The 52,542-nt window shown below is 70.6% G+C and carries 54 protein-coding genes and 3 pseudogenes; 23 read left to right on the top strand and 34 right to left on the bottom strand.

Annotated elements, in window-relative coordinates; all coding sequences use genetic code 11:
• The 7 genes and pseudogenes from ACZ4WH_RS37065 to ACZ4WH_RS37035 all read right to left on the bottom strand — a co-directional run.
• Positions 1 to 159 (bottom strand): annotated as a pseudogene (locus ACZ4WH_RS37065) (5,10-methylene tetrahydromethanopterin reductase); the annotation flags it as partial.
• Between the two features lie 170 nt (positions 160 to 329).
• A complete protein-coding gene (locus ACZ4WH_RS37060; protein WP_468189236.1) occupies positions 330 to 1,406 on the bottom strand; it encodes a DUF5954 family protein in 1,077 nt (358 codons plus the stop codon).
• Positions 1,407 to 1,700: 294 nt separating this feature from the next.
• The gene (locus tag ACZ4WH_RS37055; RefSeq protein ID WP_468189234.1) at positions 1,701 to 2,096 is read right to left on the bottom strand and encodes a DUF3566 domain-containing protein; all 396 of its coding nucleotides are present in this window, start codon (positions 2,094 to 2,096) and stop codon (positions 1,701 to 1,703) included.
• Positions 2,097 to 2,794: 698 nt separating this feature from the next.
• Positions 2,795 to 3,388 carry a DinB family protein gene (locus ACZ4WH_RS37050; RefSeq protein WP_468189232.1) on the bottom strand — a complete coding sequence of 198 codons (594 nt, stop codon included), beginning with the start codon at positions 3,386 to 3,388 and terminating at the stop codon, positions 2,795 to 2,797.
• A gap of 73 nt (positions 3,389 to 3,461) precedes the next feature.
• Positions 3,462 to 4,364, bottom strand: coding sequence for an EamA family transporter (locus ACZ4WH_RS37045; protein WP_468189240.1), 903 nt, complete (start codon positions 4,362 to 4,364; stop codon positions 3,462 to 3,464).
• A 201-nt stretch (positions 4,365 to 4,565) separates the two neighbouring features.
• Complete coding sequence (locus ACZ4WH_RS37040; RefSeq protein WP_468189229.1) at positions 4,566 to 5,141, bottom strand: dihydrofolate reductase family protein; 576 nt, start codon at positions 5,139 to 5,141, stop codon at positions 4,566 to 4,568.
• Between the two features lie 178 nt (positions 5,142 to 5,319).
• Positions 5,320 to 5,661, bottom strand: a pseudogene (locus tag ACZ4WH_RS37035) (RNA polymerase subunit sigma-24); the annotation flags it as partial.
• 13 nt (positions 5,662 to 5,674) lie between these two features.
• Here ACZ4WH_RS37035 and ACZ4WH_RS37030 point away from each other — a divergent pair.
• Positions 5,675 to 6,547 (top strand): alpha/beta fold hydrolase, encoded by an 873-nt coding sequence (locus tag ACZ4WH_RS37030; RefSeq protein ID WP_468189227.1) that lies wholly within the window; start codon positions 5,675 to 5,677, stop codon positions 6,545 to 6,547.
• A gap of 21 nt (positions 6,548 to 6,568) precedes the next feature.
• Here ACZ4WH_RS37030 and ACZ4WH_RS37025 read toward each other — a convergent pair whose 3' ends face one another.
• Positions 6,569 to 7,126 carry a pyridoxamine 5'-phosphate oxidase family protein gene (locus tag ACZ4WH_RS37025; protein ID WP_468189225.1) on the bottom strand — a complete coding sequence of 186 codons (558 nt, stop codon included), beginning with the start codon at positions 7,124 to 7,126 and terminating at the stop codon, positions 6,569 to 6,571.
• A gap of 154 nt (positions 7,127 to 7,280) precedes the next feature.
• Positions 7,281 to 8,027: a TetR/AcrR family transcriptional regulator gene (locus ACZ4WH_RS37020; protein WP_468189223.1), complete on the bottom strand. Its 747-nt coding sequence runs from the start codon at positions 8,025 to 8,027 to the stop codon at positions 7,281 to 7,283.
• 116 nt (positions 8,028 to 8,143) lie between these two features.
• Between ACZ4WH_RS37020 and ACZ4WH_RS37015 the strand changes: the two genes are divergently transcribed.
• Positions 8,144 to 9,592 carry an MFS transporter gene (locus ACZ4WH_RS37015; protein WP_468189221.1) on the top strand — a complete coding sequence of 483 codons (1,449 nt, stop codon included), beginning with the start codon at positions 8,144 to 8,146 and terminating at the stop codon, positions 9,590 to 9,592.
• Positions 9,593 to 9,635: 43 nt separating this feature from the next.
• Here ACZ4WH_RS37015 and ACZ4WH_RS37010 read toward each other — a convergent pair whose 3' ends face one another.
• Together ACZ4WH_RS37010 and ACZ4WH_RS37005 are read right to left on the bottom strand one after the other, a co-directional pair.
• Positions 9,636 to 10,817: a serine hydrolase domain-containing protein gene (locus tag ACZ4WH_RS37010; RefSeq protein WP_468189219.1), complete on the bottom strand. Its 1,182-nt coding sequence runs from the start codon at positions 10,815 to 10,817 to the stop codon at positions 9,636 to 9,638.
• A gap of 178 nt (positions 10,818 to 10,995) precedes the next feature.
• Positions 10,996 to 11,790 (bottom strand): MBL fold metallo-hydrolase, encoded by a 795-nt coding sequence (locus ACZ4WH_RS37005; RefSeq protein ID WP_468189217.1) that lies wholly within the window; start codon positions 11,788 to 11,790, stop codon positions 10,996 to 10,998.
• A gap of 71 nt (positions 11,791 to 11,861) precedes the next feature.
• On the opposite strand from ACZ4WH_RS37005, the gene ACZ4WH_RS37000 reads away from it, so the two are divergent.
• On the top strand, positions 11,862 to 12,467 hold the full coding sequence (locus tag ACZ4WH_RS37000) for a TetR/AcrR family transcriptional regulator (RefSeq protein ID WP_468189215.1): 606 nt from the start codon (positions 11,862 to 11,864) through the stop codon (positions 12,465 to 12,467).
• 462 nt (positions 12,468 to 12,929) lie between these two features.
• On the opposite strand, the gene ACZ4WH_RS36995 is transcribed toward ACZ4WH_RS37000, so the two are convergent.
• Both ACZ4WH_RS36995 and ACZ4WH_RS36990 read right to left on the bottom strand, forming a co-directional pair.
• Positions 12,930 to 13,493, bottom strand: a complete 564-nt coding sequence (locus tag ACZ4WH_RS36995) for an HAAS signaling domain-containing protein (RefSeq protein WP_468189213.1) — start codon at positions 13,491 to 13,493, stop codon at positions 12,930 to 12,932.
• Between the two features lie 39 nt (positions 13,494 to 13,532).
• Positions 13,533 to 13,886 carry a PadR family transcriptional regulator gene (locus tag ACZ4WH_RS36990; protein WP_468189212.1) on the bottom strand — a complete coding sequence of 118 codons (354 nt, stop codon included), beginning with the start codon at positions 13,884 to 13,886 and terminating at the stop codon, positions 13,533 to 13,535.
• A 149-nt stretch (positions 13,887 to 14,035) separates the two neighbouring features.
• On the opposite strand from ACZ4WH_RS36990, the gene ACZ4WH_RS36985 reads away from it, so the two are divergent.
• Positions 14,036 to 14,659, top strand: coding sequence for a LysE family translocator (locus ACZ4WH_RS36985; RefSeq protein WP_468189210.1), 624 nt, complete (start codon positions 14,036 to 14,038; stop codon positions 14,657 to 14,659).
• Positions 14,660 to 14,725: 66 nt separating this feature from the next.
• On the opposite strand, the gene ACZ4WH_RS36980 is transcribed toward ACZ4WH_RS36985, so the two are convergent.
• The gene (locus ACZ4WH_RS36980) at positions 14,726 to 15,259 is read right to left on the bottom strand and encodes a hypothetical protein (RefSeq protein WP_468189208.1); all 534 of its coding nucleotides are present in this window, start codon (positions 15,257 to 15,259) and stop codon (positions 14,726 to 14,728) included.
• Positions 15,260 to 15,620: 361 nt separating this feature from the next.
• Here ACZ4WH_RS36980 and ACZ4WH_RS36975 point away from each other — a divergent pair, with 361 nt between their 5' ends.
• A complete protein-coding gene (locus tag ACZ4WH_RS36975; protein WP_468189206.1) occupies positions 15,621 to 16,889 on the top strand; it encodes an MFS transporter in 1,269 nt (422 codons plus the stop codon).
• Positions 16,890 to 16,920: 31 nt separating this feature from the next.
• Here the strand turns inward: ACZ4WH_RS36975 and ACZ4WH_RS36970 are convergent, their stop codons facing one another.
• From ACZ4WH_RS36970 to ACZ4WH_RS36960, 3 genes are all read right to left on the bottom strand, one after another.
• Positions 16,921 to 17,688 (bottom strand): class I SAM-dependent methyltransferase, encoded by a 768-nt coding sequence (locus ACZ4WH_RS36970; RefSeq protein ID WP_468189204.1) that lies wholly within the window; start codon positions 17,686 to 17,688, stop codon positions 16,921 to 16,923.
• A 162-nt stretch (positions 17,689 to 17,850) separates the two neighbouring features.
• Positions 17,851 to 18,432 (bottom strand): class F sortase, encoded by a 582-nt coding sequence (locus tag ACZ4WH_RS36965; RefSeq protein ID WP_468189202.1) that lies wholly within the window; start codon positions 18,430 to 18,432, stop codon positions 17,851 to 17,853.
• Positions 18,433 to 18,788: 356 nt separating this feature from the next.
• Positions 18,789 to 19,280 carry a sortase gene (locus ACZ4WH_RS36960; RefSeq protein ID WP_468189200.1) on the bottom strand — a complete coding sequence of 164 codons (492 nt, stop codon included), beginning with the start codon at positions 19,278 to 19,280 and terminating at the stop codon, positions 18,789 to 18,791.
• Between the two features lie 521 nt (positions 19,281 to 19,801).
• Here ACZ4WH_RS36960 and ACZ4WH_RS36955 point away from each other — a divergent pair.
• Complete coding sequence (locus ACZ4WH_RS36955; RefSeq protein WP_468189198.1) at positions 19,802 to 20,173, top strand: hypothetical protein; 372 nt, start codon at positions 19,802 to 19,804, stop codon at positions 20,171 to 20,173.
• Between the two features lie 20 nt (positions 20,174 to 20,193).
• Here the strand turns inward: ACZ4WH_RS36955 and ACZ4WH_RS36950 are convergent, their stop codons facing one another.
• Positions 20,194 to 20,622, bottom strand: a complete 429-nt coding sequence (locus tag ACZ4WH_RS36950) for an ester cyclase (protein WP_468189196.1) — start codon at positions 20,620 to 20,622, stop codon at positions 20,194 to 20,196.
• A gap of 124 nt (positions 20,623 to 20,746) precedes the next feature.
• On the opposite strand from ACZ4WH_RS36950, the gene ACZ4WH_RS36945 reads away from it, so the two are divergent.
• Positions 20,747 to 21,358, top strand: a complete 612-nt coding sequence (locus tag ACZ4WH_RS36945) for a TetR family transcriptional regulator (protein ID WP_468189193.1) — start codon at positions 20,747 to 20,749, stop codon at positions 21,356 to 21,358.
• A 19-nt stretch (positions 21,359 to 21,377) separates the two neighbouring features.
• Here ACZ4WH_RS36945 and ACZ4WH_RS36940 read toward each other — a convergent pair whose 3' ends face one another.
• Positions 21,378 to 22,292 (bottom strand): NAD-dependent protein deacetylase, encoded by a 915-nt coding sequence (locus ACZ4WH_RS36940; protein ID WP_468189190.1) that lies wholly within the window; start codon positions 22,290 to 22,292, stop codon positions 21,378 to 21,380.
• A gap of 131 nt (positions 22,293 to 22,423) precedes the next feature.
• A complete protein-coding gene (locus ACZ4WH_RS36935) occupies positions 22,424 to 23,374 on the bottom strand; it encodes an alpha/beta hydrolase (protein WP_468189187.1) in 951 nt (316 codons plus the stop codon).
• A gap of 120 nt (positions 23,375 to 23,494) precedes the next feature.
• Between ACZ4WH_RS36935 and ACZ4WH_RS36930 the strand changes: the two genes are divergently transcribed.
• From ACZ4WH_RS36930 to ACZ4WH_RS36915, 4 genes are all read left to right on the top strand, one after another.
• On the top strand, positions 23,495 to 24,355 hold the full coding sequence (locus ACZ4WH_RS36930; protein ID WP_468189184.1) for a helix-turn-helix domain-containing protein: 861 nt from the start codon (positions 23,495 to 23,497) through the stop codon (positions 24,353 to 24,355).
• Positions 24,356 to 24,505: 150 nt separating this feature from the next.
• Positions 24,506 to 25,210 carry a VanZ family protein gene (locus ACZ4WH_RS36925; RefSeq protein ID WP_468189181.1) on the top strand — a complete coding sequence of 235 codons (705 nt, stop codon included), beginning with the start codon at positions 24,506 to 24,508 and terminating at the stop codon, positions 25,208 to 25,210.
• 68 nt (positions 25,211 to 25,278) lie between these two features.
• Positions 25,279 to 25,995, top strand: a complete 717-nt coding sequence (locus ACZ4WH_RS36920) for a response regulator transcription factor (protein ID WP_468189178.1) — start codon at positions 25,279 to 25,281, stop codon at positions 25,993 to 25,995.
• A complete protein-coding gene (locus tag ACZ4WH_RS36915; protein WP_468189175.1) occupies positions 25,988 to 27,076 on the top strand; it encodes a sensor histidine kinase in 1,089 nt (362 codons plus the stop codon). The genes ACZ4WH_RS36920 and ACZ4WH_RS36915 overlap by 8 nt, the downstream gene beginning before the upstream one ends.
• A gap of 90 nt (positions 27,077 to 27,166) precedes the next feature.
• Here the strand turns inward: ACZ4WH_RS36915 and ACZ4WH_RS36910 are convergent, their stop codons facing one another.
• Positions 27,167 to 27,922: a helix-turn-helix domain-containing protein gene (locus ACZ4WH_RS36910; protein ID WP_468189172.1), complete on the bottom strand. Its 756-nt coding sequence runs from the start codon at positions 27,920 to 27,922 to the stop codon at positions 27,167 to 27,169.
• 224 nt (positions 27,923 to 28,146) lie between these two features.
• Here ACZ4WH_RS36910 and ACZ4WH_RS36905 point away from each other — a divergent pair, with 224 nt between their 5' ends.
• Both ACZ4WH_RS36905 and ACZ4WH_RS36900 read left to right on the top strand, forming a co-directional pair.
• Positions 28,147 to 28,815: a DUF4097 family beta strand repeat-containing protein gene (locus tag ACZ4WH_RS36905; RefSeq protein ID WP_468189169.1), complete on the top strand. Its 669-nt coding sequence runs from the start codon at positions 28,147 to 28,149 to the stop codon at positions 28,813 to 28,815.
• 54 nt (positions 28,816 to 28,869) lie between these two features.
• Positions 28,870 to 29,673 carry an alpha/beta fold hydrolase gene (locus ACZ4WH_RS36900; protein WP_468189166.1) on the top strand — a complete coding sequence of 268 codons (804 nt, stop codon included), beginning with the start codon at positions 28,870 to 28,872 and terminating at the stop codon, positions 29,671 to 29,673.
• Between the two features lie 132 nt (positions 29,674 to 29,805).
• Here ACZ4WH_RS36900 and ACZ4WH_RS36895 read toward each other — a convergent pair whose 3' ends face one another.
• The 5 genes from ACZ4WH_RS36895 to ACZ4WH_RS36875 form a co-directional block, all read right to left on the bottom strand.
• The gene (locus tag ACZ4WH_RS36895; protein ID WP_468189164.1) at positions 29,806 to 30,705 is read right to left on the bottom strand and encodes a Gfo/Idh/MocA family protein; all 900 of its coding nucleotides are present in this window, start codon (positions 30,703 to 30,705) and stop codon (positions 29,806 to 29,808) included.
• An 85-nt stretch (positions 30,706 to 30,790) separates the two neighbouring features.
• Entirely contained in the window at positions 30,791 to 31,993 is a 1,203-nt protein-coding gene (locus ACZ4WH_RS36890; protein ID WP_468189162.1) for an ROK family transcriptional regulator, read from the bottom strand.
• Positions 31,994 to 32,009: 16 nt separating this feature from the next.
• Positions 32,010 to 32,876 (bottom strand): carbohydrate ABC transporter permease, encoded by an 867-nt coding sequence (locus ACZ4WH_RS36885; RefSeq protein ID WP_468189160.1) that lies wholly within the window; start codon positions 32,874 to 32,876, stop codon positions 32,010 to 32,012.
• Complete coding sequence (locus ACZ4WH_RS36880) at positions 32,876 to 33,895, bottom strand: carbohydrate ABC transporter permease (RefSeq protein ID WP_468189158.1); 1,020 nt, start codon at positions 33,893 to 33,895, stop codon at positions 32,876 to 32,878. The genes ACZ4WH_RS36885 and ACZ4WH_RS36880 overlap by 1 nt, the downstream gene beginning before the upstream one ends.
• 31 nt (positions 33,896 to 33,926) lie before the next feature.
• Complete coding sequence (locus ACZ4WH_RS36875; RefSeq protein WP_468189157.1) at positions 33,927 to 35,330, bottom strand: ABC transporter substrate-binding protein; 1,404 nt, start codon at positions 35,328 to 35,330, stop codon at positions 33,927 to 33,929.
• Positions 35,331 to 35,456: 126 nt separating this feature from the next.
• Here ACZ4WH_RS36875 and ACZ4WH_RS36870 point away from each other — a divergent pair, with 126 nt between their 5' ends.
• The 6 genes from ACZ4WH_RS36870 (at position 35,457) to ACZ4WH_RS36845 (ending at position 42,271) form a co-directional block, all read left to right on the top strand.
• Positions 35,457 to 36,503 (top strand): zinc-dependent alcohol dehydrogenase, encoded by a 1,047-nt coding sequence (locus ACZ4WH_RS36870; RefSeq protein ID WP_468189155.1) that lies wholly within the window; start codon positions 35,457 to 35,459, stop codon positions 36,501 to 36,503.
• 19 nt (positions 36,504 to 36,522) lie between these two features.
• The gene (locus ACZ4WH_RS36865) at positions 36,523 to 37,323 is read left to right on the top strand and encodes a sugar phosphate isomerase/epimerase family protein (RefSeq protein WP_468189153.1); all 801 of its coding nucleotides are present in this window, start codon (positions 36,523 to 36,525) and stop codon (positions 37,321 to 37,323) included.
• On the top strand, positions 37,320 to 38,675 hold the full coding sequence (locus ACZ4WH_RS36860; RefSeq protein WP_468189151.1) for an MGH1-like glycoside hydrolase domain-containing protein: 1,356 nt from the start codon (positions 37,320 to 37,322) through the stop codon (positions 38,673 to 38,675). The genes ACZ4WH_RS36865 and ACZ4WH_RS36860 overlap by 4 nt, the downstream gene beginning before the upstream one ends.
• Entirely contained in the window at positions 38,672 to 40,612 is a 1,941-nt protein-coding gene (locus ACZ4WH_RS36855) for an amylo-alpha-1,6-glucosidase (protein WP_468189149.1), read from the top strand. Before ACZ4WH_RS36860 ends, ACZ4WH_RS36855 begins: the two co-directional genes overlap by 4 nt.
• A gap of 117 nt (positions 40,613 to 40,729) precedes the next feature.
• Positions 40,730 to 40,924 (top strand): hypothetical protein, encoded by a 195-nt coding sequence (locus ACZ4WH_RS36850; protein WP_468189147.1) that lies wholly within the window; start codon positions 40,730 to 40,732, stop codon positions 40,922 to 40,924.
• A gap of 156 nt (positions 40,925 to 41,080) precedes the next feature.
• Positions 41,081 to 42,271, top strand: coding sequence for a glycosyltransferase (locus ACZ4WH_RS36845; RefSeq protein ID WP_468189145.1), 1,191 nt, complete (start codon positions 41,081 to 41,083; stop codon positions 42,269 to 42,271).
• Positions 42,272 to 42,273: 2 nt separating this feature from the next.
• Here the strand turns inward: ACZ4WH_RS36845 and ACZ4WH_RS36840 are convergent, their stop codons facing one another.
• The 3 genes from ACZ4WH_RS36840 to ACZ4WH_RS36830 all read right to left on the bottom strand — a co-directional run bounded on the left by ACZ4WH_RS36840 (position 42,274) and on the right by ACZ4WH_RS36830 (position 44,795).
• Complete coding sequence (locus tag ACZ4WH_RS36840) at positions 42,274 to 42,729, bottom strand: MarR family winged helix-turn-helix transcriptional regulator (protein WP_468189143.1); 456 nt, start codon at positions 42,727 to 42,729, stop codon at positions 42,274 to 42,276.
• 155 nt (positions 42,730 to 42,884) lie between these two features.
• On the bottom strand, positions 42,885 to 43,598 hold the full coding sequence (locus tag ACZ4WH_RS36835) for an SDR family NAD(P)-dependent oxidoreductase (RefSeq protein ID WP_468189140.1): 714 nt from the start codon (positions 43,596 to 43,598) through the stop codon (positions 42,885 to 42,887).
• A 96-nt stretch (positions 43,599 to 43,694) separates the two neighbouring features.
• The gene (locus ACZ4WH_RS36830) at positions 43,695 to 44,795 is read right to left on the bottom strand and encodes an alpha/beta fold hydrolase (RefSeq protein ID WP_468189137.1); all 1,101 of its coding nucleotides are present in this window, start codon (positions 44,793 to 44,795) and stop codon (positions 43,695 to 43,697) included.
• Between the two features lie 484 nt (positions 44,796 to 45,279).
• Here ACZ4WH_RS36830 and ACZ4WH_RS36825 point away from each other — a divergent pair, with 484 nt between their 5' ends.
• Positions 45,280 to 46,437 (top strand): YbfB/YjiJ family MFS transporter, encoded by a 1,158-nt coding sequence (locus ACZ4WH_RS36825; protein WP_468189238.1) that lies wholly within the window; start codon positions 45,280 to 45,282, stop codon positions 46,435 to 46,437.
• Positions 46,438 to 46,710: 273 nt separating this feature from the next.
• A pseudogene (locus tag ACZ4WH_RS36820) lies at positions 46,711 to 46,998 on the top strand (hypothetical protein); the annotation flags it as partial.
• Between the two features lie 74 nt (positions 46,999 to 47,072).
• Here the strand turns inward: ACZ4WH_RS36820 and ACZ4WH_RS36815 are convergent.
• Positions 47,073 to 47,660, bottom strand: coding sequence for a TetR/AcrR family transcriptional regulator (locus tag ACZ4WH_RS36815; RefSeq protein WP_468189135.1), 588 nt, complete (start codon positions 47,658 to 47,660; stop codon positions 47,073 to 47,075).
• Positions 47,661 to 47,889: 229 nt separating this feature from the next.
• Here ACZ4WH_RS36815 and ACZ4WH_RS36810 point away from each other — a divergent pair, with 229 nt between their 5' ends.
• On the top strand, positions 47,890 to 48,654 hold the full coding sequence (locus tag ACZ4WH_RS36810; protein WP_468189132.1) for an SDR family NAD(P)-dependent oxidoreductase: 765 nt from the start codon (positions 47,890 to 47,892) through the stop codon (positions 48,652 to 48,654).
• Positions 48,655 to 48,863: 209 nt separating this feature from the next.
• On the opposite strand, the gene ACZ4WH_RS36805 is transcribed toward ACZ4WH_RS36810, so the two are convergent.
• The 4 genes from ACZ4WH_RS36805 to ACZ4WH_RS36790 all read right to left on the bottom strand — a co-directional run bounded on the left by ACZ4WH_RS36805 (position 48,864) and on the right by ACZ4WH_RS36790 (position 51,417).
• Positions 48,864 to 50,084: an aminotransferase class V-fold PLP-dependent enzyme gene (locus ACZ4WH_RS36805; RefSeq protein ID WP_468189129.1), complete on the bottom strand. Its 1,221-nt coding sequence runs from the start codon at positions 50,082 to 50,084 to the stop codon at positions 48,864 to 48,866.
• A gap of 125 nt (positions 50,085 to 50,209) precedes the next feature.
• The gene (locus ACZ4WH_RS36800; protein ID WP_468189127.1) at positions 50,210 to 50,698 is read right to left on the bottom strand and encodes an SsgA family sporulation/cell division regulator; all 489 of its coding nucleotides are present in this window, start codon (positions 50,696 to 50,698) and stop codon (positions 50,210 to 50,212) included.
• A 113-nt stretch (positions 50,699 to 50,811) separates the two neighbouring features.
• A complete protein-coding gene (locus ACZ4WH_RS36795; protein WP_468189125.1) occupies positions 50,812 to 50,940 on the bottom strand; it encodes a hypothetical protein in 129 nt (42 codons plus the stop codon).
• Positions 50,941 to 50,973: 33 nt separating this feature from the next.
• Positions 50,974 to 51,417, bottom strand: coding sequence for a VOC family protein (locus tag ACZ4WH_RS36790; RefSeq protein ID WP_468189123.1), 444 nt, complete (start codon positions 51,415 to 51,417; stop codon positions 50,974 to 50,976).
• Positions 51,418 to 51,695: 278 nt separating this feature from the next.
• Here ACZ4WH_RS36790 and ACZ4WH_RS36785 point away from each other — a divergent pair, with 278 nt between their 5' ends.
• Complete coding sequence (locus ACZ4WH_RS36785) at positions 51,696 to 52,391, top strand: type 1 glutamine amidotransferase domain-containing protein (protein ID WP_468189121.1); 696 nt, start codon at positions 51,696 to 51,698, stop codon at positions 52,389 to 52,391.
• Positions 52,392 to 52,542: the final 151 nt, after the last annotated feature.

Here is a 52,542-nt window from a genome sequence, read left to right as displayed (position 1 = left end):
CGCGAAGACGTCCAGGCCGACCTCCTCGGCCTTCAGCGCGATGGCGACCATGGCCTTGATCCGCTCGCGCTCGGTCGGGGTCCGCCCCGTGGTGGGGTCCGGCGTGACATCGCCGACCGAGAAGATCCCGAACTGGGTGGGTACTGCGGAGTGTTCCACTGACGTCACGGGGGACTTCCTCGGACTCGAAGGGCCTGGTGACTCGACGCTATGACGCCGATTCGTCCCGAATGACTTCTCCGTGCACAGGTGCGTGCCCTACAGCGCACGGTGTGCGGCTCGGACTGCTCGACGGCGTTGTCAGTGGTGCGGCATACGATCGGCGCCGACTACTCCCACTGCTCGGCGCGCTCGTGGTCGTGGTCGTGGTGCACCTTGCCGTCCTCGTCCAGGAACGGGTGAGTCCGGCTGGGAGGGTGGATGCCGGAGTCGGACGGGCGTGCTCCCTCGGGCCCGTCAGGCCCCCACCGCAGCAGTCGGCGGGCCCGGCAGATACGGCGGACAGAGCCCTGGACCTCGATCTGATCGGCGCGTTCGGCCCGGAGCCGGTCGGCGGCACGGACGTACTCGGCGAGTTCGCCGGCCGCCGGATCGGTGCCCTCGGCCACCACCGTACGGGCGTCGACCTTCAGGGCATCGGCATCCCAGGGAATCAGGCCCCGCCGGCGCGGCTCGAACCAGGTCACGGTGGAGTCCAGCGCCCTGCGGGCCTCGTGCGCGTCGGCGTGCAGGCCACTGCTCGCCGTCCACCCGGCGCCGTCCCGCTCCACGACCCTGTACGTCGTGGGCATCAGCATCACATCGGGATGTGTCTCCCGTGCCCGTCGGGAGTCACCGAGCACGTCCTCGGGGAACCGGGACCCGGTGTAAGCCAGGCCGCGCAGCAGCAGCCGCTCCGCCGCCTGGGCGGGCGTGACCGGCGCGTCCGGGTCCAGTACCAGCCCGTCGTCGATCCGCACCTGCGGAACGCCAAGGTCCCAGTTCGGGACGGCCGGCTCGGGATCGGTCGGACGGGGCCGCTCGATGCCGTCCCGCCCCGTACCGGCGTACTCCTCCGCCCGCACGATCCGGTAGCGGGTCCCGAACACGGTGAGTTCATCGACGTGTTCGTTCTCCAGCCGGGCCACCGCCGCCAGCAGGGCACGGCGCTCGTTGGCGCTCCCGGCCTCGTCCTTCGCCCGGAACCACAGCAGGGAGTCGAGGCTGTCCCGGGCCTCCTGCGGACAGCCGGCCGCCACCGCCACGACGACCCGCCACCGTGGTGCCTCCCCGGAGTCCTGCGCGACCACCCCGAACAGGGGGCCCCGCACCAGCATCGTCGCGATGTCCAGCGTGGCGTCGAGCGCGTCGGCCTCCCTGACCGCCTCCACCGGATCCGTCGGAGGCCGCACCACGATCGGTCGCATCCGCCCCGGACCCGTATCCCCACGACCCATGTGCCCCATGCGCTCATCCTGCCGACAACGACAGGCGCTCAGTACGGGGTTCCTGGCCCCCGACCAGCCTGGACGGCGGCCGGCCCGAAGGGGCGACTCGGAACGAGCCACCGCTGTCCAGCGGTGTCCAGACGCTCGAACCACCCGATCCGGTGAACCACTGATCCGTGGACACCGCCGCCCGCGCATACGGCTTGTCCGGTCGGTCCGTTGCCGAGGCGGGCGGGAGCGATCAGGGGGCGGGTGAGACCGAGGGGGCTTCCGTCACCGCGACCACCACCGTGGCCGGAGGGTGCGCCCACGCAGACAGCGGCGCACACGGACCCGGGCTCGGGCCATGGCCGGCAGCACCTGCCCGGCCGCCGGGGGCAGCTCCACCTCGTCGGTCACGGACACCTCGACGCCCCCGCTGTAGAGCGCCGACAGGTTGTAGAGGAAGGTGCCCAGCGTCGCCAGTCCCGTCCCCAGGACGACCTCCACGGTGACGACGCCGATCGCGATGGCCACGACGGTGCTCAGCTCCGGCAGGATGTCCGGGGCCATCGCCTCCATCATGATCCAGAGGACGACCGTGGTGACGATCGCGAGGACGCCGACCCCCGCCAGGAGCAGGAAGCTCGTCACCATCACCGACCAGGGGTCCCCCTCGGATATGCGCATCCGGATCGTCCGGGCTCCGGGCGCGGCGGCCCGTCCGGACCCGGCCGGCCGGCTCTCGGCACCACCTCCCGTGGCCGTCCCGGACGGAGGGACGGGCCCTGGGGCAGACCCGGCCGCAGCGGGGGACACCGACGTGGACCCGACGCGATCGGCAACGCCGGACCGCTCCACCGGAACGGACCCCTCCGCGGGGCGGGGAGGTGCGGCGGACGCGTTCTCCGAGGAGCCGCGGGCTTCGCCGTCCTCTTTCACCGCCGCCTGCTCTCCGGCGGTGGTGCGGGGCCTGCGCTTGGCTCGACTCATGCCTGTCTCCCTGACTGGCCCGGCAGCCTCGCGGTGCCCTCCCACATCGAACGGGCCTCCGTCGACCACCCGGCGGCCTCTGGGGCCTGCTGGTCCGTGCATCCGACCGTATGGGCGCCGGGATGACCCCGCACCCGGACGAGGTCCCGCAGACGGGAGCCGCGAGCCGCCCGCGACGGCACGGGAACCGCCTCACCCCGGGCCGGACCGCACCCGCCGAGCGACACCGGATCGCACCGGGGCGACGCCGCCGAATGGGTGTACGAACGTGTCGGCCGTACGACGGACACGTGCCCCGAGGGACTGAAGATCTCGCGGCTGGCACTCCACGCCGATGCTCACCACGCTCCCCAGGTCACCGCCTGCTACGTCCCGAAGCGGGGCACGCAGGTGTGTCACGCCCCTCGGTCGGCTTCCCGAGCTGCGCGCTCCAGCCGGCTTCGATAGTCCTCCCACCACGCCGAGTCGCCGGGCGCCATGCTGTCGTTGCCCTTGTTCATCCCGACGGCACCGTCCATGAGCTCCCGGACGGTATCGGCGTGCCCGGCGTGCCGGTGCGCGTCAGCGATCCCCCGCACTACGGCATGCTGCAACGTCACCTCGTCCCTGCCGTCGGGCCACCACGGCACCCTGCCGATCGTCTCCGGCGCCAGCGCGTCGATCGTCGCGTCAGCGTGCCGCCACGCCCGGCGGTACAACTCCACGACGTACTCCCGTGACTCGTCGGCGGTGGCCCACACGTCCGCGTTGGGCTCAGCACCTTCCGCCAGCCAGGGCAGCGGCTCGTCGGACGGCCGTCCGAAGGTGTCGCCGAGGTAGCCCAACTCCACGCCGGCCGCGTGTTTCACCAGGCCGAGGAGGTTGGTGCCGGTCGGCGTCAGCGGGCGGCGGATGTCGTACTCCGAGAGCCCTTCGAGCTTCCACAGCAGGGCATCACGGGCGGACTGAAGATAAAAGCGAAGGTCGGCCTTGAGATCCGATGCGGTCATGGGGCCGGTCTGCCGCTCGCGTGATCTCTGGCACCGCCTTTTCCACCGCTCGCCCCAGCCGGGGTCCAGGCGGCTAGGCGTCCGCGTGGGTGCCGCGGGTGGCGCCCGCCGACGCGGCCACCACGCACAGCACCGCGATCCACTGCGACCAGTGCAGCGACTCGTGGAGCACGACGAGGCCGATGAGGGCCGCCATCGCTGGTTCGAGGCTCATCAGGATGCCGAACACGCGCGGCGGGACCCTGCGCAGTGCTTCCAGATCCAGCGAGTACGGGATCACCGACGACAACAGTGCCACGCCGAGCCCCGCCACCAGGACCCACGGCTGCATCAGCGCCGTACCGCTGTCGGCCACGCCGAACGGCACGGCCAGCAGCGCCGCGACGGCCATGCCGAGAGCCAGACCGTTGCCCTCCGTGGTGTGGCGGCCCAGTGCCGCGCCGACCAGGATGTACAGGCCCCAGCAGGTTCCCGCGGCGAGCGCGAACAGAAAACCGACGAGGTCGAGGTCGCCGCGTCCCTCCATCAGCAGGACCACACCGCCTGCCGCGAGTACGGCCCAGAACGCGTCCAGCCATCGCCTCGACCCGGCCAGGGCCACCACCAGCGGTCCGAGGAACTCGGTGGTCACCGCGATCCCCAGCGGGATGCGGGCCAGCGCCAGGTAGAAGCACAGGTTCATGAGGCCGAGCGTCACGCCGTAGCCGAGTACGACCGCCCACGCGCGACGAGGCATACGCAGCGACGGCCGCCACAACACCACCAGCACCGCCGCCGCGAAGAACAGCCGCAACGCGACGGTCCCGAAGCTGCCCACCGCGCCGAACAGTTGCTTGGCCAACGCCGAGCCCACCTGGACGCTGACAATGCCCAGCAGCACCAGGGCCGTGGGCGGGATCGCTCCGAAGCCACGTCCGGCCGGCGCGGTCAGGGCGGACCGGGGGGACGGGCCGCGTTCAGTCGCGTCGACGTTCATGGTGGCCACGCGTGGATTATTGACGGCCGGGCGCCGCGCGTCATGCGATTTTCCCGGCAGATTCCCGGGCGTCCCGCCGGGATTCCACTCCTGCTCCCGTCGACGCGGACGAGGAACGCCAGGTGCCGCTGCTCACCTTAGCCCGCATGAAGAGCTGGAAGATCCTCCGCGACTGCCGCCCGAAGGGCGACGGGACAGCCCTTAGACGGATGCCTTCGTGTAGGTGAGGACGAGCTTCCCGTTGTCGAACACGCGGCTGCCGGTGAGTTCGAAGGCGCGCGGCGAGAACTCGGCGCGGAAGAGGGGAATTCCGGATCCGGCCACGACCGGGTACTGCTTGACGATCAACTCGTCGATCTCGGGGAGAAGTTGCCCGGCCAGGTCGCCGCCGCCGCAGAGCCAGATGCCCAGCCCCTCCTCCTTCTTGAGCCGGCGTACCACCGCGACCGGGTCCTCGGTGACGACCTCGACGGACGGATCGGGGCCAGCGCCCAGCGAGCGGGAGAAGACGATCTGCCGCAGGTGGGCGTAAGGGCTGGTGAGACCTGTGGCCAGGCCCGGGTCGTAGGTGCCGCGGCCCATGAGGACGGTGTCGAAGCGTACGTTCGGAGCGTCCGCGACACCGAGGGCCGCGCGCGCCGGAGTGGGCAAGGTCTCCGGGAAGTCGGCCGCGAGATAATCCCCCATGACGTACGGGGAGAAGAAGTCGTAGCCGCCGTCGGGGGCCGCGATGAAACCGTCGATGGTGCCGGCGACGAAGTAGGTGAGCTTGCGCATTCGCGTCCTTGTCTGTCGGGTGACGTAACTTCGGGTGACGTTTTCGGGTGGCCGCGCATCTCCCAATTCCCCGCGTTCCAGCCCGGTTTCCGGCCACGGCTGACGATTCTGCGGCACCCCCCGGGCCTTGCCGCAAGCCCCCCGGTGCGTTATACGTTGATCATGGCGGCGAAGTCGCTCATCGCGTCCCGACGTCGTACGTGATGCCGTTGGCGATGGCCCGGAGTTTCTCCGGGTTGGCCCCGTTGTGGACGGCGGTGATACGGCCGTCGGCGGCGAAGTCGAAGGTGACGGGGGCGATCACGCGTCCCGGCCCGCTGAACACCAGGCCCGGTCCGCCGTTGATCTCGACGAGTTCGGCCTTCATGTCGGCGGGCTCGACGCCCTGGTAGGTGACGGTACCGATGGCCGCGAACCAGGCGGCCACCGTGCCCGAGCCCACGACCGGGCGCAGGGCCTGGCGGACCTTGCCGCCGCCGTCGTTCCACAGGGTGACGTCCGGGGACAGCAGTTCCATCAGGTCAGGAATTAGCATGCTCGCCCCGGTCACCCGTACCGTTCACCGTCACCTGGAGGTGGACGGCGTCCGCGTCTTCTACCGGGAATCCCTCCCCGACCGCACCGACGCCCCTGTGCTCCTGCTCCTGCACGGCTTCCCGTCCGGCTCCCACCAGTTCCGCGACCTCATCGGCGTCCTCGGCTCGCACTACCGGTTGATCGCCCCCGACTACCCCGGCTTCGGCCACACCCGGGCCCCGGACGACTTCACCTACTCCTTCGACCGCCTCGCCGACATCACCGAGGGCTTCGTCCAGGGCCTCGGCCTGGACCGGTTCGTGATGTACGTCTTCGACTTCGGCGCACCCGTCGGCCTGCGCATCGCCGAACGCCACCCCGAATGGATCGCCGGCCTGATCGTGCAGAACGGCAACGCCTACGACGAAGGCCTCTCCGACGCCGCCCGCGGCCTCATCGGCCTGACCCCCGAGACCCCCGGAGCGAGCGACGCCATCCAGGGCATGCTCACCATCGACGGCACCCGCAGCCAGTACGAGACCGGCGTCGCCGGCCCCGACCTGATATCCCCCGACGGCTACACCCTCGACCAGCACTTCCTCGACCAGCCCGGCCGCAAGCAGGCGCAGGAACAGCTGATCTTCGACTACCGCTCCAACCTGGAGCGCTACGACGCCTGGCAGGCATGGCTGCGCCGGCACACCCCGCCCACCCTCATCACCTGGGGAAGCAACGACCCCTTCTTCCCCGCACCCGGTGCCCGGGCCTACCTCCGCGACCTGCCCGACGCCGAGCTGCACCTCTTCGACACCGGCCACTTCGCCCTGGAGACCCACCTGCCGGAGATCGCCCCCCTGATCGCCGACTTCCTCGACCGCGCCTGGAAGTGACCGGTCCCGGGACCGTCTGGGTCAGAACGTCCACCGTGTGTGCGAGTACACCCCGTCGTCCCGGCCGAAGCCGTACGCCGTCGCCGGGGTCAGCGCGAACACCACCGCGTCCCCTCTCCGGAACGCGTCGCCGATGCCGTGGAAGGGGCCCTCGGGCGAGGTGATGTGCGGCCCGTACTTCGCCTCGTACGCCGTGATCACGTTCTCCAGGGCCGCCGGGTCGGTGACGGGCTCCGCCGTGCCCTCGATCACCAGGTCGAGCCCCTGGGTGAGGGAGTTGCCCCCGGTGGTCAGCGCGCAGTGCGCGTCGTGGGCCAGGTTCCTCGCCTTCTGCTCCCCAGGGCCGGTGGCGAAGTACAGCACCCCCTCGTGCCAGGTGGCGATGACGGGGGTGACGTGCAGCCGGCCGTCGGGCCGCACCGTGGAGACCCAGAAGATCTCGGCGGTCCCCAGCTGCCGCTGGGCCTCGGCCCACTCGGTGGCGGTGACGTCCGAGGCGCCCGGGCGGGGGTTGGTCGCGGAGCTGTAGCGGGCGTCGAGCTCGGTCGTGGGGTGGGTCGCGGGGCCTTGTGCGGCCATGGCGGATCTCCCTTCTCTCCCCGAGAGACCTGACAGATCTCCCGGAGACACCTGACAGAGACCTGATGGAGGCCTGAAAGCCTCCGTCAAAATCATCGTCCCCTGCCGCCGGCCTCACATCCCGTGCCGGGCGTGCCACGAGACTCCGGCCTGGTCACGGATCTCGCCGTGCCCCCGGCAGGCCGTCGATCATCAGGCCGATGGTGAAGTCGAAGCGGTCGTGGACGGTCCCGGCGGTCAGCTCGGCGGCGTAGCGCTTGGTCTGGGGAAAGGTGTCGGGCAGTGCGGCGAATCGGCGCAGCAGTTCGTCGCGGCCGACCACCCAGGTGTCGTCACTGCGGTCGAGCCGCCTGTTCACCAGGGAGATCTCCAGGCTGTAGGCGTTGACGTAGAGCTGGAGCGAGTCGATCGCCCAGGCGGCGACCTGCGGGTCGATGCCCCCGGCGAGCAGGATGGCGAGCATTCCCTCGCTGACGCGCAGCGTGTCCAGATTGGACGGGGCGGCGGCGAAGGCCGCCTGGGAGATGCCCGGGTAGCGCAGATACTGGTCGCGCAGCTGGGTGCAGACACCGGTGATCTGCTGCCGCCAGAGAGCGGGGTCCGGCTCGGGCAGCTCGATCCGGGCGCACAGACGGCCGATGAGCAGCTCGTCCAGGTCCTCCTTGTTGACCACGTGGGCGTAGAGCGACGACGGTCCCGTCTCCAGCGCGGTGGCCACGCGCCGCATGGTCAGGGCCTCGTACCCCTCTCTTTCCACGATGCCGAACGCGGTGCTGATGATGGCCTCGACCGTGATCGGCTTCTTGCGCCCGCCGGCCGGCCCACGCCGGGCCGCGGGTGCGCTCGGGTCGGTGCCGAGTTGGTGCCGTGCTGCGCGCCGTTGCTGCGGAGTCGGTGACATACGGGGAGTCTAGCGAACGCGCGAACAGTGTTCTGCGCGCTTACGAGCGGTGTTCTACGTCACTCAGAACGCTGTTCGCATTGTGCAGAACACCGATCGTCTGTAGAACACTGTTCGTGTCCATTCATCAGCACGCATCCCAAGCTCCTGCCCCCACCCGCCCGCTGCCGCCGCGCACCGCGTGGCTCGTCCTGGCCGTCGTGGTCCTGGCCGACCTCATGGATCTGATCGACTCCAGCGTCGCCAACCTCGCCGGTCCCTCCATCCGCGCGGACCTCGGCGGCGGCCAGGTGACGGTGCAGTGGGTGCTGAGCGCCTACACCGCCGCCTTCGCACTCGGCCTGGTCACCTCGGGACGGCTCGGGGACCTGCTCGGGCGCCGACGGCTGTTCCTGCTCGGCATGACCGGCTTCACCCTGGCCTCGCTGGCCTGCGGCCTCGCCCCCGACCCGGTCTTCCTGATCGTCGCCCGCACCCTGCAAGGCCTGTGCGGGTCGGTCATGATCCCGCAGGGTCTGGCCCTGGTGAAGGTCGTGTTCCCGCCCGAGCACCTGCGCAGGGCACTGACCCCGGTCGGCCCGCTGATGGGCCTTACCATGGTGGGCGGGCCCATCCTGGCCGGCTGGCTGCTCCACCTGGACCTGTTCGGCAGCCAGTGGCGTTCCATCTTCCTGATCAACGTCCCGTTCGGCGTCGTCGCCGCCGTACTCGGACGGCGTGTCCTGCCCCGCCGCGGCGGAGAGGACCCGGCCGCCCGCCTCGACCTGACCGGCGTCGGCCTGCTCACCGCCGCCTCGGCCCTGCTCATCGTCCCGCTCATCCAGGGGCGCGACCTCGGCTGGCCCGCCTGGACCTACGTCATGATGGGCGCCGCGGTCGTCCTGCTCGCCCTGTTCGTCGTCTCCCAACGGCACAGTGAGCACCCCGTCATCGCACCGTCGCTGTTCCGCAAGCGCAGCTTCGTCGTCGGCCTGGTGATCGTGGCCGGGTTCTACGCGTCACTGAGCGCGTTCGTCCTCGTCATCAACCTGCTGCTGCAACAGGGCATGCGCTGGACGCCGTTGCACACAGGCCTCACGCTGATCCCCTGGGCCCTCGGCACCGCCGTCGCCGTCCTGCTCTCGGGTGCCGTGCTCGCCGAGAAGCTGGGACGCGCCGGCCTGCGCCTGGGGCTGGCCGTCGCCGTCATCGGCCTGCTGGGCCTGTGGTGGTCCACCGCCCACTGGGGCGCCGGCATCACCGCCGGGAAGCTGGCACCCGCGCTGCTGCTCACCGGCTTCGGCTCCGGGCTGGTGTTCGTCCCGCTGGTCGATTTCATCATCGGCGATGCCACCGCCGAGGAAGTCGGCACCGGCGCGGGCCTGCTCAACGCCGTCCAGCAGTTCGCCGGCGCCATCGGCGTCGCCGCCCTCGGCACGGTCTTCCTCGCCCGGGTCGGGCACCCGTCCCTCCCCTCCTACCTCGCCGCCGCGGAACTGGTCTTCGGCATCGCCGCGGCCCTGAACGTCCTGACGCTCCTCCTGGTGGGCCTCCTGCCCAAGCACGCCCAGCAGGCGCACGGTTAGCGCTCAGCACCGCCCGGAAGGGGCTCCCCCGGAAGGGGCTCCCTCACCGCACCCGGTCCGCCGGACCGGTGCCGCGGGCCACGCTCCTCCAGAAGTCCCGCATCAGCGGCGTCGGTGTCGGGTTCTCCATCGCCACCTGCGTCAGGAGGATCGCGACCGTACCCGTGGACGGGACGATGTGCGCCGTCGTACCCGTGCCGCCCACCCAGCCGTAGCGGCCGGGGACGTTCCAGGGGTCGGCCGGGGTGACGTCGACCTGGCCGCCGTAGCCCCAGCCCTGGCCCTCCAGGAACAGTGTGGCGTCGGCGCGCTGCCCGGCCGTGAGGTGGTTGGTGGTCATACGGGTGACCGACGTGCGGGTCAGGAGGCGGTGGCCGTTGCCCTCACCTCCGTTCAGCAGCATGCGGGCGAAGGCCAGCCAGTCGTCGGCCGTGGAGACGAGGCCCCCGCCGCCCGAATGGAAACGCGGGAGGCGACTCCACAGCCCGTCGGGGGTGTCCGCCAGTTCCAGGGTTCCGTCCGGGGACGGGGACGGCGACGGGGCGTAGGACGAGGTGAAGCGGTGCCGCTTCGCCTCCTGGACCTCGAAGCCCGTGTCCTTCATGCCCAGCGGCTCGAAGATCCGTTCCGCGAGGAAGTCGGGGAGCGTACGGCCCGACGCGCGGGCGACCAGGATGCCCTGGAGGTCGGAGGAAGTGCCGTACAGCCAGGCCTCTCCCGGCTGGCGCAGCATCGGCACCTGCGCGAGGAGGCCCAGCCAGGTGTCCGGGTCGGGCCAGTCCTGAAGGGCGCGGCCGTCCTTCTGCACCGTGAACAGGGACCGCACCGCCGGGAGGGAGAAGTCGTCGGGGAAACCCCAGCCGGTGCGGGAGCTGAGCAGGTCCTCGACCGTGATCGGGCGGGCCGCCGGGACGACGTCGTCGACCGGCGCGTCAGGGGTGCGCACCACGCTCGGCTTCGCCAGCTCCGGCAGCCACTGCTCGACCGGGGCGTCCAGGGCGAGTCGTCCTTCCTCCACCAGCATCAGGACCGCCGCCGCTGTGATCGGCTTGGTGAGGGACGCGATACGGAAGAGCGAGTCCCGCGCCATCGGCGCGGTGCCGCCGGTATCGACCGACCCGGCGGCCACGGCCTCCACGTCGTCCCCGTGGGCGACCAGGCCGACGGCGCCCGGCACCTTCCCCTCGTCGACATACCGGTGCAGGGTGTCGTACAGCGTGTTCATCGGGGGCCTTCCGGTCAGGTGGTCGTCACAGGTACGACTCCGGAGCCGGCGGAAAGTCATCGGCTGCCCCGGCGCCCGCCCGCGTGCAGCCGACCATCGCTTTGCATCGCCATCGCCATCGCCTCGACGGTGCAGTCGGGGGTGCGTGGCCCACCGGGCCGGAGGGCCACGCCCGCGTTCAGATGGTCAGGTCCTCGCCCAGCTTCGGGGTGAGGATGTCGTAGGTCTCCCCGGAGGCCGCCTCCACGAAGCGCGACAGTTCATCGGGCTGGGTGCTGTAGACGCCGTCGATGTGGAAGCCGTCGTAGTGGATCGGTATCGCGGCCTTCGCCCCGAGCAACCGGGCGGCCACGGCCGCCTGTTCGGCGTCGAGTGCGGCGGGATACGGGCTGGGCGGCCGGCAGTGCGGGAAGCAGACCGCCGGTCCGTTGATGGGGGTCAGTACGGCGTCGAAGGGGCCGTACCGGTGGGCGGCGCGCCACCAGTAGCCGTGGAACATGCTGTCGCCCAGGTGGATCACACGTTTGCCTCCGGCCTCGATCGCCCACGAGACCTGCGGGTCTCCGATGGCGTCGACGGCGGGCACGGCGGCGATGGTGAAGGGCCCGATCGTGGTGGTCTCCCACGCGGCCGTCGGTCGTCTGGACAGATCCCGTTCGTTGAGTTCACCGTCGGCCTTGAGGGTCCACAGATTCTCGTGGTCGTCACCGCCGAACGGCTCGGGATGCAGCACCGGCGCACCCGGACGCAGGGCACGGGCGAGCGCGGCGGCGTCCGTGTGATCGCGATGCAGATGGGTGCAGAGCCCGGCGAGCACGTTCCCCTCCGTGCGCGGGTGGGTGACCTTCGGCAGCGGTGCCGTGAGCGGGGTCCCTTCCAGGACCCCCTCGGGCCGGCCCAGCAGGTCTACGACCAGACTCTCGCCCTGCGCCTCGAGTTCCACCCCGGCCCAGCCCAGCCATCGGATACGCATCGGTGCCCCCTTGGTTTAGCGTACGATCGTTCGCTAAGTTAGCATACGATCGTTCGGTAAACTCTGTTGTCATGAGGAGATCCGCCGACGAGGCTCGACGCACACGTGACCGCATCGTCGGCACGGCCGTGCTCCAGGCGTCCAGCGAGGGCCTGTCCGGCCTGACCATCGGCTCGCTGGCCGAATCGCTCGGCATGAGCAAGGCCGGGGTCGTGGGCCCTTTCGGCTCTCGGGCGGAGCTGCAACTCGCGGTACTGACCAAGGCGGTGGACATGTTCACCGAGGCGGTCGTGACACCGGGACTCGCGGTCGAGCCGGGTCTGCCGCGCCTGCGAGCGGTGATCGACCACTGGTGCGACTACCTCGCCCACAGCCCGTTCCCCAACGGCTGCTTCGTCACGGCCGCGTCCTGCGAACTGGATGGGCAGCCGGGCGAACTGCGCACCCACCTCCGCGAGGCGGTGCTCCGCTGGCGGGCCTTCCTGCGGGAGCAGATCGCCACCGCGCAAGCCGCGGGGGACATCAGCACGGCCCTCGACGCCGACGCCCTCGTGTCGGGGCTGGCCGGCATCGCCATGTCGGCCAACCAGGAGATCCAACTCCTCGGCGACACCACCGCGGCGACACGCGCACACGCCCTCATGCACACCCTCATCGGCGCGCAACGCCGGCCGTAGAGTCGTCACCTTCACCCGGCTCCATGGGGAGCCGCGTCAGCTCACCCGTGAGTGGATCGCCGGGTCCCACTCGGGTCATTCGGCGGCACAGCCTCGCTCTTCTCACCCTCGGCCACGGACATCACCGGCTCACCGGCCTGCCACCGACGAGGCGACCACCCGACGTGCCGGCCGGCGGGACCGACGTGGCTGAGCAGTTCAGAAGCCGGCGACTGTTCCCGGCCGTGTGGGTGAGGCAGGACCGCCGGGTCCGGGGCGCTGGCAGACCTGGGGACGACCAGGGCCTTGGGCAGCCGTGCTCGGACGGTGGAGGGTCGATGGTGTCCGGACGGCCGCGATTCGGGGTGTCCGGCTGCCGGCGCCGGTCGCCGAGGACGACGAGGACGGCGGCACGCTGCCGGCCTCACTCCACATGTCCTCGCCGAACCGGCCTGGGCCGGGAAGCCGTCAGGCGATTCCTGATCAGGACGACATGCGGCGCCCTGTCCGGAAGAGGTATACCGATGCGGCCGCCGGGACCAGCACGCTGGGGGCGACGAGAGTGAGCAGCCCCGGGTCGAGTGGCCCCGTTGTTACGGCGGTGAGGGCTATGCCGACAAGCGCGACAGGGACCGGGAGGGTGGCCGCGGTGCTGATGATCTTGTCACGCCGGCTCCAGTGAGGTGCTGCCCACAGCAGCACGACGCCGGCGATCATGGCAATGCCGCCCAGGGCGATGTTGACGCCTCCGAGAAGTCCGGCCACCGGCAGCAAGACCAACGGGGCAAGGCTGTGCCACTTGCTGACCGGCGGCGCGATGGTCTCGCCTTCGCGGGCGGTGGCCACGATGGTGCGGGGGTCGCCGAGGCGGTCCAGGACGGCTTTCACCTCTGCCTCGCTGCTGGCCGGCTGCTCGGCGAACGCCACCGCGATGTGCTCCGTCAGATCGGCAAGAAGCTCGTTGCGGCGCTCCGGTGTCAGGGCTGCGGCCTCGTGTGCCACAGCCTCCAGGTAGGCCACCGCAAGCGGGTGCTCGACGGTCTTCATAGTGAATCTCCAGGTGCGGGCAGTAGGGAGTTCGGTCGTTCAATCGGTGATGAAGCGGTCCACGGCGTCGCGGAAGTGCGGCCATATCTCAGTGAACTCCGCCAGCGCCGCCTCTCCCTGAGGGGTCAGCATGTAGTAGCGGCGCGGCGGCCCACTTGGGGACTCCTGCCAGGTGGTATCCACCAAGCCGTCACGGCGCAACCGGGCCAGCAAGGGGTAGATCGTCCCCTGGCTGGTGGCCATCACGTTCACCGTGCCAAGCACCTCCAGCAGCTCTACGCCGTAGCGAGCGCCGCTGCGCAGGAGTCCCAGGACGCAGTACTCCAGCACTCCTTTGCGGAGCTGACTTTCCGCCTTCCCTGAGCCACCCTTCCTTGCCTCATCAGGTACCATGCAATGCATGGTAACCGGGACGGCCATGCACGTCCAGCCGCCCGGGAGGCACAGGACTACTACGGGTCCCTCGTTGTAAGTACAGGCGATACTGCTGAAGGCCGGCCCTCGCACTTGCGGGCGGTCACAGGCTTGACGATGCTGCCCGGATGACGACATCCGTGGTCGCGTTCATCGGTGCGGCCGTCCTGATCGCCATGGTCCCGGGGCCGAGCACGGTCGTGATCCTACGGCGGGCGGTGGTGAACGGCCGGAGAACCGGCATGGCAACCGTCCTCGGCAACGAGTGCGGGGTGCTGTTGTGGGGCCTCGCGGCGGCCTTCGGCCTGTCGGCCCTGTTGTTGGCCTCGGAGGCCGCGTACGACGGCATGCGGATCGCCGGCGCCACGATGCTGGTGTGGATGGGAGTACGTGCCCTGTGGCAGGCTCGGCGAGCCGGCCGCCCGGACGAGGAACCGGCTGTGACGGCGGCGGTGTCGCTGCGGTGGGCGTACTGGCAGGGCTTGGTGACCAACTTCGCCAATCCGAAGGCCGGCGTGTTCGCCGTCTCGTTCCTTCCCCAGTTCGTGCCCCAAGGGGTCCCTGTTCTTCCCACGTTGCTCGCCTTCTCGGTGATCTGGGCGGCGGTCGACCTGGCCTGGTACCTGCCTCTGGTGTGGCTGGCCGGGCGAGTGGGAGGAGTCCTCAAACGTCAGAGCGTGCGACGCCGCATGGAGCAGGTGTCCGGGACGGTCCTGGTCGCCCTGGGCGTCCGTCTGGCGACCGAGTCCTAGCAGGTCCCCCGCCTGATCTGCGGTGGAGGAGATCTTCGGCCCGGTGCTCGTGGGCATCCCGTCCGATCAGTTGCCGACAGCTGCGGTTGCTGTGCCGCCGCTGGCCACATCGTGTCGGCGTTCGCACTTGTCGTGCTGGAGGTGGAGTCGGTGCAGGTCTTGCAGTGCCGCGACGGGAAAGGGGTGCTGCACCCACTTCGCCAGATAGCCATCCTCACCGTGGAGCCGCAAAACTGACTGAGCAGCCTCCACGACGGCGTGACCGAGGACGGTTCGGGGTTGCGTGGAGCGCCAGACGAGTGTGCCGTCCTGGTCGGGCGCATCAAAGCTTGTGGACATGTCGGGAAAGCGGTAGATCGCCATGTCAACGTCCACACCCCTGCTTCGCAGTACCCACCTCACTTCCGCCGGCTCAAGATCGAAGGAGAAGCGCTGGACGGCCGTGGGCCCGTAGAGACCGGCCATGGCGTGAAGCAAGTCGCCAAGGGCATCCGTGCAGTAGCTGACAACGTCTTTCCGCTCCGCGTGGTCGTCTTTGACACGGCAGATTGCCCAACCACTGCCGCTCAGTTCCCAACTGAACTGGAGATCATTCGTCATCCCGCCCCTCCCGTGATCGTCTCCGGAGACGGTACTGCGCGGAGGCAGACGGGACCCGCCCCCGACGGCGATGAGCTGCCGCACCTGGAGGCTCAGACCCCGCCGTCTGCCCGGCCCTTAATCACCTTTCCTGCCCTGCCGAGCGGGAGCTACTGTTCGCGCAGCGAGTGACTCACGAGGAGCGAAGACATGGTCGGTCGTTCGAGCACGCGTTGACATGTGAGGCCGTGAGCGGCCTGTCATCGCGTGCTGCCCTTGACGCGCGGCACAACGAGCCTTCCTTTCCCGCTGCCTGCAATGGCCCGTGCACCTGTCGTGCGCCGGTTGGCGGGTCTCGTCTTCGGTCAACCGAGGGGTCCCTGTGCCTGTTCCGTCAAACCTGTGGCGAAACGCCGACTTCCGCAGGCTCTGGGTGGGCCAGACCGCCTCCCAACTGGGCGAACAGGCAACTCTGGTGATTCTGCCGCTCTTCGCCGTCCTGACGCTCCACGCCGGTGCCGGCCAGTTGGGCGCCCTGCGCGCGGTGGGGCAGGCGCCGATCCTGCTGCTGTCGCTCTTCGTCGGCGCGTGGGTGGACAGGTGGCGGACCCGCACGCTGATGGTGCTGTCGGACGCCGGTCGGGCCCTGGCGCTGGGCGCCGCCGCCGTGGCCGGCCTCCTCGGTGGGCTCGGCCTGCCGGCGCTGCTCGTGGTCGCCTTCGCCGTCGGGGCTCTGTCCGTGTTCTTCGACGTGGCATACCAGACGTCACTGGTACGGCTCGTGAGACGCGACCAGTTGGTGCGGGGCAACAGCGCGCTGGAGGGCAGTCGGTCCGCCGCGCAGATCGGCGGTCCCGCCCTCGGCGGTGCGTTGGTGTCTGTACTGTCGGCGCCGATCGCCGCCGCCTCCAGCGCGGTGTTCTTCGCGCTGTCGTTCCTGTCGATCCGACGCATCGGTCACCGCGAATCCGTCCCGGAACGCTCCGGACGTCCTCCCCGGGTCTGGCGGCGGATCCACGAGGGCCTCCGCTTCGTCGCGGGCGACACCTCGCTGCGGACCGTGTGCCTCGCATCAGCCGCCTTCCAGTTCTTCTTCGCGGCTGTGATGACCGTCTATCTGCTGTTCCTGCCACGGGACCTGCACCTGTCGGGCGCCGCCGTCGGGCTGGCACTCGCGGCGACGGGGCCGGGCGCGCTCCTGGGCGCGCTGCTGGCCGCCCGCCTGCCGAGCCGCTTCGGGCATGGCGCTGTGCTCGTGTCCGCGGCGGCACTCGGCGACGGCGTGTTCCTGATCGTGCCCGCACTGCCCGGCACCTCGGTGGTGACGGTTCCCGCGCTCCTTACGGTCGACTTCGTCTTCGGGACCTTCAGCCAGCTGGTGAATGTCACGGTCATGGCCGTCCGGCAGACCGTCACTCCGGACGGGATGCAAGGCCGCGTGGCCGCGACGATCAACTTTGTCGGCATGGGACTGACCCCGCTCGGCTCACTGCTCGGCGGTCTTCTCGCGGAAGTGTGGGGGACGCGCACCAGCCTCCTGGTGACAGCCGCAGGCATGCTGCTGTCACCGGCGCTGATGGCCCTGTCCCCACTCGCCCGCCTGGGACGGACGCTTCCCGCCCCGCCGGAGACTCCGGTCGCGTCTGAGTGAGGGCTTCTGTCGCCGCGAACAGCCGACAGCTCTACGCGCCGACGCGGGCCACGAGCAGCGGCTGGAAGAAGCCTGTCTCCTGCGGCATCCGCCACCCGGCGTCGACAAACCCGGCGCTGGCCGCGAGGCCGGCCAGCCGCCTCTGTCCGAGTGCCCAGTAGGTGGTCCGACGGACCTTGACGCGCCAATCTGCGCCACCCGGCAGGAGTTGGAAGTGCTCCAAGTCGTAGTGCTCCCCGTCGTCGTGCCATTGCCAGAGCTGGAAGGTGACGGTCCGTTCCCCGCCGTCAGCGGTCCGGTGGACTTGTGGAGGCATCGAGGAGGGGCGGTCGCGCAGCAGGTCTTCGTAGGAACGTGTGCTGACCAGCAGCAGGCCGGCGGGACGCAACACGCGGCGCATCTCGGCCAGGGCGGCGTGCACATCCTGCTCTGTCAGCAGGTGAGGCAGCGAGTTGTCGGCGCAGACGACGGTGTCGAACCGGCCATCGGGAAACGGCAGGCGCCGCATGTCGGCCACGGCCGTGCGCAGGCTCACGCTGCGGCGGGCCGCCTCGCGGGCAGCGCGGGCGGCGGCGCGCGGGCTGAGGTCGGTCCCGGTGACGCTGTGCCCGCGCAGCGCCAGGCCGATGGCCTGGGTGCCGATGCCGCAGGAACAGTCGAGCACCGCTGCGCGATCCTGGCCGATCAGGGCGTCCAGAGCGTCCCCCTGCCGACGGATGCTCGCGTCCCAGTCCGAGTAGATCAGGTGGTAGTCGTCGGCCAGTTCGTCGTAGAAGCGCGCCACTGACGTCTCGGGCATGGCCCGAGACTACCGTCGCCGGCTTCCCGGGAGTGGGCCTGTTCGAGGTACGGCGCCGGCCCCTGTACGGGTCAGCTTCCGCTGTACCGGGTGTGGAGGAGCCCTGCGTGGGCCCACTCCGTGCGAGAGTTGTCGGACAGCGGTCAGCGCGCGTGCGGTCGGCTACGTCACCGCGGTCAGTGTCGCGTAGACCACCACGTTGGCCAGGTAGCCGGTGCGCTTGCTGTAGCCGCCCCCGCAGGTGATCAACCGGAGTTCGGGCCGGCCGGAGCTGCCGTAGACCTTCTCGCTGGGGAACTCCTTCCTGTCGTGAAGCTCGACGGCGCGGACCGCGAACACCGCTGTCCGCCGGTCCGCCCGGCTGATCTCGATGGTGGCGCCCTCGGTCAGGGTGTCGAGGCCGTAGAAGACACCGGGGCTGCCGGTGGGTGTGTCCACATGCCCGGTGGCGATGGCGGTGCCTGCCGAGCCGGGAGGTGTGCCGTCGCCGTACCAGCCGGCGTGGCCGGGTTTGTCACGTGGTGGTGTCCGCAGCGCCCCTGCCGCATCGAGGCCCACTCGTGTCATCGGGGCGTCCACCCCGATGGCGGCGATCCGGAGCCGGACCGGATCTGCGGGAGGCAGCGGTTGGACGGTGGGGCGGGTGGGGTGTGCGGAGGTCGAGAAGGCCCGGGCCGCCGATGGCCGCGGTGGTGGCTCCTCGTCGTGCACCCCGCTGATCAGCAACACCACGCCTGCCGTCATTGCGCAGGTCAGAAGGACCACCGCGGGGATGCGGGGATCTCGGGAAGCGCTGGTGTGGTGTCTGGGTGCCATGGCGGTTGAGTCTTTGCTTCACGGCGGGTGCGTCGGAGCGGGCGGTGCGGCCTCGCGGGTGGTGTGGCCTCGCGGTGGGTGGGACTCGGCGGTGGGTGGGACGCGTGGTGGGTGGGACGCGCGGTGGGTGGGACTCGGCGGTGCGCGGCACTCGCGGTGGGCGGGACCCACGGTGGGTGGGGCTCGCGGCCACCGGAGCCGGTCCGTTTCGGGGGCCGGTCACAGGCCGAAGAGGACGGGACGGGGACGGGGACGGGGACGGGGACGGCCGGGGATTCGTACGGTCAGGTGCGGTTGTCGTTCGGGCGGCGGCACAACCAGGCCACACCCCCGGCAGCGGCCGTGAGGAGCAGCCCACCGCCCAGGGCGAGCCCCGCACCTGTGTCTTCGGCCGGTCCGAAGCCCGCGCTGACTGAGCCGCTCGGAGGGCGGCCGGTGACCCGGTACGTTTCCGTGACCTTGGTCAGGGGCGGACACTTCAGGGTGACTGTGTCGCTGCCCGGTTTGGTTCCTTCCGGGATCTCGAACTGGCCGGTGAGCTCCCCGTCCTCGTCGCCTTCGAAGAGGTGGAACTCTCCTCCCACCTCCGAAAAGCCCTTGCCGTAGTCCGCGTCGGCGTCGCAGGCCCTCGTACTGACCGTGACCGTGGAACCCGGGTGGGCATTCCACGGGTCGATACGGATATCCGAGTCATCCGCGGCGGCAGCGGCCGGGGTCTGTAGTGCGAGGGCACCGAGAGCCAGGCCGATACCCGCACCCATGTGTCTGTAACGCATGCGAATCCTCCAACGGAACAGTGTCCGGCCTGTCTGCGCGGCGCCTCTCCTGTGTTCCGCTCACGAGGCAACCGACAGTCCGTCACTTCCGCAACCTGAGGAGTCGCCGAATATGTCACCCGGTCAGGTGCCGTCTGTGCTCCCTCTTGATCGCTTACGCAGGTCACCGACGCGAGGATCGTCCATACCCCTCACCCACCGCCTCGTCCCCATAACGGTGAAAGTCGACCGCGCGGTCCTGCCCGGAGAGTCTGCCTCAGACAGCCGCGCCGGGGGTGGCGTGACCTCCCTGCGGGCCGGGCGCCTGCACGGCACGCGTGCCGACACGTCACCCCTGCGGACGCGTATGCGGGACCACATCGTCGTCGGCCAGACACGATGACATCGTTGCCAACGGCTGATTTTCGCCTTCCGAGTAAGTTGAAAAGGTAAGTAGCTTGATCGTCGGATCGGCCGGCTCCACCGAATCGTGGTTCCTCCATCGGACTTTCGTGGTCCCGCACACCGTGAAGGTGAGTCCCATGACCGCATTCCGTACGAAGATCGCCGCACTCGCCGGCGCGGCAACTGCCGCGTCGTTGCTCACTCTCACAGCGGGCACTCCGGCCAGTGCGAACGAGCTGCCCGGCGTCGTCTTCTACACCGGTGCGAACCGTACCGGCACCGAAATCGTCGCCGACCTCGGCGATCCCGGAGTGTGTCACCAGTTGCCCCAGTCGGCCGCGTCCTACCTGGCCGTATCGGAGAAGAACGTCGAGGTCTACTACAACCCCGACTGCCAGACCGGCGCGCCCGGTACCTCCGGTGACCTGTACTACGTGACGGGGACCCTCAACTCGGGCAACTTCCCCTTCCCGGCGGTGAGTTACCGGGTCCGTTCCGGCGGGGAGTGAGTACCGAGAGCCCGGCCGCGTCAGACCGCTGCGGCGGGTGGCGCGGTGAGGCGCTGGTGCAGCTCCCAGCTCGCGCGTTCCACCCAGTTGTGCAGGAGCTTGCCGTCCTCGCGGACCGCCCACACCGCCGTCCCGGTGAAGGAGATCGGTCGCCCGTCGGCCACGGTGCCCAGGACGCCGTTGTTCCGTCCGTGGATGCGCCAGCGGGAAGCGACCCGGCTCCCGTCCTGGTTCTGGAAGGTTTCGAGGACCTCCAGCCGGAGGTCGTCGACCTGGTCGAGGAAGCCCCTGATCCAGTTCTTGAAGTTGTCACGTCCCTCGACGCGCTCGCCGGCGGTGGTGATGACGAAGTCCTCGACCACGAAGTCGTCGACCTTCTCCGGATCATGTGCGTTCCACACCTGGTCCCAGAACGCCTCCACGATCTCGACGGAACTCGCGTATGCCATGACTTCTCCATCCGTTCGATGAGCCGTGCCACCGGACAGGCCTGAGGGCGGTCGTGTCCGGGCATGGCCGGGTGTCAGTGGGTGCGGCGGACCGCGCCGCACCTTGCCCACCATACATACATGTATGTATGGTCGAAGCGTGGAAGGATCCTCCGACGCCAAGGAACGCCTTATCGAAGGCGCCCGGCAACTGCTGTGGGACCGGGGTTACCTGGGCACGAGCCCGACGGCGATCCTGCGCCGGTCGGGCGTCGGCCAGGGCAGCATGTACCACCACTTCAAGGGCAAACCCGATCTCGTCCTGGCCGCCGAACGGCGCAGCGCGCAGCTGATGCAGGCGCAGATCCGCCAGATCTTCTCCGGCAGCGGCTCGGGGCTGCAACGGATCGTCGCCTACCTGCTCCTGGAACGGGACGTGCTGCGCGGATGCAGTGTCGGGCGGCTGGCGGGCGACCCGGAGATCGTCGCCGACGACGCCCTGCGCGCGCCGGTCCGGGAGACCTTCGGAGTTCTCGTCCACTGCCTGGCCGGGGCCATCGCCGAGGCCCAGGAGGCCGGCGAACTGGACGCACGCCTGCGACCGGAGCAGACCTCCGCGACCCTGGCGGCCGTCGTCCAGGGCGGATACGCACTTGCTCGCGCCGAACAGTCCGTAGAACCCTTCGACCGTGCGATCCAGGGCGCCCTGGACCTGCTCGACGTCACCTCGGACGACACCACTCGCCCGATCCGGTAGAACCGCCGCCGGTCAGGTTTCAGGTCCGGGGCGAGGTCTGGACGGTCTGGACGTCGAGGGGGACGTCCAGTCGGCCCGCCACGGTGGTGAGGGCTCTTCCCAGCGGGAGTGCGACCCGGGTGAGGGCGTGCCGGTCGCCTCGGGTCTGGTCCCGGTTGATGATGAGCACCGGCTTCCCGGCCTGTGCCGCCTGGCGGACGAACCGCAGCCCGGACATCACCGTCAGCGAGGAGCCGAGGACCAGCAGTGCGGCTGCTTCACGGACCAGCTCGCGGCAGTACTCGACCCGCTGCGGGGGAACCGACTCGCCGAAGAACACGACGTCCGGTTTGAGGATGCCGCCGCAGACCACGCAGGGCACTACGCGGAAGTCCTTGACCTGTTCGTCGGTGAGGTCGGCGTCACCGTCAGGGTTGATTCCCGCCGCCACCGGCTCGAAGCCCGGATTGGCCGCTTCCAGCCGCTGGGCGAGTTCGCGGCGCGGGCTGAAGGCGCCGCACCCGAGGCAGGCGACCCGGTCCAGGCTTCCGTGGAGTTCCACGACGCCCTCGCTGCCGGCGGCCTGGTGCAGGCTGTCCACGTTCTGGGTGATCACGCCGGAAAGCAGGCCCTGCCGCCCGAACGCGGCCACGGCCCGGTGCCCGGCATTGGGTCGGGCGCGGCCGAAGGTACGCCACCCGAGGTGGCTGCGCGCCCAGTACCGGCGCCGGGCCTGGGCGCCGGCGGTGAAGTCCTGGTAGGTCATCGGGGTGTGCCGGCTCAGACTCCCGCCCTCGCCCCGGTAGTCGGGGATGCCCGACTCCGTGGAGATGCCCGCCCCACTGAGCACCAGCACACCGCCGGCGCTCAGCGCATCGGTGACCGGCTGAAGATCCGTGGTGCCGGGCGGCAGGTCCTCGGTAGGGGTCCAACTCAGAGTGGGGCGCATACGCATGCCGCCAGAGTACGAAACAGGCTCCCACGGGAAGTCCGGTACGGCGTCCCCCCACACACCCTTCCCCCCACAGACAAGCGAGCAAGGGGGAGCAAGGGCATGTGCAGGGGGCGAGGGCGACGTCCGACCGGCTACCTGGTCGGCCGTGCCGCCTCGGGGACGCCGGTGGAGCGGGTGAGACGGGCGCGGAAGAAGTCCGTGAGCTGTGCGACCGCGGGCGTGACGTACTCGAGTTTGTCGTAGAGATCGACATGACTGGCGCCGTTGATCCACACCAGTTCCTTGGGTTCGCCCGCGTTCTCGAACGCCTCGGTCGTCATGTGACGGGTCACGGCCTCGGTCCCGACGATCATGAGGATCGGGCGCGGTGCGATCAGGCCGATGAACCGGAACGGATCGAAGGCCACGATGCGGTCGACGCTGCTCCAGGTGAACGCCTTGGCCGAGCGGGGATGCCGGGCCCGGTCGGTGCAGTAGTACTCCCAGCCCTCGTACACGTGCTGACCGCCGGCCCGGGCCTCCTCCTCGGTGCCCGGGAAGATCGGGAAGGTGTGCGCCTCGCTGCCCTGGGACTCGGCGGTGCGGGACGCGGCCGCGGCATCGAGCATGCCCTGAATGACCGCCGGGTCCTGTTCGTCGTCGGCGCCCTGCCGGAACTGCCGGCCGATGTCGGCGGCGCTCACGGTCCCGACGGCCTTGATCCGGTGGTCGCCGACCGCGGCAGGCACCACGTACCCGCCGGAGGCGCAGATGCCCAGTGCGCCGATGCGGTCGGCGTCCACCAGTTCGTGGGCGCTCAGGTACGACACGGCTGCCTTGATGTCCTCGACCCGCTGGGCGGGATCCTCCGAGCCGCGTGGCTCGCCGCCGCTCTCCCCCTGGTAGGCGGCGTCGAAGGCCAGGGTGAGGAAGCCTTGCTCGGCCAGAAGCCGGGCGTACAGACCCGCGGCCTGTTCCTTGACGCCGCCGGCAGGGTGGGCCACCACGATCGCCGGGTGCGGGCCGGCCGTCGTGTCGTCGGGAATGTGGAGGTGCCCGGCGATCTGGATGCCGGCGCTGTCGAAGGTCACGTTCGTCTTCATGACCTCAGCCTCACGCGGCAGCCGAATCCGTACCAGAGGCCGTTCTCGTCCGTGGGACACCGGCTGCCTGGGACCGAATCGGCCCTCCCACCCGTTCGGTCCAGGAGAGACACTGAGCCCATGAAGCCCTCAACCGGCGGGTCCGCCGAACTCGGCGCCTTCCTCAAGGCACGCCGTGCCGCACTGACCCCGAAAGAGGTCGGCCTGGCCGACGGCGGTCCCCGCCGCGTCCGTGGGCTACGGCGTGAGGAAGTGGCACAGCTCGCGTCGATCAGCGTCGACTACTACACACGGCTGGAGCAGGGCCGCAAGCCGGCATCCGCTGCGATCCTGGCCGTCCTCGCCGACGTACTGCGACTGGACGAGAGCGAGAAGACGTACCTCCACCTACTGGCGGGCAAGCCCCGGACCCGTCCGTCGCGTCGCACCCCACAGCGCCTTCGCCCGGCGATGCGCAGACTCCTCGACCAGCTCACCGAAACCCCGGCGATCGTGCTGGGCCGCCGCATGGACGTCCTGGCCTGGAATCCGATGGCCTGCGCCCTCTACACCGACTTCGCCGCGCTCCGTCCCGCCGACCGCAACTACGTCCGACTGCTGTTCACCGATCCGGCTGTGCGAGCCCTGCACCTCGACTGGGAAACCGCGGCCCGCACCGCCGTAGCCGCTCTGCGGATGGAGGCCGCGACCTGTCCGGACGACCCCGACCTCGCGGTTCTCGTCGGCGAACTCTCCGTGCGGGACAGGGACTTCCGCACCTGGTGGGCAGTTCACCACGCGACCGGCGAAAGCTACGGGACGAAGGACTACCGGCATCCGGTCGTCGGCGACCTCACCCTGGACTGCGACATGTGGGCCGGCCCCGACGGCAGCGACCAGCGCCTCATGGTCCTCACGGCGGAGCCCGGCACGCCCTCCCACGCGTCCCTGCGCATCCTCGCCTCGTGGAACGCCCAGCCCGTGACAGACACCGAGCGGTAGGTACGGCCGACCGGCAGGCCCGGTCGCCAGGTGATCCTCCCCGGGGTCTCCGTGGCCGGCTCCACCGCCACACCGACCGCGTTCCGTGTATCGCGGGCGTATCGAAAATCGCATACGCCGCCGCAACGGCCCTCCGTCTCCAATGGGGGCATGAAGCACTACGCGTCCCTGTCAGCACCGCCCCGCCGCACGCGCGGGATCGTGCTCCTCGGCCTGGCGGTCCTCGGCGTGGCGAGCGCCGCGTTCGTCCTGCGGCGACCGCTCATGATGTCCGCTCCGATGTGCGTGGCCGGGCGGTGGCACGGCTGCTTCGACACGTTCAACGGTGTGGTGCTCATCACGTTGGTCACGCTGCCGTTGGCCGCGCTGGTGGTGTGGGCTCTGGCGCGCCGTCGGCGTGCCGCCGGTGCCCCATCGGCGTGGCGGATGTCGCTGGCCGAGGTGGGCATGGTCCACGGGACGGTGCCGTTCGTGTGGCTGACCCTGATGCCGGGCGCCGGGGCCGGCATCGTCCCCGGCCGGGTGAGCCTGGTACCGCTGCGGGACCTGGTCACGATGGGGCCGATCGGCATCGTCGGCAACCTGCTGGTCTTCGCGGCGCTGGGATGCTTCGCCCCGATGCGGTTCGCGGCGCTGGCGTCCGTGCCGCGCGTCCTGGCGCTCGGGGCGGGCTGCTCGGTCCTGGTCGAAACCGCACAGTACGTCCTGCGGCTCGACCGGGTGTCCTCCGTGGACGACGTACTGGTCAACGCCGCCGGCGCCGTACTGGCCGCCCTGGCGTCGCGCCGCTGGTGGCGCACTTCGGCGCAAGCGCCGTCGGACCGGCCTCGTCCCGCGCCGGCACCGGCAGGCTGAGTCGCGTGTCCGGTGAGCACACGTCTTTGCATACGTCGGCGATATGGTGTGCTGCCTAGGCTTCAGACATGCGCGTACTGATCGTGGAGGACGAGCCCTACCTGGCCGAAGCGGTCCGTGACGGTCTGCGGCTGGAGGCGATCGCCGCCGACATCGCAGCCGACGGTGACTCCGCCCTGGAACTGCTCAGCGTCAACTCCTACGACCTCGCGGTCCTCGACCGCGACATCCCCGGCCCCTCCGGCGACGAGGTCGCCCGGCGCATCGTCGCCTCCGGCAGCGGCATGCCGATCCTCATGCTCACCGCTGCCGACCGGATCGACGACAAGGCCTCCGGGTTCGAGCTCGGCGCCGACGACTACCTCACCAAACCGTTCGAGCTGCGGGAACTCGTCCTGCGGCTGCGGGCGCTCGACCGCAGACGCGCGTACGCCCGGCCCCCGGTCCGCGAGATCGCGGGCCTGCGGCTCGACCCCTTCCGCCGGGAGGTCTTCCGTGACGGACGCTACGTCGCGCTCACCCGCAAACAGTTCGCCGTGCTGGAAGTCCTCGTCACCGCCGAGGGCGGGGTCGTCAGCGCCGAAGAGCTGCTGCAACGGGCCTGGGACGAGAACGCCGACCCCCTCACCAACGCCGTGCGCATCACCGTCTCCGCACTGCGCAAACGCCTCGGCGAACCATGGATCATCGCCACGGTGCCCGGCGTCGGCTACCGGATCGACACCGGTATCGGCACCCTCGCCCCCGGCAGCGACACCACCGACCCCGGCACCACGCGTGCATAGACGCCCAGGGCTCAGCGCCCGACTCAAACTCACCCTCAGCTATGCCGGATTCCTCTTCGTCGCCGGCGCTCTGGTGCTGGCCGTGGTGTGGGGGTCCCTGCTGCGCTACGTACCCGAGCGCACGGTCAGAACCCCGGACGGGCTCTCTCCGAACCGCTACTTCCTCCTGCACTCCTTCGCCCCCGCCACCGCCGCAAGCCTGGTCTTCCTGCTCGTGTTCGGCATCCTGGGGGGATGGATCCTCGCCGGCCGGATGCTCGCACCACTCACACAGATCACGGAAGCGGCACGGAGGGCCGGGAACGGGTCGCTGTCCCACCGGATCCGCATGAAGGGCCGCCAGGACGAATTCCGTGAACTCTCCGACGCGTTCGACTCGATGCTCGAACAACTCGATTCCCACGTCGCCGAGCAACAGAGGTTCGCCGCGAACGCCTCCCACGAACTGCGCACCCCGCTGGCGATCTCGCGGACACTCCTCGACGTCGCCCGCAAGGACCCCACTCGGGACCAGCGCGAACTCATCGAACGCCTGCACGCTGTCAATACGCGGGCGATCGACCTCACCGAGGCCCTCCTGCTGCTCAGCCGTGGCGACCGGGGGACCTTCACCCGCGAGAGCGTCGACCTCTCCCTCACGGCCGAAGAAGCCGCCGAAACGCTGCTTCCCCTCGCCGAACAGCGCCGGATCACGCTCGACGTCACCGGCGGGGCGGCCCGGACCAGCGGCTCCACGGAGCTTCTGCTGCGGATGGTGACGAACCTCGTCCAGAACGCCATCGTCCACAACCTCCCCGCCGGCGGCACCGTGACGGTCCACACCGAAGCACAGCACGCCGCGAGCGTTCTGCGGGTCGAGAACACGGGCCATCCGGTCCCACCGGATCTCGTACCGACCCTCACCGAACCCTTCCAACGCGGAACAGAACGCGTACGCACCGACGAACACGCCGGTGTCGGTCTCGGCCTGGCCATCGTGCACAGCATCGTCCGAGCACACGACGGGACCCTCGACCTCACCCCCCGCCCCGCCGGCGGCCTCCTCGCCACGGTCCGGCTCCCCGGCACGCCGCAGGCATAGTCCCCGAGCGGGCTGACCGCCCCGCGCTTCGCAGCCGCCCGGGTCGCGCGCCCTGCTGCCGGCCGATGCGGATCTCATGGTCGGCGTCGCCTATGCGCGGTCCGGGTGTGGTGCGGCTGTGCCGGTCGCGGCCGGCTCGGGTTTCGTGGAGAGGATCTCGCGGGCCTGCTCCGCGGCGCGGGTGATGCTCTCGCCGACGAAGTCCATGAAGCGGGCGATGTTCTCCAGGCGGACGGCGGCCGGGGTGTCGGGACCGAGGATGCCGACACCCTGCCGGGCGGTCTCGGCGAGCTGGGCGTTGGCTCGGGCGGCGGCGATCATCGACTGGTACCAGACGTCGTCGTCGACGAGGTAGCGCTCGCGGCGGCGTTCGTCGCGTTCCCGGCGGATGAGGCCCTGGCTCTCGAGGAACGCGATCGCCTTGGAGACGGACGCCGGGCTGACCTGGAGGCGCTGGACGAGTTCGGACGCGGTCAGGCTGCCCGCGTCGGTGGTGAACAGGCAGGTCAGCACCCGGGCCATCATCTTGGGCAGGCCCTGCCCCATCAGGAGGGTGGTGAACACCTCCTCGTACTCGCGCACGGCCTCGGCATCGCGCCCGTGGGCCTGTGCGGGTGCCTGTGCCCCCCGGGGGACGGCCTGCCCGCGCCGGCGGGCGCGCCGTTCGGTGGCGCGGTGGGCCAGGTCGGCGCGGTAGGCGGTGGGGCCGCCGTTGCGCATCACCTCACGCGTGATCGTCGAGGTGGGGCGGTCCAGGCGCCTGGCGATCTCCGCGTAGGCGAGCCCGTCGGCCAGCCCCAGCGCGATCTGCTGACGTTCCTGCTGGGTGAGTCTGCCTCCCGGCACCGGGATCTCCCTTCACGCTTTCTTGAGGTCCTCAGCGTAGCGTTCACTTCATGCCCAATGCAACGACAGGGTGGCTTGCGTTGCGTTGCAAGTGAGCCGATTGCAACGATATTCAGCCGGTGAACTGCGCAGATGCTAAATCTATGCAACGAGTATGTTGCTCAACTCCTGAACGCAACGTAGCGTTTCCGGTGTCAGAAACGACGCGTGCAGAGGAGAGCATCATGCAGAAGTTCGACACCCCGGCCCCGATCTCCGCCGTCCTGGACTTCCCCGCCGGGCGCGTGCAGTTCATCGCCGCCGACCGGGCCGACACCACGGTCGAGGTCCTGCCCGCGAACGCCTCGAAGGGCCGCGACGTGAAGGCGGCGGAGCAGACCGAGGTCGTCTACGGCGACGGCGTCCTGCGGATCGAGGCCCCGGCGGCGAAGAACCAGTACTTCGGCCCCTCCGGGTCGGTCGAGGTCACCGTCCAGCTGCCCGCCGGCTCCCGGGTCGAGGTCAAGTCGTCCTGTGCCGAACTCCGGGGCGTCGGACGGCTCGGCGACGTCGCCTTCGAGGGCGCGCAGGGCGCGATCAAGATCGATGAGGCCGCGAGCGTCCGCTCCACCACCTCCGGCGGCGACGTCTCGGTCGGCCGCCTGGGCGGCCCCGCGGAGATCAGCACCGGGCAGGGCGACATCCGCATCAACCAGGCCGTGCGCGGCGCGGTCGTGCTGCGCACCCAGATGGGCGACGTGTCGGTCGGCGCCGCCGCCGGAGTCTCCGCCTCCCTGGACGCCGGCACCGGCTACGGCCGGATTCACAACGCGCTCAAGAACACCGACGGTGCCGCCGACCTGACCATCCACGCGACCACCGGCCACGGCACCATCGACGCCCGCAGCCTCTGAAGGGTCACCCGCCACCGTTCCCGATCCACTTGCGGCCCCGGAGAAAGGGAAGCCATGACCATCGAACGATCCGCCTGGACCGGCATGGTGCCGGTCGACGACACGGCTCTGGCCGTCACCGACACCGGCGGCCCCGGTATCCCTGTGGTCTATCTCAACGGCCAGTTCGCGACCCAGGGATACTGGCGGCGGGTCGTCGCCGACCTGGGGACGGCGTGGCGGCACATCACCTACGACGAGCGGGCTCGCGGCAGATCGAAGCGCTCGGCGGACTATTCCTTCGAGGCCGCGGTCCGGGATGTCGATGCCGTTCTCGCGGCCAGGGGCGTGGACCGGGCGCTGCTGGTGGGCTGGTCCTACGGAGCGTTCGTCGCGGCGCACTGGGCCGGCCGGAATCCCGACCGTACGCTGGGCGCGGTCCTGGTCGACGGCGCGCAACCGTACGACTGGCTCGACGAGGCCATGGAGCAGCGGATCCGGAAACTGTTTCGGCGGATGGGCTGGTTCCTGCCGCTGCTGCGCCCGACGGGCCTGGCCCCACGCATGACCGCCGAACAGCAGGCGAACAGCAACATCGAACTCGGCAAGCTCGCCCGTGAGCGTGAGCTGGGCCCTGTGCTGGACGACATCACCGTCCCGGTGCGGTACGTGGTGGCGTCGGGGACGTCTTTCGGAAGCCGCGGTGATGAGCAGGAACGGATTCGCGCCGGCCTGGACGCGGTGACCGCCCGCAACCCGAACATCAAGGTGAGCGCGAAGGTCGCGAGCAACCACGGTGCGATCCTGCGCAAGGACTTCCGCGCCGTCGCCGAGGCGGTACGCGAGATCGCGCCTCGCCGCGATCAGGTGGTCCGCTGACGTCATGGCAGGCGGGATCACGACGCCGGCCCGGCCCGTCCGTGGCCGGGCCGACCGCCCCCGACGCAAGCCGGACGCCTTGTTTGCTGGAGGAGACGCTGCCTGCTGGAGGAGACGCTCAGGGAGCGGGGCTCACAACGTCGCCCCGGTCGCCTGGGCGATGAGGCGTTGCAGGTACAGCCCGCGTGCCGCGTCGAGTTCCGTCGGCTGGTTCGTGCGCACGGCGGTGGCGAAGGTGCGGCGCAGGATCGGCCAGCACTCCTCGTGGTCGATCTCGGCCGTGTCGTAGACCAACGGGGCTTCGGAACCGAAGAGTTCGACCCGGGTGAGAGCACGGGTGACGGCGACGGAACCGGACAGGGACGCCTGACTGACGGCGCCGTTCTCGTGCTCACAGGTGAGTTCGATCCACCGGCGCGGGTCGCCGGAGCCGCGTAGCGCGGTGATGGGCGAGATGGCGGAGTCCAGGAGGTCGAGCAGATGCGGGCCGAGGTCGAGCAGCGCGCCGTGCTCGAGACGCCATCCGGTCGCGAAGTCGCCGCCGAGGAAAGCGCCGTGAAGATAGCAGGAGCGGGCGCCGCTGATCTCACGACCACGCGCGGCGTCGAGGAAGGCGTCGGTGACCGGGTGGTAGCGCTTGGTCAGAACGAGTTGCGAGACCACGCCCGCGGCGAGCACGGCATCGGCGACACGCTGCGCCGCGGGCAGATCCGGACCGAGCGGCTTCTCCAGCAACAGCGCCTTCCCGCGCAGCGCGGCCCGCGGCACGAGTTCGGCCTGCACGGCGGGAGGAACTGCGAACGCCACGGCCTCGCACCGGTCGAGGAGTTCGTCGAAGGAGGCGGCGACGTGTGCTCCGTAGGGTGCGGCGGTCTGCCGCGCGGCGTCGGAGCGGCGGGCCCACACCGCGGCGAGCCGGGTTTCCGGTCCGGCGGCGAGCATACGGGCGTGCATGGCCCGGGCCCAGGGGCCGGCGCCCACGAGGCCGACCTCGACGGGGCGGTCCGTCCAGGGGGCAGAGGTGACGGTCACGGTGTTCCTGTCTGTACGAGAGTGCTGCGCGAGCGAGGGCCAGGCAGCCCCCCGCTCGCTGCGGCGGTCTGCGCGGGCCGCCCGTTCAGGCGGCGAGGGAGCTGAGCCGGGCGTCGGCCCGGTGGGGGGAGTAGAGGATCTCGACGACCATGGCGGCCGCCCCTATGACGCCCGCGTGATCGCCCAGGCGTGAGGTGACGACCTGTAGGTTGGCGGTAGCGCGGGGGAACGCGCGCTGGTAGAGCAGCTCTCGGACACCGGTCATGAACGGTGCCCCGGACAGCTCGCCGGCGATCATGAGGACGCCGGGGTTGAGCAGGCTGACCACGGTCACCAGGACCTCGCCCGCCCTCCGTCCGGCCTCCCGGGCCAGCCGGAGGGCGTCGGGATGGCCTTCGGCGAGCAGGCGCTTGACGTCGGAGGCCGACGTGGCGTCGATGCCGAGGGCGGTCAGGTCCCTCGCCAGCGCCCGGCCGCTGGCGACGGCGCCCAGGCAGCCGTGGGAACCGCACATGCACAGGGCGTCGGACCGGTCGTGCAGGCGGATGTGGCCGATGTCGCCGGCGCCGCCGTCGATGCCGCGGTACACCCTGCCGTCCACGACGACACCGGCGCCGATTCCGGTGGAGACCTTCACGAGGACGAACGCCGTGCAGTCCCCGTGGTTGGCCTGCTGCTCGGCCAGCGCCATGAGGTTGGCGTCGTTGTCCACGAACACGGGAACGGGCCCGTCTCCCAAACTCCCGCCGACGTGCTGGGCGTAAGCCTTCTGAAGGCGTTGCGGGATGGGGTACCGGTCCCAGCCCGGCATGATCGGCGGTTCGATGACCCGGCCCGTCTCCCACTCCACGGGACCGGGAACGGACAGCCCGATCCCGCAGACGTGCCCGGCGTCGACACCGGCGGCGGCGATCAGGTCCGGGAACCATCCGGCCAGTTGGTCCAGCACCGCCTCCGGGCCCTCGGCGATGTCGAGCGGTCCGGTGTTCTCGGCGAGGATGGTGCCCGCGAGATCGAGGACCGCGGCACGGGCGTACCTGGTCTCCAGGTCCACGGCGATGACCGAGGCGTGCCTCGGGTCGAAGACGATCCGCTGGGACGGGCGGCCTCCGGTGGAGGAGCCCGTGACGTGCTTGAGCCATCCCGCCCGGTTGAGCAGGTCCAGTCGCTGGCCGACGGTCGAACGGGACAGCCCGGTGATCCGCTGGAGATCGGCGCGGGTGTTCGCGTGGCCGCCGCGGATGAGCTGCAACAGCTCGCCCGCGCTGATCTGGCTCGGTGTCAGCATCGGTTCCCTCATGGTCTCAGCTCTTGTCGGCACCGCTGGTCAGGCCCTCGGTGAGCAGCCGCTCGGCGGCGAAGAACAGGAGTACCACGGGGATCGTCAGGACCACCGATCCCGCCATCAGCACGGTCTTGGGCACCTCGACCCCGTTGGACAGCTGGGCCAGGCCCAGCGGCACCGTCCACTTGCCCGGGTCCGCGGCCAGGAAGAGCAGGGCGAACAGGAACTCGTTCCACGCGATCATGAAGACGTACAGCCCGGTCGCCATGAGGGACGGCAGGGCCAGGGGCAGGACCACCTTGCGGACGGTCTGGAGTCGGCTGCACCCGTCGAGCGCCGCCGCCTCCTCGATCGAGGCAGGAATGGTGACGAGGTAGTTCTTCAGCATGTAGATGGCCACCGGCACGGTCTGGGCGACGTAGACGATGGCGAGTCCGGCCAGGCTGGAGGACAGGTGCAGTCTGGCGAAGACGACGAACAGCGGGACGGCCAGCAGGGTCGCCGGGAACAGGTAGACGGCCAGGAAGAGGGCGCTGACCTGGCGGTGGCCGAAGAACTTCAGCCGGCTGATCGCGTAGGCGCCGGGCACCGCGGCCAGCATCGTCAGGGCGACGGTGCCGAGCGAGACCAGCGCGGAGTTGAGCAGGAACTTCAGGAAGCCCTGGCCGCCGTCGTCGGTGGAGCGCAGCACGTCGCGGTAGGTGGAGAGGGTGAAGTCCTTCGCCGAGACCCACAGGGAGCCCGGGTCGAGCAGCAGCGCGTCGATGGGCTTCAGCGACAGCAGCAGCATGTAGTAGAAGGGCACCACCGTGATCACGGCGAGGAACGCGATGACCACCCAGCGCGCGACGCCGAAGAATCTCTCCTCGAACTGAGCCCGGCTCATCACGACTCCTCCTGGACCTTGTTGCCGAAGAACTTGAAGTAGAGGCCCATCAGGATCATCAGCGAGACGGCCAGGACCAGGGCCTGGGCGGCCGCGGCGCCCACGTCGTAACGGGCGGTGAGGAAGTCGTAGACCCGCACGGCCGCGACGTCGGTGCCGGCGCCGCCGCCGGTCAGCAGGTACACGTCGTCGAACTTGTTGAAGGTCAGGATGAAGCGCAGGACGCACAGCAGGGCGATGACGGGCATCAGCTGGGGCAGCAGGATGTGGCGGAAGCGCTGGGTGGTGGTCGCGCCGTCCACGAGGGCGGCCTCCTCCAGCCCGCCGGGCACCGCCTGGAGCCGCGCCAGGATGAACAGGAACGCGAAGGGGAAGTACCGCCAGGTCTCGAAGGCGATGACGGTCAGCAGGGCCAGCGGCACGTCGAAGTGCAGGCCGAGCAGGTGGACTTCGTAGGCGCGGGTGGACAGGAAGGCGACGGGATCGTCCCAGCCGAACAGGCGGTGGCCCCAGTCGTTGACCACGCCGTACTGCGGGCTGAGCGCCACCTCCCAGACGAAGGAGACCGCGACGACCGGAGCGACGTACGGCAGCAGCATCGCCGCGCGCAGCAGGCCGCGGCCGCGGAACGGCTTGCGCAGGGCGAGCGCGGCGACCAGGCCGAGGGCGACGGAGCCGAACGTGGCGCCGGCGGTGTACAGCAAGGTGGTGGTCAGGCTGGACCAGAAGCCGGCCGAGCCGAACACCTGGTCGAAGTTGTCCAGGGTCCAGTTGCCGAACAGGCCCATGCCCTGGATGTCGACCAGCTTGGCGTGCTGGAACGCCAGCAGGACGGTCCACAGGATGGGCAGGATCACCACCACGAGGACCACGACGAAGGTGGGTGAGACGAACGCGAGGCCGGCGCGGTTGGCCCGGCGGCTCGCCGTCATGGGGCGGCGGACGCGTTCGGCGGGCCGGTCCGTGGACCTGCCGCCGGTGTGCCGGCGCTGCGGTGTGCCGGCTGGAGCTGTTGTCATGAGGGGACCTTTGTGACGTGCAGGAGGGCGGCTACTGGAGGGACTTCTGTAGGGCGGTGACCTCGTCGTCGGCCTCGCCGGCCGCCTCGGAGGGCGAGATCTGACCGCTGGTCATGGCACCGATCGCCTTCGGCACGGGCAGCTCGCCGTTGGTGGCGCCGACGAGCGCGCCCTCGCCCTGCGTGATGCCCCAGCGCCGCATGTTGCTGACCCCGGCGGCGAGTTGGTTGAGCAGACTCGCGGGATAGACCTTGTCGAAGGGCTTCTTGGTGTCGACGCCGATGCTGCTGTGGCGCCAGGCCTCCAGGTAGCGCCCGGGTTGCGCGGCGGTGCCGGTCCGGACGGGGATCTTGCCCTCGGGCGCCATGCCGAACCAGGACTCGTAGCCGGTGCCCATCATGTACTCGATGAACTCCCGGGAGGCCGCCGTCTCGGCGGTCTTGGTGGTCACCCATGAGGTGATCTCGCCGAACTGGGCGGGCTCGGCGGCGTCGGGGCCCTTCATCGCGGTGACGATGCCGCTGTTGCGCGACAGGTACCGCGGGTCGTTCTCGCACTGCGGGCAGCTGGGCAGGGCGTCCTTGCGCAGGCCGGCGAGTTCGTCCAGGAGGAACGAGGACCAGATGACCGAGGAGGACTGGCCCGCGAAGTAGGTGGCGCGGGTGGAGTCCACGGTCTGGGTTCCCGGAGCGCCGTAGGTGCGGGCCAGCTCGTCATAGGTCTTGAACGCGGTCCGGCACTGCGGCGATTGGAGGGCGACCTGGTGCCGGTCGTCGACGAGCTGGCAGTCGTCGGCGAGCGCGACGCTCTCGAAGCTCTGCGACGTGAAGGCGTCCGACGGGTCGGTGGCCACGGAGATGCCGTAACGCCCCTTCCCGGTCAGCGCCTTGGCGCCGGCGAGTGCGCCGGCGTAGGTGTCCGGAGCCCTGAGGTGCTTCTCGTCGAACCGGTCCTTGCGGTAGACCAGCAACTGGAGCCAGGCGTCGGAGGGCACGCCGAGACTCCGGCCGCCGTCCGAGGTGAGCGTCAGCGCGTTGGCGTTGAACGTCTTGCGGCCCAGCTCGTCGATGATCTGCCGGGGTACGTCGGTGTTGAGCAGGCCGTTGCTGTACATCTGCCAGACCTGGCCCATGGGTGCGGCGCCGATGACGTCGGGCAGCGAGCCCGAGGCGGCGGCCGACATGATCAGCTGGGGCATCTGGCCCTCGTCGACCCCGACGAGATGCACCTTTATGCCCGTTTTCTTCTCAAATCCCTTGATGATGTTCTGTGTCACGGCGACGCGGTCCGGCAGGTTCTCCTGTGACCAGACCGTGATCTCCCGGTCGGGTCTGCCCGGCCCTGTACTGCCGGCGCAGCTCGTGAGCAGCCCCAGGCTCAAGGCGGCCGTGATGCCCACCGCGATCGTCTTCGATCGCCGGCTCATGGTGTGCATTGCATGTCCTTGCTACGACTTCCGTCTATTGAAGACGCATCACAGCATCACTTTTGCTGGTTGACAAGACATAAGCTCGGGATATTGTCGACGCAACCGCACTCGCAACCCCTTCCGGAGTCATCCGTGGAACGCGTCGTCCAATTCACCGGCCCCCGCCAGGTGGAGGTAACCGAGCAGGCCGGAGCCGATCTGCCCCCCGGGCACCTGAGGGTCCGCACCCGCTACTCGGGCATCTCGGCCGGCACCGAACTCACCGCCTACCGAGGGACCAACCCGTACCTGACGCGAACCTGGGACCCCGACGCCCGGCTGTTCCGGGACGGCGCGGCCGGCATCCAGTACCCCGTGGCCGGCTGGGGCTACTCCGAGGTCGGGGAGGTCGTCGAGATCGCCCCCGACCTGGCCGGGACCCCGGGCCTGCCGCAGCCGGGCGACCTGGTCTGGGGCATCTGGGGCCACCGCAGCGAGGGCATCGTCCCCGCCGAGCGCATGATCGGCCACACCCTGCCGGCCGGCCTGGAGCCGCTGGCCGGCGCCTTCGCCCGGGTCGGCGCCATCGCCTACAACGCCGTCCTGGCCGGCGACATCCACGTCGGCGAGGACGTCGCCGTCTTCGGCCAGGGCGTCATCGGACTGCTCACCACCCGCCTCGCCCAGCTCAACGGCGCACGCGTCACCGCCGTCGACGCCCTCGACGGCCGCCTCGAGACCGCCGAGCGCTACGGAGCCCAGCACACCCTCAACGCCCGCACCGACGAGGTGGCCGAACGCATCCGGGAGGCCACCGGCGGCCTCGGCGCCGACCTCGCCATCGAGATCAGCGGCGCCTACCCCGCCCTGCACACGGCGCTGCGCTCGGTCGCCGTCGGCGGCCGGGTGGTGGCCTCCGGCTTCTACCAGGGCGACGGCGTCGGCCTGCGCCTCGGCGACGAGTTCCACCACAACCGCGTCCAGCTCGTCTGCTCCCAGATCGGGGGCGTCCCCCCGCAACTGTCCCACCGCTGGACCGTGGAGCGCCTTCAGCAGACCTTCCTGCGGCTGGTCGCCGAGGGCCAGGTGGACGTCACCTCCCTGGTCAGCCACGTCGTCCCGGCCGCCGACGCCGCCGACGCCTATGTGCTGCTCGACGAGCGCCCCGCCGAGGCGCTCCAGGTCGTGCTGGAATTCTGAACGTCCCGAAAGGCCCCTCATGCTCAAGACCGCGGCGCAGGAACAGCTCCTGCCCGGAGACACCCTGCAAGCCAAGTGGGAGTTCGCCCAGGAGGCGGGCTACGACGCCATCGAACTGCGCGGCAAGGGCGACTTCCACTTCGCCTCCCGCCTCGACGAACTGAAGCAGGCCCGCAAGGACGGCGTGGTCATGCCCACCGTGTGCGTCGACATGCTGCACTTCCTCGGCGCCTTCGACGCGGACCTGCGCCGCGACGCCGTCGACCAGATGAAGTCCCAGCTCACCGTGATCGCGGAGATCGGCGGCCTGGGCGCCCAGACCCCGGCCTCGTACGGCATGTTCTCCCGCCGCCTGCCGCCCTTCGAACCACCGCGCGGCGAGGAGGAGGACCGCGAGATCCTGCTGAGCGGCCTGACCGAACTCGGGGAGCACGCCCGCAAGGAAGGCGTGACCCTCTTCCTGGAGCCGCTGAACCGGTACGAGGACCACATGGTCAACCGGCTGGAGCAGGCCGCCGACCTGATCCGCGCCACCGGCCTTGACTCGATCAGGATCGGCATCGACAGCTACCACATGAACATCGAGGAGAGCGACCCCGCCGCCGCGATCCTCGCCCACGCCGACGTCATCGGCCACGCCCAGGTCTCCGACTCCAACCGCTTCCAGCCCGGAGCCGGCCACCTCGACTGGTCCGCCTGGCTCGGCGCCCTGCACACCATCGGGTACGACGGTTACCTCGCCCTCGAATGCCGGCTGACCGGCGACCCCGTCGAAGCCGTCCGGTCCGTCCCCGCGTTCCTCAAGAGGTCCGGCGCGTGAAGTCCCTCCTGGTCCGACCCGCGCCCACCGCGACCGCAGACCTGACCCTGCGGCGCGGTGCGGCGCGGGTCCTCATCGACAACTGGACCGGCGCCTCGACCGTTCCGTCCCGCACCCTCTACCCCCATCAGTGGAGCTGGGACTCCGCCTTCATCGCCATCGGGCTGCGCCACCTCTCCGTCCGCCGCGCCCAGCAGGAGCTGGAGTCGCTGCTGTCCGCCCAGTGGGCCGACGGACGCATACCGCACATCGTCTTCAACCCTGCCGTACCGGACGACGCCTACTTCCCGAGCCCCGGCTTCTGGCGCTCCTCCACCGCCGGCCAGGTGGCGGGCGCCCCGGCGTCACCCGAGACGTCGGGCATCGTCCAGCCACCGGTGCACGCCCTGGCGGCCTGGCTCGTCCACCGCGCCGATCCCGGGGAGTCCCGCCGACGCGGCTTCCTCACCCGGGTCCGCCCACGCCTCGCCGCCTGGCACGACTACCTCCTGGGCCACCGTGACCTCGGCGGCGGCGGACTGGCCGCCGTGGTCCACCCCTGGGAGCCGGGCATGGACAACAGCCCGTGCTGGGACCAGGCGCTGCGACGCGTGGAACCGGCCGCTCCGGACGCCTTCCGCCGCGCCGACCTGAACCACGGTCATCCCGCCGACAGGCCCACCGACCTGGACTACGGCCGCTACGTCCGCCTGGTGACCGACTACCGCGACGCCGGCTACGACGACCGAGCCTCGCGGCACACCTTCGCGGTGGAGGACCCCTGCTTCAACGCGCTGCTGATCGTCAGCGAACGGGCTCTGGCGGCCATGGCACGGGAGACCGGCGCGGACGACTCGGTGCACTCCGACCGCGCCGACGCACTCACCCGGCACCTGGTGACCCGGCTCTGGGACGAGGACGCGGGCCTGTTCCGCGTCCGCGACCTGGCCACCGACACCCTGGTCGGAGAAGACGCCGTCACCGGCCTGGTGCCGCTCCTCGCCCCCCACCTGCCGCAGCGCGTCGTCAGCCGCCTCGTCGAGACGCTCACCGGCCCGCGCTTCGCCGCACCGGCCACGTCTCTGGTCCCGAGCTACGACCTGACCGGCCACGCCTTCGACGCCCAGCGTTACTGGCGCGGCCCCGCCTGGTTCAACACCGCCTGGCTGATCCACCGCGGTCTGCGCACGCACGGCCGGGAACAGGAGGCCGAACGGCTGCGGCGGGGATTCCTCCGCGAGGCGGGACGGTCCGACTTCGCCGAGTACGTCGACCCCACCACCGGTGCCGCCCGTGGCGCCCGGCACTTCTCGTGGACCGCCGCTCTCACGCTCGACCTGCTGAGTGCCGACCCCAAGGAGCCCACGCCATGACCTCGGCCGACAACCGTGTCCAGCTCGTGCGGGACGCCACCTTCGCCCGTGTCGACGCCGCCGGGGGAATCCACGGCACTCGCGGCACCGCGCCCGACGGACTGTTCCTGCGCGACGGCCGCCACCTCAGCCGCTGGCACCTGACCGTCGACGGCACCGAACCCGTCCCCCTGGTTCCCGCCGACGCCGCGACGGACCACACGGCCGTCTGCGTCCTGACCCCGCGAGGGACCCGGGACAACCCGCCGGCCTACACCGTCTTCCGCGAACAGACCGTCAGCGCCGGTGAGTTGACCGAACACCTGCGCCTGGTCAGCAATCGTCCCGAGCCGGTCACCGCCCGCGTGGAGATCACCGCCGACGCCGACTTCGCCGACCTGTTCGAACTGCGCGGGGACGACCGGCACTACGCCAAGCCCGGCGCCCGGCGCGAGACCCACGACACAGACGACGGCCTGGTCTTCGACTACCGACGCGCCGACTGGCACTCCCGGACCACCGTCGTCAGTCACCCGGCCCCCACCGGCATCGACGCCGTCCCGGACCTGCCCACCGCCCGTACGCTGCGGTGGAGCCTGCCGCTCGCCGCGCACGGCGAGGCCGACCTCCGAGTGACCGTTCGCGCCCGCCCGCACGGACTGCCGAACGGGACGCCCACCCCCGCACGTCCGCCCCGACGAACGACGACACCGACCGACGACCTGACCCGCCCGCGCGAGCGGGGCCTGGCCGAGGACCTGGCCCGCACCTGCGAGCGAGGCCTGGCCGACGTGGACCTGCTGACCATCGCGGTCACCGGCCTGGACGGCGAGGAAGTCGCCGTGCCCGCCGCCGGCATTCCCTGGTTCCTCACCCTGTTCGGCCGGGACTCACTGCTGACGTCGTACTTCCTGCTGCCCGAGCGGCCCGGGACGGCAGCCGCCACACTGAGCGCCCTCGCGGCGACCCAGGGCCGGCACCACGACCCCGTCAGCGGCGAACAGCCCGGACGCATCGTCCACGAAACCCGCCACGGCGAACTCGCGCACTTCCGGCAGATCCCCTACGGCCGCTACTACGGCGCCGTCGACGCCACACCGCTCTTCCTCGTCCTGCTCCACGCCCACTACGAGACGACCGGCGACCCGGCCCTGGCCGTACGGCTGGAGCAGCACGCCCGGCGAGCCGTCGACTGGATGCTCACCGACGGCGGCCTGGACGAGCACGGCTACCTCGTCTACCAGCCCGATCCGAACGGCCTGGTCAACCAGAACTGGAAGGACTCGGCGGGCGCCGTCTGCTTCACCGACGGCACGCAGGCCCAGGGCCCCATCGCCGTCTCGGAAGCCCAGGGCTACGCCTACGACGCCCTGATCCGCACCGCCGATCTGGCCGCCGTGGTCTGGCAGGACCCGTCGTACGCCCGCCGCCTGCGCGACGCCGCCGCAGCGCTGCGCGCCCGCTTCACCACCGACTTCTGGATGCCGGACGCCGACTTCCCCGCACTGGCACTGGACGGCCGGGGGCGCCAGGTCGACGCTCTCGCCTCCGACGCCGGCCACCTCCTGTGGTCCGGGATACTCGACCCGGCACGGGCCCGCCGGGTCGGACAGCGGCTGCTGGAGCCGGACTTCTTCTCCGGCTGGGCGATCCGCACGCTCGCCGCGGGACAGAAGCCCTACCATCCGCTGTCGTACCACCGCGGCAGCGCCTGGCCGCACGACAACGCGGTCATCGCGCTCGGCCTGGCCCGGTACGGACTCGCCGACCAGGTCCGCACCGTCGTGGACGGCCTGGTGGCGGCAGCCTCCCATGACGGATACCGCCTGCCCGAGGTACTGGCCGGCTACGACCGCACGGCCACGGCCCGGCCGGTGCCCTACCCCCACTCGTGCTCACCTCAGGCCTGGGCCGCGGCGGCCCCGCTCGCCCTGCGAACGGCACTGCGCATGCTGTGAAGCACGCGCGCGACAGCAGGTTGCCTCCGTCACCCCCTTGACAGGTTACGCAAGGAGGTGCAGTGTTGCGGTCATCGAACCCGGTGAGCCGGTCCGCTACGAGGAAAGGAAGCCACCGTGGGAACTGAGTCCGCCGTGGACGCGGCAGCAGCGGCACGTCACGCCCGCTTCGGCAAGCTGCCCGAGCGCATCCACTTCCATGAGATGGTCGAGGAGAAGGAAGCCGAGCCGAACGGTGCGGCGAACGCCTCCTACAACCCCGAGGGCGCATGGAACCACTTCTCGTGCCTCGCGCTGGACATGGGCCTCTGAGGCACACGTATGCGCGGGCGCGTGTGAGTACACCCGACGTGCTTGACTGAGCAAGTAATGGTGGGGTAGCTTGATGGTGATGCTGCTCTCCGGAGTCAAGGGAGCAGCACGCCGTCGCGTGGTCTCTCGCGACGCAGAGTCAGGAAGCTCCTCGCCGTGCGCATCCTCTTCTTCAGCGACCCTCTTCGACGACGCCTGCTGCCCCTGCTGCCACTGGCTCGTGCGTTCCGCCGACAGGGGCACGAAGTCGCCTTCTCAACCGCTGCGGAGACGGCCTCCTGGCTTGAGCCGGAGGGCTTCGAACTGCTCCACGCCGGGCCCGGCTCGCACGAGGTGACCGCAGAAACCGCTCGCCGCATCGGCGTCGACATCCTGTTCCGCGCGACGGCGGACCTCGCGGCGGTCCTCGCCGGCGTACGTGTCGACCTCCTGGCGGACGAGGCGCTGCACCGGACCCGGCAGTGGGCGCCCGATCTGGTCATCGCCGAGCACAGCGACCTGGTGGGCCCGCTGGTCGCGAGCGCGCTGCACCTGCCGTGCGCCGTGGCGGTCGCCGGACCCGCGCTGGAACCGGCCGAACTCGACGCCCTCGCGGCGACGGCGAGCCCGCGCTACCTCCGCCGCGGCCTTCAGCCGCCCTCCCGGGTGCCGTCCGGCCACTGGCTGCTGGACCTGTGCCCGCCGAGTCTGCAACGCGCCGGGTGGCACTCCTTCCCCGGCCGTATCCCCATGAGAGCGGAAACGCACCTGGGCTCGGCTCCGTCGGTATGGGCGAGCAGAGACTCTGGCTCCGGCCGGCGAAGGGTACTGGTCGGGTTCGGCGCGGAAGCCGGGACATCGCTCGAACTCGTGCCGGTGATCCGGTCGTTGAGCACACTCGATGTCGACCTCGTGGTGGCCACGGGCAAGGAGGCGGTCGACGACCTCGCATGGGAACCGGACCGGATACGGCTGAGCCCCGGCTGCCCCGCCGCCGAGCAACTGCGAGCCGCCTCAGCCGTGGTGCACCACGGTGGTCCGGACATCACGTTCGCCGCGTTGGCTCGCGGAATACCCGCTGTCGTCGTCCCGGAATCGCCGGAACAGGAGCAGCAGGCGGCCCTGCTCGCAGCTGCCGGAGCGGGCATCGCACTGCCGGCGCGGGAACAGGATCCCGCCGTGATCACCGCGGGGCTGCGGCGGGTGCTGTCGGAGGCGAGCTTCACCGCCGCCGCGTCCCGCATCCGCGACGAGATCGCCGCCATGCCGACGGCGCCGCAGGTGGCACGGCGGCTTGTCGCGACAGTCTCCGCCGAGCGCGGGCGCTGGTCGAGGTCCGCGGCGCGGCCGGCCCGCTCGGGCGACTGAGGTCAGACGGACGCTATGCGCTCCAGCACCTTCGCGGCAGCGGCGATGTCGCAGCCCTCCAGACGCGAGAAGACATGGCGTCGCACGCTCGCGAGATTGGTGGGCCATGCCTGCTTGAGCTGCGTCCACCCGGCGCTGGTGAGCACGGCGAGCCAGGCCCTCCCGTCGTCGGGCGACTTCTCACGGATGACCAGCGACTGCGCCTCCAGCCGGTTCACCACCCGCGTCATGCCGCTCAGTGACAGACCACACATGCCGGCCAGCTCGCTCATCCGCATCTGGTTGTGCGGCGCCTCGGAGAGATGCACGAGGACCATGTACTCGGTACCCGAAATCGGATGCTCTTCCAGCATGTCCGCGTCGACGACCCGGGGCAGGAGTGTGATGACTCTCCCCAGAGCCCGTAGGAAGGCCTCCTCGTCGCGGTTCAAGGGCTTGATGGTCGTCACGTCTGCCATGGCCACAGTGTAAATGCCAGGGCCTCTGCGCAGACCGGGGCGTAGTTAATTGCAGTGGAAACTAATGCCGTGCCCGTATGAAAAGTCGATTGCCGTCCCGGCCCTCAAGAGTCATCTCGCGATTTCGCAGAGATACGTGTCCGGTGGGCCCGACGTCAGTGACCGGCGCTCTGGCCGCCGTCGACGTGCAGGGTCTCACCGGTGACGAAGGGAGCGTTGTCCAGATAGAGGACCGCGTCGACGGCGTCCTGGATCTCGCCCAACCGGCCGACCGGATGCAGAGCCCGCAGCGTGCCGTAGGACTCCGGCGGATGCATGGGCGTCCTGATGATGCCGAGTGCGACCGCGTTGCTGCGGATGCCCCGGTCGGCGTACTCGATGGCGAGGGCCTTGGTCGCGGACTGCAGGCCGCCCTTGGTCAGCGAGGCCAGCACCGAGGGGGTCGCCGAACTGGCGTGATCCACGAGGCTGGTGGTGATCTGGACGATGTGACCGCCGCCCTGCCGGAGCATCTGCTCGACGGCCAGCTGGGAGATGCGGAAGAACCCGGACACGTTGATGCCCGTGACCATGTCGTAGTCGGCCTGCGTGTACTCGTGGAAGGGCTTGGAGAGGAAGACACCCGCGTTGTTGACCAAGGTGTCGATGCGGCCGAAACGCTCGATCCCCGCCGAGATGACACGCTCGGCGGTGGCGGGGTCGGCGATGTCTCCCCGCACGGCGAGGACGTCCGGATCCTGCGAGGGGGCGATGCCGCGGGAGGTGGCGACGACCGCGTGGCCGAGCTTGCGGTAGGCGTCGACCAGGCCGGCACCGATGCCCTGCGACGCACCGGTGATGACGACGACCCTCTGATCGGGATTGCTCATGATGATGCTCCAGAGAGAGGTGATGGGCTCTGGGTTCCCGCCCGACTGACGATACAGACGACCCCCCGCAACCGGTGCGACAACGTGCCGGTGACATCAGCCGAGGTGACCTACGGCTTCCCGGCGGCTCCGGACGTGGTCGACGTCGACGACCGCCTGCGCGAAGGCGGTGGGAGCCTCCTGCGGCACGTTGTGGCCGATGCCGGTCAGTGTCCGGTGCTCGTACTCGCCCGTGAACCGGTCGCGGTACGACGCCCCGTTGCCCGGCGCGGTGAACGGGTCGCGCTCCGCGTCGATCGTGATGGTCGGCACCTTGATGACGGGGCGGGCGGCCAGCTGCTTCTCGTAGCGGTCGTAGCGGCGTTCGCCGTCGGCGAGACCCAGCCGCCAGCGGTAGTTGTGGATCACGATGGCCGGGTAGTCGGGGTTGTCGAACGCGGCGGCCGTCCGCTCGAACGTGGCGTCGTCGAAGTGCCAGGTCGGGGAGACGGTGTCCCAGACGAGCCGGCACAGGTCGTGCCGGTACGTCTTGTCCTCCATGGCGAGGCGGCCCCGTTCGGTGCTGAAGTAGTACTGGTACCACCACGCGTACTCGGCCTTGGGAGGGATGGGTTTCTTCTGCGCTTCCACGTTGGTGATCAGGTATCCGCTCACCGACACCAGTCCCTTGACGCGCTCAGGCCACAGGGCCGCGATGATGTCGGCGGTGCGCGAGCCCCAGTCGAAGCCGGCGAGCACGGCCTTCTCGATCTTCAAGGCGTCCATCAGGGCGACGATGTCCAGGGCCACCACCGACTGCTGTGCGTTGCGGAAGGTCCGGGAGGAGAGGAAGCGCGTGGTGCCGTGCCCCCGCAGATAGGGGGTGATGACCCGGTAGCCCCGCGCCGCCAGCAGCGGGGACACGTCGACGAAGCTGTGGATGTCGTAGGGCCAGCCGTGCAGGCAGACGACCACGGGCCCGTGCGCTGGGCCCGCCTCCGCGTATCCGACGTCCAGCACACCCGCCCGGACCTGTTTCAGCGCGGCGAACGAGGTGTGCGTCCCCGGGGCCACCGTGGGCACCGCCGGAGGCGGGGTGGTGGCGCCGGCGTGGTGCGCGGGTGAGGGCGTCGCGTGCGCCTGGCCTCCGGGCGGCGATGCCGCGGCCACGCCCGTCCCGAGACCGACGGCCTTGTTGAAGGTGCGCCTGTTGATCATGAATGATCCTCCGTCGTGCGGCTCCGAGGGCAGAAGTGACGGTCACGGGCGCTCCCTGGCTTCAGGGGGCCGTCGCCGTGCGAATGCGCGATGGGCATGGCACAGTCATCGTCACTGGCCAGGCGACTGCCCAATTATGGCGCGTCTCCGGTATGACGGCATTCCATGGCGGCCGGGCGGAAACGGATCGGTCACCGGACGGAACGTGTCCGGCTCGCGGGACATGTGCGGAGCACTTCATGTCACGTGTCTCGCCTCTGGGAGGCTGAGCTTCTCAGCAGCGAGGAAACCGGTCCTGGATTCCGCCGGGCGGCGGGCGCAGCCTGTCCGCATGGGAATCAGGCGGAACATCGTGTCGGTGGCTCCCGGTCTCGACCGGCGGCCGGTCACCGCGTCCTCGTCGGTCGAGGCCCCGGTCCGGGGAGGCCCGCGGAGTTCGCCGTGGGTACACGTTCTCCAGGCCGCCGCCGCGCTGGCGGCCGGGATGGGCGTCGGCCGCTTCGTCTACACCCCCATCCTCCCGCTGATGCAGGCGCAGGCCGGACTGTCGGCCGGGGCCGGAGCGAACCTGGCGACCGCGAACTACGTGGGCTATCTGGCCGGTGCGCTCGCGGGCATCCTCGCCCCGCGGCTGGTGCGTTCCCGGGCGGTGCTGCGCGGCTGTCTGCTCGCGCTGGTGGCCACCCTGGCGGGGATGCCGCTGACCCGCAGCGGCGTCGTCTGGCTGATGCTCCGCCTCGGGGCGGGCCTCTTCAGCGCGATGATCTTCGTGATCGCCGTGAGTTCCCTGCTCAGCCATCTCCGCGAGCATCCGGCCCACCTGTCCGGCTGGGCGTTCGGCGGGGTCGGGTCCGGCATCGCCCTGTCCGGCCTGCTCGTCCTCGCCCTGCGCACGGTCGGCAACTGGCAGGCCGCGTGGTGGGCCTCCGCCGCGCTGGGCGCGGCGCTCACGCTCGCCGCGTGGGGTCTGCGTCCGGAGTCCGCCGCCCAGCAGGCCCCCGCGGCGTCCGCTCCGGGGGCGCGGACGAGCGGGCCGCGCACCCACCGCTGGTTCGGCGCTCTTTTGGCGTCCTACACGCTGGAAGGGATCGGCTACATCATCGCCGGTACCTTCCTGGTCGCGGCGATCAACCAGACGTCACCCGGCTGGATCGGCAGCGGTGCCTGGGTGGTGGTGGGCCTGGCGGCCATACCCTCCTCCGCCGTGTGGGCCGGGCTGGGACGCCGCTGGTCCAGGCCGGACCTGCTGCTGGCCGCGCTCGGCGTCCAGGCAGTGGGTATCGCGCTGCCCGCGCTGGTCGGGGGAGTGGCGCCCGCGCTGATCTCGGCGGTGCTGTTCGGCTCCACCTTCATCGGCGTGAGCACGCTGGCGCTGGCGGCCGGTACGCATTTGCGGTTCCCGCGCGCCGTGGCCCTGCTGACCGCCGGGTACTCCGTCGGGCAGATCCTCGGGCCGCTGGTGGCTACGCCCCTGCTGCGTCACGGCTACCACCAGGCCCTGCTCCTGGCCGCCGCCGTCGTGCTGGCCGCGGCGCTGACCGCGTTCGGGCTCCGCATCGGGTTCCCACACACGATGCCGGTGCCGGACGTCGAGCGGAGCGCGGAGACGGGAGCCACCGCCGAGGTCCCGACGGGCCGGTGACCCGCGTCTTGGTACACGGCCGCGCAGATCCGGGAAGACCGTGAACCGATCCGCCGGGTCCGCACGTGTATCCGCTGACAGGCCCCCGCCACCCCACCCCCTCGTGGGTCCTGAACTCGGCTCACGGAACCGGTGAACAGGTGTCCTGAGGTGCTGCACGTCCGAAGAAACGCGTTCCAGAGCGGTAACCCGGTGTGTCTCAGTCGGGCGTACCGCCGTCAGGGCGGACGCAAGGCCGCAGCCAGGGATCCGCTGCCCGGAGTCGCCGACCTGATGACGACTCGGGGTGTCCTCGCGCGCACCGCCCTCGCGTTCCGTCTGACCGTGGTCATCGCCGTCATGTCGTGGACGGTGCCTCCGGTTCCTCCCACCCATCCGGTCCGGTCGTACGGCCTCGTCGGCGGAACGGGCAGTGTGGTCGGGGGTGTCCTCCGCGGTGTCACGGGGGTCGGGCCGGCCGTGCCCGTCCCCGCGTTCCACCTCGGGCAGGTCGAGGACGGGATCACCCATGGAGCCCCGCGGCAGGAGTCATGGGCGGCGGCCTGTGGACGGGCCCTGACCCTGGTGTGGCTTGGGTGCCCGGGACGCGATAGCGCCCCTGGCGGCGGTGCGGTCCTGATCGTCGTCCGGATCGCTCAGTGCGTCAGGATGCCGTGCAGGAGCAGGTCGATGAGGGCGGGGGCCAGGCCGGGGCGCTGTTCGCTGTCGGTCATGACGCTGATCCCGCCGAGGGCCATCAGCACGTCGTGTGCTTCCACCTGTGGCCGGGTGACGTCCTGCCTCGTACCGACGGCGAGGAGATGACGGACCGCCTCGGTGAGGTGGGCCCGGGTGGTCAGCCGCTCGCTCTCGTCGGTCAGTACCACGCGGAGTGCGTCGGCCATGCCGTGCTTGGCCGCCATGAAGTCGATGAAGCGTTCCATCCAGGCCCGCAGCGCCTCCGCCGGGGGCAGGGAGGCGGCGAGTTCCGGCGCGGCGTCGCACAGCAGCCGCACTTCATGTCGGTACGTCGCCTCGATCAGCAGTTCCTTGGAGGGGAACCGGCGGTAGAGCGTGCCGACGCCGACGCCGGCCGCGCGGGCGATGTCCTTGACCGAAGCGCCGGTGCCTTCCCGGGCGAAGGCCTCGGCCGCGGCGCTCAGCAGCCGGTCCTCGTTGCGTCGCGCATCGGAGCGCAGCGGCCTGTCCCGCCGCCCGGCGCCGTCCGTACCGTTGCCGGCCACCCCGTTCCCCTTCCCTCACACCTGTAACCGGAACCGGTTCCGCTTACTGTGCAACCGGAACCAGTTCCGGTTGGGAGGTTACCGCTCGCCCGGGGACCTCCGCGAGCCGCCACGTCCCCCCGCGCCGTGACCGTGAGCGCGGGGGGCGACCACACCAGCCACCGGACCGGGGCTCCATCGACCAGCGGTCCGTCGAGGCCGCGACCACCCCCCCACGGGAGGAAGACACATGACCGCACGACTGCAGAACACGGTGGCTCTGGTGACCGGTGCGAGCAGCGGCATCGGCGCGGCGACCGCGCGCGGCCTCGCCGCCGAGGGCGCCGCCGTCGCCGTGCTGGGACGGCGGCGCGCGCGTCTGGAGGCGCTCGCGGACGAGCTACGGGCCGACGGGGGCACGGCCTTCGTGGTGGAGGCCGACATCACCGACAAGCACCGGGCCGCGAGCGCGGTCGAGAGCGTGGTGGCTGAACTCGGCCGCCTGGACACGGTCGTCAACAACGCCGGCTTCATGGGCGTCGGGCAGGTGGTGGACGCACCGCTGGACGAGTGGGAGCACATGCTGGAGGTCAACGTCCAGGGACTGCTGTACGTCACCCACGCCGCGCTGCCGCATCTCCTGCGCGCGGCGGAGGACTCGCCGCGGCGCGTGGCGGACCTGGTCAACATCAGCTCCACCGCGGGCCGGGTCGCGCGCCCCGGAACAGCCGTCTACAACCTGACGAAGTTCGGCGTCAACGGCTTCACCGAGGCCCTGCGGCAGGAGGTCGGCCAGAAGCGGGTGCGGGTGAGCGTGGTCGAGCCCGGCACCGTGGACACCGAACTGAGCACGCACCTGCGCGACGGCGTACGACAGGCCGTCCAGCGCCAGATCGAGGGCATGGAGCCGCTCCGGCCCGAGGACGTCGCCGACGCCGTGTCGTACATCGTCACCCGGGACCGCCGGGTCGCCGTCAACGAGATCCTGGTACGCGCCGGCGAGCAGACCTGGTAGCGGCCTGCTGGCCCGCCACGGGTCGACGGCCCGGGCCGTCGGACCTCCACCGACGCTCCCGTGCCGGGGCCGAGGGAGCTGTCGGCCCGGCTGCCGAGTTCGGGCGGCCGGGCCGGGGCGGGTTCCTGAGGCCCGCGCCCTGACGTGCGAGCCGCGACACCGGAAGCACGCGCCGCACACCAGGGCTCGCACCGCGAGGACCGGCGGTCTCAGCGCCGCAACGACACCAGCGCGGCGGCGACCCGGTCGGACACCTCGGGAGGCGTCGAGGCGTGCGGGGAGAGCCTGAGCGAGTCGGCGCGCACTGTCGGAGTGACACCCTCGGCGTGCAACGCCTTCGCCACGCGGGACGGTTCGTGCCCCGGCAGGGTGAAGGAGAGGATGCCCGCTCGCCGCGCCGGGTCGGCGGGGGAGAGGACGCGGCCCCCGCACCGCTGGACGGTCTCGACGAGTTCGGCGATCCGCGCGGCGATCGCGGCCTCGATCGCCGCCACGGTGTGCCGCTCGACGAGGCCCAGCGCGGACGCGAACGCGGCGGCCGCCACCGGGCTGAGGTGGGTGATCGACCACCGTCCCGCGTCCCGGGCCGGCGGGTGCGCCGTTCCGTCGAAGAGGCCGGCGTCCTCGACACCCGTCCAGCCGGTGAGGACCGGCTCCATGCGTTCCAGCGCCCGGTCGGACAGCGTGGCGAAGCCGGTGGCCCATCCCGCGCGCAGCCACTTCTGGCCGCCCGTCACCAGTACGTCGGCCGTGTCCCAGGGCATCGCGGACACGCCGAACGCCTGGATGGCGTCCACGATCAGCAGCCGGTCCGGCCCGATCGCCTCGCGCAGCGCCGCGAGGTCGGCGCGGAAACCGGTACGGAAGTCCACGGCGCTGACGGACAGGGCGACCACGTCATCGGTCAGCGCGGCGCGGACCAGGTCGGGGGTGACACCGGTGCCGGGCGCGGGGTCGAGCCAGCGTGGTGTGGCCCGGCCCAGCTGCGCGGCGCGGTGCCAGGGGTAGTGGTTGGCGGGGAAGTCGGTGCGCGGCGCGAGGACCACGCCCTCCCGGACGCCGAGGGCGGCGTGGAACAGGCCGGTGGACGTGTTCGGGAGCAGCACGGTGTGCTCGGCGTCGGTGCCCGCGAGACGGGCGGCCGTGTCCCGCGCGGCCTCCTCCGCACGCATCAGGGCATCCACGGTGGTGTGGTCGGCGGTGGCGGACTCCCCCAGGGCGCGCCCGGTGGCGGCCACGGCATCCCGCGACGGCGGTCCGAACCGCGCGAAGTCGAGGTACCCGGCGGGCGTGTCGAAGTGGGCGGCGTACGACGTGAGCACGGGGCTCGTCCTTCCGGGCCGGTGTGGTGCGGTCGGGGTGGCGCATCGGTTGAACGCCGTGCCCGTGCGGTGGACCGCCTCCTCGCCGCCCACCACACGTGTCGTCACCCGCCCCGCACGGTACGCGGCTCGCACCGCGCGGTCCCCGCCGGGGTAACGGTCCGCCTCCCGGCAGGCGCCCGCCGGACCCCGCCCCGACGGAACGACCCGTCGCCCACTCGTCGGGGGCTCCGTCATTCCGTCCTTCGACCGGTCCCGCGCATCAGCCGGGCGAGGGACTCGTCCAGCCGCAGCATGCCGCTTTCGGCGCCGACCGCCACCCTGTCGAAGGCACGGTCGAGGAAGCGCCGCAGCACGGTGGCCGGCGCGGTCACGATCGTGGTGCCGGTCGGCGAGCTGATCCGGATGTGCAGCGCGCCCTGTCCCGCCTCCAGCAGGTGCGGGCGACGTGGCGCGGGCCACGTCTGTACGTCTCCGAGACCGGCGGGCCGCAACAGGCCCTCCGCGAGGAGATCGCGTGCGAACACCCATTCCACCGGTGGCGTCACACCCGAGTCCACCACCATCCGCACGGCGTAGGGCTCGTCGGCCGCGTAGTGGAAGAACAGTGTGACCGGCACGGTGACCGAACCGTCGAGGAGGACGGTGCCTTCGCAACGGCAGCTGGTGCCCGGCTGTGGGGACGACGCCGGGCCGGGGCGGTGGGGGCAGTGGTGGCTCATGTCTTGCTCATTCGCTCAGGCGCTGCGCCGCAACGGCGCCCGCGGGCACAGCCGACTCGCCACGGGAGCGAGTTGCGGTGAATACCCCCTGACCAACAGATGACTGGTTGTCTTCATTCCGGCGGCCCGGCCGAAGAGACGTTCCTGACATCTCCGGCGGCACGGGCCCCGTCGGCCCCGTTCTCGCCGACCGGACCCCCACCTGTGACCACCACGTCGTAGGTGCGGAAGGTCTCGTTCATCACATGCTCCTGTCCCCGGTGGAGTGCTCCGGCCTACCGGCCGGGGAGCCGGGTGGTGACCTCCTGAAGCACCCACCCGTTGCCGTCCGGGTCGCTGAAGGCGGCGAACGAGCCGTAGCTGGCGCGCTGAGGGTGCGGGCCGCTGACCCGTCCCTCTTCCGTGCCGCGGTGGAACACCCCGCCGGCGTCGTGGAAGATCTCGCCCATCTCGATGCCGCGTTCGACGAGTTCGGCGTGGGCGGCCTCGATGTCCGAGACGATGAGGTGCAGGCCCTGGACGGAGCCGGGTGCGGCCGTGGTGACCCCGGTGCCGAACAGGATCGAGCACTGGGAGCCGGGCGGCGTCAGGTGCACCACGCGGTAGCTGTCGTCGGCCACGTAGTCGACGTCCAGACGGAATCCCGCCTTCTCGTAGAAGTCCTTGGCCCGGTCGACGTCGGAGACGGGCAGCACTACGACTTCGAGCTTCAGATCCATGGTCGCCTTCACTTGTGCGGACGAGGGGTGTCGCGTTGCGGCGTACCGCCGGCGTCACCGACTGAACAGGTGACATCCTGGCAGCCGGTCCGTCACTCGTCAAACAGGTGACGGATTTGTCACCGGTTCGGTCCTCGCCGGACACGTTCTGCGACGGCCTGCGACAGGCCGCCCGGCGGCCTGCCCTGCCCGCGTGCGCCCGAACGGAGTCGTACCTACGCTGAAGAAGCTCGCGTCCTCCCCCAGGGCATCGAACGGGCAGAAGAGGAGACGCGCTGATGGCCAAGGTGCTGTTCATCGTGAGCGGGGCGACGTACTGGGTGCTCAAGGACGGCTCCCGGTACGCGACGGGCTATTGGGCCGAGGAATTCGCGATGCCGTACAAGGCGATCACGGAAGCCGGTCACGAGGTCGTGGTGGCGACGCCAGGGGGTGTGACCCCGAATGTCGACATGATGAGCCTGCGTCCTTCCATGGCCGGTGGCGAGGACGGGGCCCTGGAGTTGGAGGCGATCATCCGCTCGGCGGAGGAGATGCGCCGGCCGCTGAAGCTGTCGGACGTTCGCCTGGAGGACTACGACGCGGTGTACCTGCCCGGTGGGCACGGTCCGATGTCGGATCTGGCGTACGACGCCGACGCCGGCCGGCTTCTGACCGCGCAGTTGGCATCGGGCAAGCCGCTGGCGATCGTCTGCCACGCACCCGCCGCGCTGCTGTCCACCCGCATCCGTGGTGAATCGCCCTTCAAGGGCTACCGGGTGACGGGTTTCAGCAACGACGAGGAGGAGGCCGTCGGACTGGCCTCCAGGGCGTTGTGGCTGCTGGAGGACGAACTCAAGGACAAGGTGGGGGTCGAGTACAGTCGCGGCCCGATGTGGGAGCCGTACATGGTGGAGGACCGCAACCTCATCACCGGGCAGAACCCGCACTCGGCGGCGGTACTGGCGGACCGGCTGCTGGAACTCCTCAAGTGAGGGCGCTTTCGGCCGGCGCGCCGTAGCGCGGAAGTGTTCCACGGGACACCCTTCCCGCGGTGGGGGGGGGGGGGGGGGGGGGGGGGGGGGGGGGGGGGGGGGGGGGGGGGGGGGGGGGGGGGGGGGGGGGGGGGGGGGGGGGGGGGGGGGG

It is taken from the genome of Streptomyces sp. NPDC029138, from assembly GCF_055564375.1.
Note: the sequence above shows the minus strand (reverse complement) of the source record. Positions and strands in the feature narration are given on the sequence as shown.

Coding starts and splice junctions, on each gene's coding strand:
- ACZ4WH_RS37060 (WP_468189236.1), bottom strand. CDS start 1,406: ATGCGACCGATCGTGGTGCGGCCTCCGACGGATCCGGTGGAGGCGGTC.
- ACZ4WH_RS37055 (WP_468189234.1), bottom strand. CDS start 2,096: ATGCGCATATCCGAGGGGGACCCCTGGTCGGTGATGGTGACGAGCTTC.
- ACZ4WH_RS37050 (WP_468189232.1), bottom strand. CDS start 3,388: ATGACCGCATCGGATCTCAAGGCCGACCTTCGCTTTTATCTTCAGTCC.
- ACZ4WH_RS37045 (WP_468189240.1), bottom strand. CDS start 4,364: ATGAACGTCGACGCGACTGAACGCGGCCCGTCCCCCCGGTCCGCCCTG.
- ACZ4WH_RS37040 (WP_468189229.1), bottom strand. CDS start 5,141: ATGCGCAAGCTCACCTACTTCGTCGCCGGCACCATCGACGGTTTCATC.
- ACZ4WH_RS37030 (WP_468189227.1), top strand. CDS start 5,675: ATGCTCGCCCCGGTCACCCGTACCGTTCACCGTCACCTGGAGGTGGAC.
- ACZ4WH_RS37025 (WP_468189225.1), bottom strand. CDS start 7,126: ATGGCCGCACAAGGCCCCGCGACCCACCCCACGACCGAGCTCGACGCC.
- ACZ4WH_RS37020 (WP_468189223.1), bottom strand. CDS start 8,027: ATGTCACCGACTCCGCAGCAACGGCGCGCAGCACGGCACCAACTCGGC.
- ACZ4WH_RS37010 (WP_468189219.1), bottom strand. CDS start 10,817: ATGAACACGCTGTACGACACCCTGCACCGGTATGTCGACGAGGGGAAG.
- ACZ4WH_RS37005 (WP_468189217.1), bottom strand. CDS start 11,790: ATGCGTATCCGATGGCTGGGCTGGGCCGGGGTGGAACTCGAGGCGCAG.
- ACZ4WH_RS37000 (WP_468189215.1), top strand. CDS start 11,862: ATGAGGAGATCCGCCGACGAGGCTCGACGCACACGTGACCGCATCGTC.
- ACZ4WH_RS36995 (WP_468189213.1), bottom strand. CDS start 13,493: ATGAAGACCGTCGAGCACCCGCTTGCGGTGGCCTACCTGGAGGCTGTG.
- ACZ4WH_RS36990 (WP_468189212.1), bottom strand. CDS start 13,886: ATGGTACCTGATGAGGCAAGGAAGGGTGGCTCAGGGAAGGCGGAAAGT.
- ACZ4WH_RS36985 (WP_468189210.1), top strand. CDS start 14,036: ATGACGACATCCGTGGTCGCGTTCATCGGTGCGGCCGTCCTGATCGCC.
- ACZ4WH_RS36980 (WP_468189208.1), bottom strand. CDS start 15,259: ATGACGAATGATCTCCAGTTCAGTTGGGAACTGAGCGGCAGTGGTTGG.
- ACZ4WH_RS36970 (WP_468189204.1), bottom strand. CDS start 17,688: ATGCCCGAGACGTCAGTGGCGCGCTTCTACGACGAACTGGCCGACGAC.
- ACZ4WH_RS36965 (WP_468189202.1), bottom strand. CDS start 18,432: ATGACGGCAGGCGTGGTGTTGCTGATCAGCGGGGTGCACGACGAGGAG.
- ACZ4WH_RS36960 (WP_468189200.1), bottom strand. CDS start 19,280: ATGCGTTACAGACACATGGGTGCGGGTATCGGCCTGGCTCTCGGTGCC.
- ACZ4WH_RS36955 (WP_468189198.1), top strand. CDS start 19,802: ATGACCGCATTCCGTACGAAGATCGCCGCACTCGCCGGCGCGGCAACT.
- ACZ4WH_RS36950 (WP_468189196.1), bottom strand. CDS start 20,622: ATGGCATACGCGAGTTCCGTCGAGATCGTGGAGGCGTTCTGGGACCAG.
- ACZ4WH_RS36945 (WP_468189193.1), top strand. CDS start 20,747: ATGTATGGTCGAAGCGTGGAAGGATCCTCCGACGCCAAGGAACGCCTT.
- ACZ4WH_RS36940 (WP_468189190.1), bottom strand. CDS start 22,292: ATGCGTATGCGCCCCACTCTGAGTTGGACCCCTACCGAGGACCTGCCG.
- ACZ4WH_RS36935 (WP_468189187.1), bottom strand. CDS start 23,374: ATGAAGACGAACGTGACCTTCGACAGCGCCGGCATCCAGATCGCCGGG.
- ACZ4WH_RS36930 (WP_468189184.1), top strand. CDS start 23,495: ATGAAGCCCTCAACCGGCGGGTCCGCCGAACTCGGCGCCTTCCTCAAG.
- ACZ4WH_RS36925 (WP_468189181.1), top strand. CDS start 24,506: ATGAAGCACTACGCGTCCCTGTCAGCACCGCCCCGCCGCACGCGCGGG.
- ACZ4WH_RS36920 (WP_468189178.1), top strand. CDS start 25,279: ATGCGCGTACTGATCGTGGAGGACGAGCCCTACCTGGCCGAAGCGGTC.
- ACZ4WH_RS36905 (WP_468189169.1), top strand. CDS start 28,147: ATGCAGAAGTTCGACACCCCGGCCCCGATCTCCGCCGTCCTGGACTTC.
- ACZ4WH_RS36900 (WP_468189166.1), top strand. CDS start 28,870: ATGACCATCGAACGATCCGCCTGGACCGGCATGGTGCCGGTCGACGAC.
- ACZ4WH_RS36890 (WP_468189162.1), bottom strand. CDS start 31,993: ATGCTGACACCGAGCCAGATCAGCGCGGGCGAGCTGTTGCAGCTCATC.
- ACZ4WH_RS36885 (WP_468189160.1), bottom strand. CDS start 32,876: ATGAGCCGGGCTCAGTTCGAGGAGAGATTCTTCGGCGTCGCGCGCTGG.
- ACZ4WH_RS36880 (WP_468189158.1), bottom strand. CDS start 33,895: ATGACAACAGCTCCAGCCGGCACACCGCAGCGCCGGCACACCGGCGGC.
- ACZ4WH_RS36875 (WP_468189157.1), bottom strand. CDS start 35,330: ATGCACACCATGAGCCGGCGATCGAAGACGATCGCGGTGGGCATCACG.
- ACZ4WH_RS36865 (WP_468189153.1), top strand. CDS start 36,523: ATGCTCAAGACCGCGGCGCAGGAACAGCTCCTGCCCGGAGACACCCTG.
- ACZ4WH_RS36855 (WP_468189149.1), top strand. CDS start 38,672: ATGACCTCGGCCGACAACCGTGTCCAGCTCGTGCGGGACGCCACCTTC.
- ACZ4WH_RS36840 (WP_468189143.1), bottom strand. CDS start 42,729: ATGGCAGACGTGACGACCATCAAGCCCTTGAACCGCGACGAGGAGGCC.
- ACZ4WH_RS36835 (WP_468189140.1), bottom strand. CDS start 43,598: ATGAGCAATCCCGATCAGAGGGTCGTCGTCATCACCGGTGCGTCGCAG.
- ACZ4WH_RS36830 (WP_468189137.1), bottom strand. CDS start 44,795: ATGATCAACAGGCGCACCTTCAACAAGGCCGTCGGTCTCGGGACGGGC.
- ACZ4WH_RS36825 (WP_468189238.1), top strand. CDS start 45,280: ATGGGCGTCGGCCGCTTCGTCTACACCCCCATCCTCCCGCTGATGCAG.
- ACZ4WH_RS36810 (WP_468189132.1), top strand. CDS start 47,890: ATGACCGCACGACTGCAGAACACGGTGGCTCTGGTGACCGGTGCGAGC.
- ACZ4WH_RS36800 (WP_468189127.1), bottom strand. CDS start 50,698: ATGAGCCACCACTGCCCCCACCGCCCCGGCCCGGCGTCGTCCCCACAG.
- ACZ4WH_RS36795 (WP_468189125.1), bottom strand. CDS start 50,940: ATGAACGAGACCTTCCGCACCTACGACGTGGTGGTCACAGGTGGGGGT.
- ACZ4WH_RS36790 (WP_468189123.1), bottom strand. CDS start 51,417: ATGGATCTGAAGCTCGAAGTCGTAGTGCTGCCCGTCTCCGACGTCGAC.
- ACZ4WH_RS36785 (WP_468189121.1), top strand. CDS start 51,696: ATGGCCAAGGTGCTGTTCATCGTGAGCGGGGCGACGTACTGGGTGCTC.